The 57671-nt window shown below is 61.4% G+C and carries 44 protein-coding genes and 3 pseudogenes (1 of these 47 running past the window's edge); 31 read left to right on the plus strand and 16 right to left on the minus strand.

Annotation, left to right across the window (positions count from 1 at the left end; translation table 11 throughout):
- The first annotated feature begins 911 nt into the window (after positions 1 to 911).
- The 6 genes from BN2476_RS21375 (at position 912) to BN2476_RS21400 (ending at position 6843) form a co-directional block, all read left to right on the plus strand.
- Entirely contained in the window at positions 912 to 1757 is an 846-nt protein-coding gene (locus tag BN2476_RS21375) for an ABC transporter substrate-binding protein (protein ID WP_087736167.1), read from the plus strand.
- 49 nt (positions 1758 to 1806) lie between these two features.
- Positions 1807 to 2502: an amino acid ABC transporter permease gene (locus BN2476_RS21380; protein ID WP_087736168.1), complete on the plus strand. Its 696-nt coding sequence runs from the start codon at positions 1807 to 1809 to the stop codon at positions 2500 to 2502.
- A 2-nt stretch (positions 2503 to 2504) separates the two neighbouring features.
- Positions 2505 to 3197 (plus strand): amino acid ABC transporter permease, encoded by a 693-nt coding sequence (locus BN2476_RS21385; RefSeq protein ID WP_087736169.1) that lies wholly within the window; start codon positions 2505 to 2507, stop codon positions 3195 to 3197.
- 2 nt (positions 3198 to 3199) lie between these two features.
- Positions 3200 to 3949: an amino acid ABC transporter ATP-binding protein gene (locus tag BN2476_RS21390; protein WP_087736170.1), complete on the plus strand. Its 750-nt coding sequence runs from the start codon at positions 3200 to 3202 to the stop codon at positions 3947 to 3949.
- A gap of 73 nt (positions 3950 to 4022) precedes the next feature.
- Positions 4023 to 5261 (plus strand): Zn-dependent hydrolase, encoded by a 1239-nt coding sequence (locus BN2476_RS21395; protein WP_235850918.1) that lies wholly within the window; start codon positions 4023 to 4025, stop codon positions 5259 to 5261.
- Between the two features lie 211 nt (positions 5262 to 5472).
- On the plus strand, positions 5473 to 6843 hold the full coding sequence (locus tag BN2476_RS21400) for an MFS transporter (protein WP_087736172.1): 1371 nt from the start codon (positions 5473 to 5475) through the stop codon (positions 6841 to 6843).
- 146 nt (positions 6844 to 6989) lie between these two features.
- Here the strand turns inward: BN2476_RS21400 and BN2476_RS21405 are convergent, their stop codons facing one another.
- On the minus strand, positions 6990 to 9392 hold the full coding sequence (locus BN2476_RS21405; protein ID WP_235850920.1) for a mechanosensitive ion channel family protein: 2403 nt from the start codon (positions 9390 to 9392) through the stop codon (positions 6990 to 6992).
- A 528-nt stretch (positions 9393 to 9920) separates the two neighbouring features.
- Between BN2476_RS21405 and BN2476_RS21410 the strand changes: the two genes are divergently transcribed.
- The 4 genes from BN2476_RS21410 (at position 9921) to BN2476_RS21425 (ending at position 13817) form a co-directional block, all read left to right on the plus strand.
- Positions 9921 to 11315: a DUF3300 domain-containing protein gene (locus tag BN2476_RS21410; RefSeq protein WP_087736173.1), complete on the plus strand. Its 1395-nt coding sequence runs from the start codon at positions 9921 to 9923 to the stop codon at positions 11313 to 11315.
- Between the two features lie 12 nt (positions 11316 to 11327).
- A complete protein-coding gene (locus tag BN2476_RS21415) occupies positions 11328 to 12245 on the plus strand; it encodes a DUF2950 domain-containing protein (protein ID WP_087736174.1) in 918 nt (305 codons plus the stop codon).
- A gap of 69 nt (positions 12246 to 12314) precedes the next feature.
- The gene (locus BN2476_RS21420; protein ID WP_087736175.1) at positions 12315 to 13193 is read left to right on the plus strand and encodes a hypothetical protein; all 879 of its coding nucleotides are present in this window, start codon (positions 12315 to 12317) and stop codon (positions 13191 to 13193) included.
- Positions 13194 to 13313: 120 nt separating this feature from the next.
- The gene (locus BN2476_RS21425) at positions 13314 to 13817 is read left to right on the plus strand and encodes a hypothetical protein (protein WP_087736176.1); all 504 of its coding nucleotides are present in this window, start codon (positions 13314 to 13316) and stop codon (positions 13815 to 13817) included.
- Between the two features lie 58 nt (positions 13818 to 13875).
- On the opposite strand, the gene BN2476_RS21430 is transcribed toward BN2476_RS21425, so the two are convergent.
- The 3 genes from BN2476_RS21430 to speC all read right to left on the minus strand — a co-directional run bounded on the left by BN2476_RS21430 (position 13876) and on the right by speC (position 20918).
- Entirely contained in the window at positions 13876 to 16191 is a 2316-nt protein-coding gene (locus BN2476_RS21430) for an Orn/Lys/Arg family decarboxylase (protein ID WP_087736177.1), read from the minus strand.
- A gap of 81 nt (positions 16192 to 16272) precedes the next feature.
- Positions 16273 to 18522 (minus strand): putrescine-ornithine antiporter, encoded by a 2250-nt coding sequence (gene potE, locus BN2476_RS21435; RefSeq protein ID WP_087736178.1) that lies wholly within the window; start codon positions 18520 to 18522, stop codon positions 16273 to 16275.
- 32 nt (positions 18523 to 18554) lie between these two features.
- Entirely contained in the window at positions 18555 to 20918 is a 2364-nt protein-coding gene (speC, locus tag BN2476_RS21440; protein WP_087736179.1) for an ornithine decarboxylase, read from the minus strand.
- Between the two features lie 889 nt (positions 20919 to 21807).
- Between speC and arcA the strand changes: the two genes are divergently transcribed.
- The 3 genes from arcA (at position 21808) to arcC (ending at position 25145) form a co-directional block, all read left to right on the plus strand.
- Complete coding sequence (gene arcA / locus BN2476_RS21445) at positions 21808 to 23061, plus strand: arginine deiminase (RefSeq protein WP_087736180.1); 1254 nt, start codon at positions 21808 to 21810, stop codon at positions 23059 to 23061.
- A gap of 53 nt (positions 23062 to 23114) precedes the next feature.
- Complete coding sequence (locus tag BN2476_RS21450) at positions 23115 to 24125, plus strand: ornithine carbamoyltransferase (protein WP_087736181.1); 1011 nt, start codon at positions 23115 to 23117, stop codon at positions 24123 to 24125.
- A gap of 81 nt (positions 24126 to 24206) precedes the next feature.
- Positions 24207 to 25145: a carbamate kinase gene (arcC, locus tag BN2476_RS21455; RefSeq protein WP_087736207.1), complete on the plus strand. Its 939-nt coding sequence runs from the start codon at positions 24207 to 24209 to the stop codon at positions 25143 to 25145.
- A gap of 49 nt (positions 25146 to 25194) precedes the next feature.
- Here the strand turns inward: arcC and BN2476_RS21460 are convergent, their stop codons facing one another.
- Positions 25195 to 26196, minus strand: coding sequence for an AraC family transcriptional regulator (locus BN2476_RS21460; RefSeq protein ID WP_087736182.1), 1002 nt, complete (start codon positions 26194 to 26196; stop codon positions 25195 to 25197).
- 236 nt (positions 26197 to 26432) lie between these two features.
- On the opposite strand from BN2476_RS21460, the gene BN2476_RS21465 reads away from it, so the two are divergent.
- The 9 genes from BN2476_RS21465 to BN2476_RS21505 all read left to right on the plus strand — a co-directional run bounded on the left by BN2476_RS21465 (position 26433) and on the right by BN2476_RS21505 (position 35176).
- Positions 26433 to 27488, plus strand: coding sequence for a beta-keto acid cleavage family enzyme (locus BN2476_RS21465; RefSeq protein ID WP_087736208.1), 1056 nt, complete (start codon positions 26433 to 26435; stop codon positions 27486 to 27488).
- 164 nt (positions 27489 to 27652) lie between these two features.
- The gene (locus BN2476_RS21470; protein ID WP_087736183.1) at positions 27653 to 28975 is read left to right on the plus strand and encodes an MFS transporter; all 1323 of its coding nucleotides are present in this window, start codon (positions 27653 to 27655) and stop codon (positions 28973 to 28975) included.
- A gap of 114 nt (positions 28976 to 29089) precedes the next feature.
- A complete protein-coding gene (locus BN2476_RS21475; protein ID WP_087736184.1) occupies positions 29090 to 30070 on the plus strand; it encodes a quinone oxidoreductase family protein in 981 nt (326 codons plus the stop codon).
- A gap of 10 nt (positions 30071 to 30080) precedes the next feature.
- The gene (locus BN2476_RS21480; RefSeq protein WP_087736185.1) at positions 30081 to 30929 is read left to right on the plus strand and encodes a TauD/TfdA dioxygenase family protein; all 849 of its coding nucleotides are present in this window, start codon (positions 30081 to 30083) and stop codon (positions 30927 to 30929) included.
- Between the two features lie 19 nt (positions 30930 to 30948).
- Positions 30949 to 31509, plus strand: a complete 561-nt coding sequence (locus tag BN2476_RS21485; RefSeq protein WP_087736186.1) for an RBBP9/YdeN family alpha/beta hydrolase — start codon at positions 30949 to 30951, stop codon at positions 31507 to 31509.
- Between the two features lie 36 nt (positions 31510 to 31545).
- Positions 31546 to 31908, plus strand: a complete 363-nt coding sequence (locus BN2476_RS21490; protein WP_087736187.1) for a Rieske (2Fe-2S) protein — start codon at positions 31546 to 31548, stop codon at positions 31906 to 31908.
- Positions 31896 to 33524, plus strand: coding sequence for a 3-(methylthio)propionyl-CoA ligase (locus BN2476_RS21495; RefSeq protein WP_087736188.1), 1629 nt, complete (start codon positions 31896 to 31898; stop codon positions 33522 to 33524). The genes BN2476_RS21490 and BN2476_RS21495 overlap by 13 nt, the downstream gene beginning before the upstream one ends.
- A gap of 84 nt (positions 33525 to 33608) precedes the next feature.
- Positions 33609 to 34754, plus strand: coding sequence for a porin (locus BN2476_RS21500; RefSeq protein ID WP_087736189.1), 1146 nt, complete (start codon positions 33609 to 33611; stop codon positions 34752 to 34754).
- Between the two features lie 32 nt (positions 34755 to 34786).
- Positions 34787 to 35176 carry a BON domain-containing protein gene (locus tag BN2476_RS21505; RefSeq protein WP_087736190.1) on the plus strand — a complete coding sequence of 130 codons (390 nt, stop codon included), beginning with the start codon at positions 34787 to 34789 and terminating at the stop codon, positions 35174 to 35176.
- A gap of 250 nt (positions 35177 to 35426) precedes the next feature.
- Here the strand turns inward: BN2476_RS21505 and BN2476_RS21510 are convergent, their stop codons facing one another.
- The 4 genes and pseudogenes from BN2476_RS21510 to BN2476_RS21520 all read right to left on the minus strand — a co-directional run bounded on the left by BN2476_RS21510 (position 35427) and on the right by BN2476_RS21520 (position 37686).
- Positions 35427 to 35894, minus strand: a complete 468-nt coding sequence (locus BN2476_RS21510) for a nuclear transport factor 2 family protein (protein ID WP_087736191.1) — start codon at positions 35892 to 35894, stop codon at positions 35427 to 35429.
- Positions 35895 to 35971: 77 nt separating this feature from the next.
- Positions 35972 to 36049: pseudogene (locus BN2476_RS48355) on the minus strand (DUF2950 family protein); the annotation flags it as partial.
- Between the two features lie 186 nt (positions 36050 to 36235).
- Positions 36236 to 37008 (minus strand): annotated as a pseudogene (locus tag BN2476_RS21515) (TerC family protein).
- A gap of 264 nt (positions 37009 to 37272) precedes the next feature.
- On the minus strand, positions 37273 to 37686 hold the full coding sequence (locus BN2476_RS21520; RefSeq protein ID WP_087736209.1) for a hypothetical protein: 414 nt from the start codon (positions 37684 to 37686) through the stop codon (positions 37273 to 37275).
- A 357-nt stretch (positions 37687 to 38043) separates the two neighbouring features.
- Here BN2476_RS21520 and BN2476_RS21525 point away from each other — a divergent pair, with 357 nt between their 5' ends.
- Positions 38044 to 38526 carry a hypothetical protein gene (locus tag BN2476_RS21525; RefSeq protein WP_235850919.1) on the plus strand — a complete coding sequence of 161 codons (483 nt, stop codon included), beginning with the start codon at positions 38044 to 38046 and terminating at the stop codon, positions 38524 to 38526.
- Positions 38527 to 39155: 629 nt separating this feature from the next.
- Here BN2476_RS21525 and BN2476_RS21530 read toward each other — a convergent pair.
- Positions 39156 to 40649 carry an MltF family protein gene (locus BN2476_RS21530; RefSeq protein ID WP_438942894.1) on the minus strand — a complete coding sequence of 498 codons (1494 nt, stop codon included), beginning with the start codon at positions 40647 to 40649 and terminating at the stop codon, positions 39156 to 39158.
- Between the two features lie 499 nt (positions 40650 to 41148).
- Between BN2476_RS21530 and BN2476_RS21535 the strand changes: the two genes are divergently transcribed.
- Entirely contained in the window at positions 41149 to 42327 is a 1179-nt protein-coding gene (locus tag BN2476_RS21535) for a porin (protein WP_087736211.1), read from the plus strand.
- A gap of 74 nt (positions 42328 to 42401) precedes the next feature.
- Here the strand turns inward: BN2476_RS21535 and BN2476_RS21540 are convergent, their stop codons facing one another.
- Positions 42402 to 44138: a PHA/PHB synthase family protein gene (locus tag BN2476_RS21540; protein ID WP_162497886.1), complete on the minus strand. Its 1737-nt coding sequence runs from the start codon at positions 44136 to 44138 to the stop codon at positions 42402 to 42404.
- Between the two features lie 13 nt (positions 44139 to 44151).
- The gene (locus BN2476_RS21545; RefSeq protein ID WP_087736193.1) at positions 44152 to 44622 is read right to left on the minus strand and encodes a MaoC family dehydratase; all 471 of its coding nucleotides are present in this window, start codon (positions 44620 to 44622) and stop codon (positions 44152 to 44154) included.
- A gap of 575 nt (positions 44623 to 45197) precedes the next feature.
- On the opposite strand from BN2476_RS21545, the gene BN2476_RS21550 reads away from it, so the two are divergent.
- Positions 45198 to 45377 (plus strand): hypothetical protein, encoded by a 180-nt coding sequence (locus tag BN2476_RS21550; protein WP_087736194.1) that lies wholly within the window; start codon positions 45198 to 45200, stop codon positions 45375 to 45377.
- Between the two features lie 234 nt (positions 45378 to 45611).
- On the opposite strand, the gene BN2476_RS21555 is transcribed toward BN2476_RS21550, so the two are convergent.
- On the minus strand, positions 45612 to 45929 hold the full coding sequence (locus BN2476_RS21555) for a DUF1330 domain-containing protein (protein ID WP_087736195.1): 318 nt from the start codon (positions 45927 to 45929) through the stop codon (positions 45612 to 45614).
- A gap of 498 nt (positions 45930 to 46427) precedes the next feature.
- Here BN2476_RS21555 and BN2476_RS21560 point away from each other — a divergent pair, with 498 nt between their 5' ends.
- Positions 46428 to 47114 carry an alpha/beta hydrolase gene (locus BN2476_RS21560; protein ID WP_087736196.1) on the plus strand — a complete coding sequence of 229 codons (687 nt, stop codon included), beginning with the start codon at positions 46428 to 46430 and terminating at the stop codon, positions 47112 to 47114.
- A gap of 54 nt (positions 47115 to 47168) precedes the next feature.
- The gene (locus BN2476_RS21565; protein WP_087736197.1) at positions 47169 to 48791 is read left to right on the plus strand and encodes an ATP-binding protein; all 1623 of its coding nucleotides are present in this window, start codon (positions 47169 to 47171) and stop codon (positions 48789 to 48791) included.
- 135 nt (positions 48792 to 48926) lie between these two features.
- Here the strand turns inward: BN2476_RS21565 and BN2476_RS21570 are convergent, their stop codons facing one another.
- Together BN2476_RS21570 and BN2476_RS21575 are read right to left on the minus strand one after the other, a co-directional pair.
- Complete coding sequence (locus BN2476_RS21570; protein ID WP_087736198.1) at positions 48927 to 51119, minus strand: xanthine dehydrogenase family protein molybdopterin-binding subunit; 2193 nt, start codon at positions 51117 to 51119, stop codon at positions 48927 to 48929.
- Positions 51120 to 51284: 165 nt separating this feature from the next.
- Positions 51285 to 51740 (minus strand): annotated as a pseudogene (locus BN2476_RS21575) ((2Fe-2S)-binding protein); the annotation flags it as partial.
- A gap of 333 nt (positions 51741 to 52073) precedes the next feature.
- On the opposite strand from BN2476_RS21575, the gene BN2476_RS21580 reads away from it, so the two are divergent.
- A complete protein-coding gene (locus BN2476_RS21580; protein ID WP_087736199.1) occupies positions 52074 to 52748 on the plus strand; it encodes a DUF4410 domain-containing protein in 675 nt (224 codons plus the stop codon).
- Positions 52749 to 52775: 27 nt separating this feature from the next.
- Here BN2476_RS21580 and BN2476_RS21585 read toward each other — a convergent pair whose 3' ends face one another.
- Positions 52776 to 54074, minus strand: a complete 1299-nt coding sequence (locus BN2476_RS21585; protein WP_087736200.1) for an L-fuconate dehydratase — start codon at positions 54072 to 54074, stop codon at positions 52776 to 52778.
- Positions 54075 to 54235: 161 nt separating this feature from the next.
- On the opposite strand from BN2476_RS21585, the gene BN2476_RS21590 reads away from it, so the two are divergent.
- The 3 genes from BN2476_RS21590 to BN2476_RS21600 all read left to right on the plus strand — a co-directional run.
- The gene (locus BN2476_RS21590; protein ID WP_087736201.1) at positions 54236 to 54997 is read left to right on the plus strand and encodes a GntR family transcriptional regulator; all 762 of its coding nucleotides are present in this window, start codon (positions 54236 to 54238) and stop codon (positions 54995 to 54997) included.
- Between the two features lie 226 nt (positions 54998 to 55223).
- Complete coding sequence (locus tag BN2476_RS21595; protein ID WP_087736202.1) at positions 55224 to 56735, plus strand: sugar ABC transporter ATP-binding protein; 1512 nt, start codon at positions 55224 to 55226, stop codon at positions 56733 to 56735.
- Between the two features lie 19 nt (positions 56736 to 56754).
- Positions 56755 to 57671, plus strand: partial view of an ABC transporter permease gene (locus tag BN2476_RS21600; RefSeq protein WP_087736203.1) — the 5' portion only. It continues 112 nt past the right edge of the window; the window shows 917 of its 1029 coding nt (coding positions 1-917); its start codon is at positions 56755 to 56757; its stop codon lies off the right edge, out of view.

The raw sequence follows: 57671 nt of genomic DNA on the forward strand, positions 1-57671 counted from the left end.
GCGATCGCGTTGGCGGGCGCCATCGCGCCGACGGCACGCTTGAGAAGGGTGTTGTCGACGACCGTGATGTCGTCGAGGGTGAGGGGCAAGGCTGCCGAATGGGTTCCCGCGATGCTCTCTTGCAAAGGTCTCAATTGACGCACTCCTGGAATGGCGCTGCAAATCCGCCGGACGGAAGAAGTGTCCGATCGGACGGATGCTGATTGGGCGCGAGGCCGGGTGGGATGTCGATGGCGCGAGCGGGCGTTGGCATGCAGCCGTGTCGAAAGCCGCGGACAACCATGCAGGCCAGCGCGACACCCGGCAAGTTCATGTGTCAAGGAGAGTGTGCTGTCGCGCTTGCAGCGAGGCCTTCGCTCACGCGTCCAGAAAACGGCGGAAAACGACACCTGTGAACGGGATGTCGACAACGTCAGGGATTACCCTGAGCTTGAAATAAATATTTTCGGATCGGCTAGAATCAAAAACCACAGTCTATTTTTTCAAAGAATCGGCGAGTTCTTTAGAAACAAATTCCCATATCGGCTCCGTAACATAGTTGCGGATGGGAACAAGAAAGCGGGACGCACAAGCGGAATAACACAGGCGCGGTAAGCAACACTACAAGCAGAGTCACGATTGCCCGAGATGAATACATTGGCCCGCGTTTTCGAAGCACTCAGCACGCCAGCAGAGGGGCTGTTCTTTTCAAAGGCCAGTGCCCTTTCCGATCTTTTCTTTTTTCATGCGTCCGGCTGACGGCGGCGGCTATTCCGCTGTCGCGAAGGTTCGCAAGTAAGCAGTTCACCGCAGTACCCCCTCACGCCATTCGAACCGGCAACCGCTCAGGCTGCGGGATGCGAATGTCGTATGCTTCGGCTCGCGACGTCAACGAAAACTGATTAGTTGTACAACCAAAAAGAGGAGATTCCATGAAACGCATCAACACACTTCGCGTCGTTGCACAGGTTGCCGCATTGTCGGTGCTGTCGATCACGACGCTCGCTGCGAAGGCCGATCAGCTTGCGGACATCAAGCAGCGCGGCGAGCTCGTATGCGGCGTGCTGGGCACGGACGAGCCTTTCAGCTTCATGAAGGACCCGATGAGCCGCGAGATCGTTGGCTATGACGTGGACATGTGCAATGCCGTGGCAAAGAGCATCGGTGTCAAGCCGGTTCTCAAGCAGCTGGCCGTGGCCGCGCGCATTCCTGAACTGCAGCAGGGCCGCGTCGATCTGCTCGCCGCTTCGCTCACGCATAACAAGGAGCGCGAAGCGCAAATCGACTTCTCGGTGTCGACCTTCATCACGGGCCAAAAGGCGATGGTCAGGAAGGACAGCGGCATTACGACCCTCGCTCAACTCGATGGCAAGAAGGTGTTGACGGTTAAAGGCTCGACGATGGAGACCAACATCGCGAAGACGATCAAGAACGCGGATGTCGTGTCGTTCGACACCAGCCCTCAGGCGCTGCTCGCGCTCCAGCAGGGCAAGGGCGTGGCCTATGTGAACGACGAGACGACGCTGGTCGGCAACCTCGCGAAGCTCGGCCCGGCGGGGAAAGACTACACGCTGGTGACGCAGAACATCTCGACGGAACACATCGCACTGGGTATCCGCAAGAACGAGCCCGCATTCCGCGAGCAGGTGAACAAGGTGCTGCTCGGCATGGAATCGGATGGCCAGGCGCAGCAAGAGTTCAACAAGTGGTTCGGTCCCGGCACGAAGATGAACTTCCCGCCGCGCACGTTCAAGATCGCAACCGACAAGATCGACTAACTCCAACTATGGCTGCCGCCCGCTCCGACGACGGGCGGCCAGAAACTTCATGCCTACATTCAATCTGTCGGCGCTGCTTTCGGGGCAATATGGCGAATGGCTCGTCAGCGGCTTCCTGATGTCGATCAAGCTGTCCGTGCTTGCCTTTGCATTCTCGCTTCCGCTCGGCATCGTCGTCGCGTTGACGCGCCTCGCTCCCATTGCGTTCATTCGCGGGATCGGTCAGGCGTACGTCGAAGCGATCAGAAACGTTCCGTTGCTTGCGCACATGTTGTTCTGGTACTTCGGCGCTCCGGAACTGCTGCCGCTCGTGATCAAAACATGGCTCTACAACAAGAACTATGAGGCGGCTAGCGCATTGATCGCACTGGTTCTCTACACATCGGCGTACATGGCCGAAGACATTCGCAGCGGAATTCGCTCGATTCCGAAGGAGCAACTCGAGGCGAGCCGCGCGCTCGGTTTCGGCTTTCTGCAGGCGATGCGGCTCGTGGTATTGCCGCAATCGTTGCGGGTCACGGTTCCGCCACTCGTCAACCAGACGCTCAATCTGTGGAAGAACTCGAGTATCGCGATGGTGATCGGCGTAGCTGAATTGATGTACCAGGCGCAGCAGGTCGAAAGCGCGACCTTCCGGGGCTTCGAGTCGTTTGGCGTGGCGACGGCCGCGTATCTGACGGTGTCGATCGCCATTACGCTGTTCTCTGCGTGGTATCAGCAGCGGTATCCCGTACGGAGCATGTAGCGATGATCGACATACTCCAGACTTACGGCATGTACTACCTGGTGGGCCAGTATCCGAATGGGCCGCTCGGGGGACTCGTACTCACGCTGATGCTCGCGTCCGCAGGCCTTGTGCTGGCGCTGCCCGTGGGCATCGTCTTCGGACTGTGCCGCATCAGCCCATTTCGCGTGCTGCGCTGGCCTGCCACCGCGCTCGTCTATGGCGTGCGCGGCACGCCGCTGCTAATGGTCATTTTCTGGGCGTACTTTCTGCTGCCGACGCTCACCGGTCATCGCACGAATCAGTTCAGCACGATGCTCACGGCACTGGTCGTTTTCGACGGTGCGTATCTCGCCGAAATCGTGCGGGCAGGTATTCAGGCATTGCCTAAAGGGCAGATGGAAAGCTCACGCTCGCTCGGCCTGTCGTATATGCAGGCGATGGCGTTCGTCATCCTGCCGCAAGCGTTGCGCAACATGCTGCCGTCGCTCGTGAACCAGCTGGTCTCGACCATCAAGGAGACATCGCTCGGCTACATCATCAGTCTGCCGGAAGTGTCCTTCGTTGCCGGGCAGATCAGTACCCAGGCGCTGACGCAATCGGCACAGATCTATCTGCTGCTCGCATTCAGCTACTTCGTGATGTGCTTCGGGCTGACCCGTTGCGCGTATCTGCTCGAAAGGCGGCTTGCGTCGCGCTTGCCAGCAAAGGTGTGAACATGATCGAGATCGAAAACGTCAACAAGTGGTATGGCGAATATCAGGCACTCGTGGACGTCAGCGAGACCGTTGCGAAAGGCGAGGTCGTGGTGGTGTGCGGGCCGTCGGGCTCCGGCAAGTCCACTCTGATTCGCACGCTGAACCGGCTCGAACCGATCCAGAATGGCCGCATCGTCGTGAACGGTCAGGACGTGCATGCGCGCGGAATCGACGTGAATGCGCTGCGCTCGGGAATCGGCTTCGTGTTCCAGCAATTCAACCTCTTCCCGCATCTGACGGTATTGCAGAACTGCATGCTCGCGCCTGTGCGTCTGAAGCGCATGTCGCAGAAGGATGCTCGCGAGTTCGCAATGAGCTTGCTGGAGCGCGTGGGTTTGCCGCACAAGGCGAACACGTATCCGGGCCAGCTCTCGGGTGGACAGCAGCAACGCGTCGCGATTGCTCGCGCGCTCGCGATGAAACCGCCCGTCATGCTGTTCGACGAACCGACTTCGGCGCTCGACCCCGAAATGGTGAACGAGGTGTTGCTGGTGATGAAAGACCTCGCTCGCGACGGCATGACAATGGTGTGCGTCACGCACGAAATGGGCTTCGCGCGCGAGGTGGCGGACCGTGTGCTCTTCATGGACCTGGGCAAAGTGCTCGAGCGCGCTTCGCCCGACAGCTTCTTCCAGCGGCCCGAGCATCCGCGCGCGCAACGTTTCCTGTCGGATATCCGCTCGCCATGGGCGAGCGCTGTCACTACCTAGCATGAAGAGAGGCGGCGCACGCGCAGGTTACGATGTAGCTTCACCGAATGTACAGGAAAGAGGAATCGCAGAGTTGAAGATCAACGCAGACCGCTTGTTGAACGACCTCAAGCAGCTTCGCAGTTTTGGCGCAACGGGGCCTGGAGTCGTGCGTCTCGCGCTGTCGCCCGTCGATATGCAGTCGCGTCGCTGGCTCGCCGACCGGATGACGGACGCGGGCCTGAATGCAGTCATCGATGGCGTGGGGACGGTATTCGGCCGTTCTTCAAAGAGCGGACCGGCGCTGCTGATCGGCTCCCATACCGACACGCAGCCGACGGGCGGCTGGCTCGACGGCGCGTTGGGCGTGATCTACGGAATCGAGATCGCTCGCGCGCTGGCGGAAAGCGATGCGACCCATCATCTGGCCGTGGATGTCGCGTCGTGGATGGATGAAGAAGGCACATTCTCGTCCTTTCTCGGCAGCCGCAGTTTTGTCGGGGAGCCCGTCGACGAGTCGATTCTCAACGCGAGGGATCGGGAAGGGCTGCTGCTGCGCGACGCACTGGCTAACGCCGGGCTCGACGGCACGCCGCGTGTGCGCGTCGACAAGAGCCGGCACAAAGCCTACCTGGAGCCGCACATCGAACAGGGCGGACGGCTGGAAGCCGCTGGCAAGTCGATTGGCGTCGTGACCACTATCGTCGGCATACGCGAGTTGAGGCTGCGCTTCAAGGGGCAGCGCAATCACGCCGGTACCACGCCGATGTCGATTCGCCGCGATGCCGGCGCGGCTCTCGTCTCGTTCATCGCGCGGATGGACGAAGCGTTCAGCACGCTCGCCGATGCCGACACGGTCTGGACGGTAGGGCGTATCGATCTCGACCCCGGCTCGTTCAGCGTCGTACCGGGCCAGGCCGAAATGTACCTGCAGTTCCGCGATGCAAACGCGCAGCGGCTCAATGCAATGGAGGCTGCGCTCGCGACGCTCGTCAGCGAGTTCAACGCGGCACACAAGGTGACGGTTGAAATCATCGCGTGCGATCAGCCGGAAGAGCCTGTCGTCATGGACAGCGCGCTTCAGCAGCATCTCGCAAGTGCCGCCGAGGCACTCGCGCCGGGGCACTGGGAGCGCATGCCGAGCGGCGCTTCCCACGATGCCCAGGTGCTCGCGCATCATCTGCCGGCGTGCATGCTATTCGTGCCCAGCATCGGCGGAGTCAGTCACGATTTCATCGAAGATACGGCCGAGGAACATATTGTGCTGGGCTGTCAGGTCGCAGCGAACGCGGCCGTCGCTATTCTTCAGGACCTATGGGAACGGCAAAGCTGAAAGATGGTTGCCGGTTCATCCGATTATTCATCTTCCAGGTTCACCTATCTAATTCGTCGAAAAATGCCTGATTTGAGGCAGAATTACGTTGCCTGGTAGTAACCATTAAGGTATTGCGAGCAGATCGGAATCACTCATGTTGTGATCCATTTCGGAACCTCTCAATTGACCCAATGTCAATAAAGGATGTTGCCCTTTTTAGGGGGTCGAAATGGCTGCCACGCAACAAGGGGCCATGCCCCTTACCGCTGAAGACTATCGGCGTCAGCTACGCCGCGCCGTGATTGCCAGCACGATTGGCACGACGATCGAATGGTACGACTTCTTCCTCTATAGCATCGTCACCGGCCTGGTTTTCGCGAAGCTGTATTTTCCGGAGTCCGACCCGCTTGTCGGTACGCTACAAGCGTTTCTCATCTATGCCGTCGGCTTTATCGCGAGGCCGGTCGGCGCAGCCATTTTCGGCCACTACGGCGATCGCATTGGACGCAAGGCCACGCTGATCGTCACGCTCTTGCTGATGGGGCTCGCGACGTTCGCCGTTGCATTCGTCCCTACCTACGCGACGATCGGCATCTGGGGCGCCGTCATTCTGACGGTGCTGCGCTTCATCCAGGGTGTGGGCGTCGGCGGCGAATGGGGCGGCTCGGTCCTGATGTCGATGGAGTGGGCGCGTACCAACTCGCATCGCGGCTTCGTCGCTTCGTGGCCGCAATTCGGCGTGCCGGCGGGACTGTTCATCGCCAACCTCGCCGTGCTCGCGTTGAGCCAGATGTCGGGCAACGCGTTCCTCGCGTGGGGCTGGCGAGTGCCGTTCTTCCTCAGCATCGTGCTGGTCGCGATCGGCCTGTACATCCGCTTGAATATTCTCGAAACACCGATCTTCGCGAAGCTCCTCTCTGAGCAGAAGATCGAGAAAGCGCCGATGCTCGAAGTACTGCGCAAACAGCCGAAAGATATTTTGCTTTCCGCTTTTGCACGGATGGCCGAGCAGGCGCCTTTCTATATCTTCACCGCCTTCGTCTTCACCTATGGCGTCAGGACGCTGGGCGCGACGCGCGACATGCTGCTCACGGCTGTGCTAGCGGCTTCCGTTCTGGAGTTCTTCACCATTCCGTTCTTCGGTCACATCTCGGATCTCATCGGGCGGCGGCGGATGTATATGATCGGCGCCGCCGCGGCCGGGATATTCGGCTTTGTCTATTTCGCCATGGTCGACACGAAGGACCCGGTGTGGATCTTCGTGGCCATCGTGCTCTCGCTGGTGCCGCATTCGATGATGTACGGTCCGCAGGCGGCGTTGATCGCGGAGTCCTTCACTGGGCGTCTGCGCTATAGCGGCGCGTCGCTAGGTTATCAGCTGGCTTCCGTGATTGCGGGCGGTCCCGCGCCACTGATTGCGACCGCGCTTTTCGCGTACTACCACTCGGGCTATGCCATTGCGGGCTACATCCTGGTGTGCGCGCTGTTCAGCCTCGTCGCCTCCTGGCGAATGGGCGATTACACGAACAAGGACATCTCGCGCGAATATGACGAAGGGCGCATGATGGACGACCACGGACACGCAAGGCCGGCGCATTGATCGGCACACTGACCGGCGCATCGATGGGCGCGCGTTGTCGTCACGACGACGCGCGCCGACAGGCGTGGACAGGAGTCGCAGGCAACGCGTGACCTGACAATCGAGGCGCGACGACAGGCCGCATTCCCAGAGCGCTACATGAGCCGTCACTTGCCTCGCTTATGGACGCTATCGTCGCCAGCGGAGCCTGTCGACGACGTAGAAGCCGTCTGGCCGGCAGGCGACTCGGCGAGCGTCGCCTCCTTCCGCACGCGAAGCTCCTGTGGCACAGCGATGTCCGGACTGCGTCGGGCTACATTGCCCGTCTCCATTGCCTGTCGGTTCTCGCGATGAGTGAGATCGTCAGTCTGCGGCCAAACGTTGCGCTCGTTCGGCGATGTGTGAAGCTGCATTTGCGGCAGAGGGATCTCGATGCCGGCCGCGTCCATCTTGAGCTTGAGCCGCGCGTTGAAAGCACGCGCAACGCTCCACTGCTGAAGCGGCCGCGTCTTGATCTGTCCTTTCACGACGATGCAATTGGCGTCGAAGCGGTCGAGCCCCCACACTTCGACCGGTCCGAGTATTTCGTTGCGAAAGCGAAAATCCTCGATCAGATCGGCGCCGACTGCCGCGATCAGGCGTGTCACTTCATCCATGTCCGCGGAGAAGGGAACCCGCACTTCGAATATCGCATTGGCGAAGTCACGCGACAGGTTCTTCACGATCTTGATCTGCGAAAACGGGATGGTATGAACCGCGCCTTGTCCGTCGCGCAGCCGGACCGTGCGGATCGTCAGATCCATCACAGTACCCGCGTGGCCGCCGTCGACGTCGATCCAGTCGCCCACCGAGATCGTCTCCTCGATGATGATGAAGAGTCCCGTGATCAGGTCAGTGACGAGCGATTTTGCCCCGAAGCCGACCGCAAGCCCGATCACGCCTGCACCCGCGAGCAACGGAGTCAGGTTGATGCCCAGGCTGGCGGCGGCAATGACGGCAGCAAGGCTTGCAACCGTCACGAAGATCGCGTTGCGCACGAGCGGCAACATCGTGCGTGCGCGCACGCCGGGATCGAGCGCCTTGTGGCGTGAACTGCTCGGGCCCAGTGCTTCGAGAATCACAGTGTCGATCAGAATCCACATGAACCACGCGCCGAAGACCGTCGCGACGACTGCAATGAGCGCATGCCTGAATCCGGGCGTCATCGCGCTGTGCTTGATCAGCCGTGCAATCGGTCCGCTCCACAGTTCCATTTCGAACCGAATGTACGCGAGCCACATCAGGAGGACGAGCAGCGTGCTCGCGAAGCGCAAGAGCCGCATCAGATGAGGCGCGCGGCGCTGTGCGCGGGTCTCGCGTCGACGCGTCAGATGCAGCAGCAGCGCCGAGACGAACAGCGTGAGGACGAGCAACAGCGCACTGAGCAGCGACGGCCTCAACACGTTCCCTTCTTCGCCGCGCCCGTCGATGATCGCGACGACGGAAGCTATCGCGATCAGCAGAATCGGGATGTGCCACAGCGATGCGAGGATATCGAGCGCTTCAGTGGCGAGCTTGTGGTCACGCCTTCGCGAATAAGGGCGGTTGCGGATCAGATGCGTGACGGGACGCCGGTAGGCAACCGCGAAGAATCCGCACAAAATGGCCGCGGCCAGATTTGCGAGGCTCGATATGAGCCCCGCAAGGTTCGCGCCGAGAAGATGCGTGACGTCAGTGTTGGCTGCCGCGTCGCCGAGCGCCGCGCACGCGCCTATTGCGAAGAGCGGCCGGAGGCTGCGAGCCAGCAGCCGGTGTACGGCGACACGCCGGTGCGCCGTGTTGAACACGGAAAATACGATCAGGCATATCACCGAAAAAATCGAACCCGCGACGATCGCGTACGCAATCACGAGCCCTAGCGTGCGGCCAAGCGCATCAGGCATTCCCCGCACGAACACCAGTACCGCAATGAAGGCGATGATCCACGGCCCTGACTGCCGCAACGCAAAGATCAGCAGGCCAATCGACGTCGGGTTCGGCTCCAGCGCGAGATCCTGACCATGGCGCGCGAGGACGCACCGCTGCAGATAGATCAGCAAGCCGGCACATGCGCCCCATCCCGCAAGCGTCGAGGCCATGCCAACCAGAACCTCGACGAATGTTTCGCCCCTTGACCCTATAAAAATCGCTCGCAGATCACTAGCCGCCCCGCTGGACCGGGCCGCCCAGAAATGAAGCGGTGTCCCGCCGCCGTTCAGATTCGTTTCCACCGATGCGATGCCCGACGCAATCGCGCCGAGCAGATCACTATTGGTCTGCGCGCGCGGCACGGGCGCGACACCTTGCGTGGCATCGCGAAGTCCCTTCAATTGCTCGACGAGCGCTTTGCGTTGGGTATCGTTGTCGAGCGTGCCGATCAGGTTGTTTAGCGAGCGCGTCATTTCCGCCTGACTGGCGGGCGCAGCGGCGGATGCGGCCTGTGCCGCTGAGGCGGGTTGTGCCGATGCTCCCTTCGCGGTGTTGAGGATGCTCTGCAACCCGGCGGGCAGAGGTCCGGCGGCAGCGGGGACCATCGATGTCGCCAACAGCATGACAATGCCTGTTGCGACCAGCCATGCGTGAGCGCGGCGCATCGCACGTTCTGCGACAGTGCGTACCTTCGGAGCGCGCGAGCCGGCAGCGAGAAGCGCGAGATTATTCGGCGGCGACGAGAGCATGGCTGGCTTCGCGCCGCATGAACGCGTTCATGGAGATCCCTTCAAAAGGTCCCCCTGGTTGAGTGCCGGGTAGTCAGACCGACGATGGTGCGATTCGATCGCCAGAAACGATACCCTTCAAAGTCCCGCGCAAAGATTAGCTCATTAGATGCCGCCGTGCCATTCTTCATCGACGCTGCCATGAGATGGCGACAAGAGAGGAGTAAGTTTTATCAAACGCAACAATCACAGCCATTATTCGTTGCTTCAGTGCGCCGAGTATTTGCATCCATAACGCAACGAATGTTCTAACATCATATTGAGTCGACGCCGCAAATCCGCTGCAAACCCATTTGCAATTGCCATCAGTCCAGACAGGGCCGATTAGTCGGGACCCCTGTCATACCGTCTGAAGGAGCGGCCATGTCCCTGTGGAACCAGCGACGAGCCAAGGTCTCGTGCCTGTGGCTTCTGCTTGTCGCGCTGACGTTGGGAGCGGGAGCTGCGCGCGCCCAAACGCAATCGCAACCGGAATCGCCACAGCCCGCGTCGTTCAAGCCTGAAGAACTCGAAGCGCTCGTCGCGCCGATTGCGCTCTATCCGGATTCCGTGCTCGCGCAGGTACTGATGGCATCGACGTATCCGCTGGAAATCGTGCATGCGGCGCGCTGGGTGAAGGCTAATCCGAAAGTCAAAGGGGACGCCGCCGTCAAGGCCGTCGAAAACGAGCCGTGGGATACCAGTGTGAAATCGCTGGTCGCGTTCCCGCAAATTCTCGAGCCGATGAACGACAAGCTCGACTGGACCCAGAAGCTCGGCGACGCGTTTCTCGCGCAGCAAAAAGACGTGTTCGCCGCCGTTCAGCGCTTGCGCGCCCGCGCAAAGGACTCGGGCAACCTCAAGTCGAACGAGCAGCAGAACGTGGTCGTCGAACCGCCTCCCGCCGGCGGCGGGCAAACGATCGTGAAGATCGAACCGGCGAATCCGCAGGTGATTTACGTGCCGGCCTATAACCCGACCGTCGTGTATGGATCGTGGAGTTACCCCGCCTATCCGCCGACCTATTGGCCGCCGTACCCGGCGTACTATCCGGGCCAAGCGCTGATGACGGGGTTCGCGTGGGGGATCGGGCTCGCTGCCGCCGGCGCGATTTTCAGCAATTGCAACTGGGGCGGCGGCGACGTCAATATCAACGTCAACAAAGCCGCGAACATCAACCGCAATTTCGACCGCACCAAGGTCGAGGGCGGGCGCTGGCAGCACGATGGGAGCCATCGCCAGGGCGTGGCCTATCGTGACAATGCGACCCGCGACAAGTACGCGCGCAACGTCGGCGGCGCCGAGGGGCGCAACGATTTCCGCGGTCGCGATACGGGCGCAGGCGGGCGCGTCAATACAGCCGACCGGGCGGGCGCAGGCAATCGCGCGGGGACGGCGGACAGAGCCAACGCAGGCAACCGTGCCGCGACCGCGGACAGGTCCAACGCGGGCAATCGCGCATCGGTGGCGGACAGGTCGAATGCCGGCAATCGCGCGGGCGGCGGCGCGGGCGTTGCGGACAGATCGGCCGGCGGCGATTTCGGCGGCGGCTCGAACCGCGCGGGCACGGGCGACGTCTCGCGTGCCAGCGATCGCGCGGGCGGCGGTGGCGGCGGTTTCAGCGGCGGCCGCGACAACGCATTTCAGGGCGTAGGCGCAGGCGGCGCGACGCAGCGCAGTTATGACCGGGGACGCTCCAGCACGCAGGGCTCGGGCTTCAATCGACCAAGCGGCGGCGGCATGCGCGCGGGCGGCGGCGGACGTGGCGGAAGACGCTAGGGAGACGCGAGCATGAAAGCATCGTCACGATTTCGGCTGGGCTTGCCAGAGCAGGCGCCGAGCGCTGTCGCCGTCGCGCTGGCGCTGTGTTTGGGCGTCGTGCCGTTCGCGCATGCGGAGAAGGACTTCAGCACTCCCGATGCCGCGATGAACGCGTTCGGCGAGGCCATCAGCAACAACGAGGAGGCCACGCTGCAATCCATTTTTGGACGCAACTTTCGCGATCTGATTCCGCCCGTCGGCGCCGAAATACGCAGCCGCTTCCTCGACGAATGGGGCAAGTCGCATCAGATCGAGCAGACGGATAACGGCCATGCGCACATTGCAGTGGGTAACGACGGCTGGACCTTCCCGATTCCGCTCGTGAAGAGCGGCAACGGATGGCACTTCGACATGCGAGCGGGCGCGGAGGAAATGCGCTTGCGCCGTATCGGCCGAGACGAGCTCGCCGTCATCCAGACGATGCTTGCGATCTACGACGCGCAGCGCGAGTACGCGCTTACCGATCACGACGGCGTGGGCCTGCTGACGTATGCGTCGAAGATGTCGAGCTCACCGGGGAAGCACGACGGTCTGTACTGGCCTACGCCACCGGACGCGCCACCGAGCCCGCTCGGACCGGCCTTCGTTCAGGCGAGCGCGCGTAATGCCGAGGACGCCGGCTATCACGGCTACCACTACAGGCTGCTGACGTCGCAAGGCCCGCATGCGCCTGGCGGCGCATACGACTACGTCGCGCATGGCAAGCTGTTCGGCGGCTTTGCCGTCATTGCATGGCCAGCCCGGTACGGAGAGACGGGGATCAAGAGCTTCATGGTCAGTCACGCCGGGCAGGTCTATGAAAGCGATCTCGGCCCGGATGGCGCATCGAAGGCGAAGGCCATGTCGTCGTTCGATCCCGGACCCGCCTGGACGAAGGTGCAGCCCTGACGTCCCGGCCTGGGTGCGGACGTTCACGGGCGAACAGACGCGTATTGCGCTTCAGTACCGCGAGGCAACATGAGACGTTCCGCCTCTCACGCCGCGACGCTGATCATCGCACTGGCGGCAACGGCGTTGGCCAGTGCCGCGATACGCAGCAATCCGGACGCACGTCCGCCGCCTGTCGATCCCGCTGCGGCGGCAAGTGCCGACTCGGGACAGGCCGATCTGGATGCCTTGTTTTTCAGGCATGGCATCGACCCGGATTCGAACAAGGCTCGCATCATCGTCGCATGGGTGGAGAAGATCCGCGATGACCCCGTCATCGCGGCGGGCATCGCTGGTGGAGCGCAAAGCGTCGGGCAGATCTTTCTCGATCCTGCCGCACGCGAGGACCTGATGTCGCAAGGACTCGTCCGTCTCGCACCGCCGGACCGACTGAAGTACGTGCAGCTCGTGACGAAGTTCCTCGACGAGCTCGTCCCCGTCAACTGCTTTGGTCTTTCCAACATGCGCGCGGTGATGAATCAGGTCTCGCTGCGCGAGATGACGGATTCCGACGTCGACCAGTACTTCAATCTTCTCTTCAAGGTTCTGCTCAGCGATGCGTCGAATGCGCCCGTCCCCAGTCCGACGCCGCAACAGTACGCCGCCGCCGAGCGGCAACTGACGCGCACGCTCGTCGCGGAACTTCACGGCGATCAGACGAACCTGGCGCGATTCGCGTCATACACGTCGAATCCATCGATGGCGACGCCGTCGGACGCATGCTGGGCGACGAGAGTGACGTTGCACGCGATCATCGCGATGCCCGACCCCGAACGGGATTTCGTTCTGCTTCGGACCATCATGCCGAACAGCGGGCGTGATGCTTCATCCCGTGAGCAACCGGACGCGCCGGGCACCGCCACGCCTTTGCGCGCGGCGTCACAGCCAGGCAGCGCGGATGCGCCGTAGCACATGCCAACCGTAGGCGCCTCGATGCCGCGGGCCGCTCGTGTCTTCGAATCTTGCGTCGCTAACAAGGAATTCGCGGTCGCTCCGGCTGCGATGAACTGTCACTGCGGGAGAAAGGTGATGAATAACCGGGCCGCACTCGTACTATTTTTTGCGTTGACATCGGCGCTGCTCGGCTGCGCGCAGCCTTATCAGCAATTGCAAGCAGGCGCGGACCAGTCGACGGTGATTGCCCGCCTGGGACCGCCGAAGGAAACCTACAATCTTCCCGATGGCGGCAAGCGCTTGATGTGGCCGACCCAGCCGATGGGCACGACAACGACGGCAGCCGATTTCGACGCTTCCGGAAGAATGGTGAGCGCCCGCCAGGTGCTTCAGGAAAGCGAGTTCTATCGCGCCGAAGTCGGCAAGTGGACACGCGACGATGTACTCGTCAATTTTGGCCGCCCATTCGAGACATCGTATTTCCCGCTAATGAAGCGCGAGGTCTGGTCGTACCGCTATCAGGAAAGCAACGTCTTTTACATGATCTTCAACTTTTATTTCGACGATCAGGGCGTTGTGCGGCAAACGCAGAAGTCGCCTGATCCAATGCGCGATCCGAATCGGCGCGGCATGTTCTAGCTGGTTCGCCAGAACTCGTGACCAAGGCCGATCCCTTCGCCGTGCGCGCGGCGAATCCCTACGGTTTCCGTATGCAGGCGATTCGATAGACTCCATCCTCGACTTCGACGCCGTGCGTATCGTGAGTGAAGCCCGGAAAGCGCAGGTCGAATTTTTCGAGCGCCTTCAGGTAACCGAGCAACGGGCCATCGTCGGGGCCTGCATTCTCGCCGGGCATCAGCAGCGGAATTCCGGGCGGATAGGGCACGACCGCGTTCGCCACTGTGCGGCCCGCCATTTGCGACAGGTCCAGCGTTTCCACCTGGTTGTGCACGAGCAGCTCGAATGCCTCCTGCGGACTGTATTCCGGATCGGGAAGCGTCGAGAAGCCGCGCGACATCATCTCCGTCGTCTTCAGATCGCCCATCGCGCGGAACATGAGATCGCAGAGATCGCGCAATCCGAGGCGGCTATAGCGTTCCGGATAGCGTGCGACCAGAGCCGGCAATGCCTGATCGAGCGCGAGATTGGCGTCATAGTCTTTCTTGAAGTCGAGCAGCGTGTTGACGAGCGTTCCCCATTTGCCCTTCGTGATGCCGATCGAGAACAGCAGCAGAATCGTGAAATCAGTCGTTTTCTCGACGACGATGCCGTGCCGATCCAGGTAAGCCGTCACGACACATGCCGGAATGCCGACGGGCAACAGCCCGCCTTGCGGCGCAACACCGGGCGTCAGGATCGACACCTTGATCGGATCGAGCATGCAGTAGCCGTCTTCGATGGTCCCGAAGCCGTGCCACGCATCGTTGGGATGCATGACCCAGCACGACGGATCGGTCGCGAGCAGTTCTTCGTCGGCTTCATGGAAAGGCGTGCGCCGGCCGGTGTGGCGATTGACGACGATTTCGGGTTGCCAGCCGTTGAAGAACCAGTCGCTTTGCTCGTCGAACTGCGCATGAAGCCTGCCGAGCATCTGGCGAAACGCGATTGCCTCGCGGATCGCGTCTCCCGTCAGCGCTTCGCCGCCGGGGCCGTCCATCATCGCGGCGCTGACATCGTTCGATGCAATGATTGCGTATTGCGGCGAGGTCGATGCGTGCATCATGTACGCTTCGTTGAAGCGCGCGTGCTCGATCGGATTGCGCCCGTCGCGAATGTGGATGAACGATGCCTGCGACAACGCCGCGAGCAGTTTGTGCGTCGAGTGCGTCGCGAACACCGTCGGCTTCGAAGCGTCATGATCGGCGGGGTCGCCGTGCATCGCAAAGCGGTCCTTGTAGAGCGGGTTGAAGCGCGCATACCCGTACCAGGCTTCGTCGAAATGCAGCCGGTCGACGCTTTCGCCCAACAGTTCTTCCAGTCGCGTCACGTTGTAGCAGAGTCCGTCATACGTCGAATTCGTCACGAGCGCATGAACCGGCGTGGGATCGACGCCATCGCGATTCCTGACGAGCGGGTTCTGTTCGATCAGAAGGCGAATAGCCGCGGCCGTGAGCCGCTCGGGCATGATCGGACCAATGATGCCGTAGTGATTGCGCGAGGGCACGAGATAGGTCGGTATTGCGCCCGACATCGTCATCGCGTGCTCGGACGACTTGTGACAGTTGCGATCGCATAGCGCAATCTGATTGCGTGTCACGCTCGCCATCAGGATCACGCGATTCGACATCGACGAGCCATTCGTCACGTGATACGTGCGATGCGAGCCGAAGACTCTCGCCGCATAACGTTCGCTTTCGCCGATGGGGCCGCTGTGGTCGAGCAGCGAGCCGAGTTCCCCGACCGAAATCGACAGGTCCGAGCGGAACAGTTGTTCGCCGAAGAACTCGAAGAATGCCTGTCCGACCGTCGACTTCATGAAGGCCGTGCCGCCCGTATGACCCGGCGTATGCCACGAGTATTCGAATACCTTCGAGAAGCGCGCCAGTGCGGCGAACATCGGCGGCAGCACGGTCTCGCGATAGCGCTCGATCGACGCGACGATTCTTCCCGCGATGAACGCCGTGGTGTCTTCCAGCATCCAGATGAAGTCGTCGGCCTTTTGCATCGCGTCGACGGGAACGGTCGATGCGCTCGTGCGGCTCGCGAGCAGGAAAATCGGCACGGTCGCGCTGCGCACCCGCTGCGCATCCAGCACGCGCTGAGCCTGTCGATGGCTTTCGTCGCTTTCGAGTTCCCAGTCCAGCAGCAGACATTGAATCAGCGGATCGGACCGGATGACCGACACGGCGTCGTCGGCCGAAGTCGCTATCACGACCCGCACGCGCCGCTCCTCCAGTTCGGCTGCAAGCGACTGGGCGGCGCGGCCACTCGCCGTGCGGGCATCGACCTCGTGATGAACCAGCAACGCTTTCATGCCAAGGCGGCGATAGATGGATTCGGACGAGGCGGACATGTGCACTCCCCTGGTTCGCGTTCTGACAGCAAGCGGCCTGGCGCGCGATGAAAGCGGACGCCAGGCCGGGGCCCCGGGTACTTACTCGGGCAAGACAGCAAGACGATAGAAATTCTTCGTGTATTCATCCGGCTCGCCGAACCACTTCACGAAAAGCCCGCGATAGTCGCCCGATGCGTACATCTTGCTGAGCGCGCTGTCGACGAAAAGGCGCATGTCTTCGTCGTCGCGCGCGACGCCCAGCGAAACGGGCACAACGGTGAAGCGGCGCTGAAGGATCAACAGGCTATCCGACGCGGTGCTCCGCTTGACCGCATCCTGAAGAATCTGCCGCTCCGCGAAGAAGACATTGGTTTTGCGGTCGAGCACCTGCCGCACACCCTCTTCATAACTCGACACGTTGACGACGTGCGCTGTCAGCTTGAACTCGTTGATCCGGTCATTTAGCCATCGCTGCGTGGGCGAGTCCTTGATGGTCGAAAATGTCTGCGCATTGAGAATCTCCGCTGGCGATGCGCGCCATACCGGCCGGTTGGTCTGCGTGTCGCCGCTGAGTATGGCCTTGAGTCCGGGCGATGCGTCGGCGCGCATCAGCGCGCCAATACCGCCGGGATAGACGGGCACCGAATAGCTGATGAACTTGCGGCCCGTCAGTGTTTCAGCGTCGCCGCACAGCAGGTCGATCCGGCGTTCCTGCAGCGCGCGGTAGCGGTCGTCGGATGAGACCTGCGTCCAGTTGACGGTCAGCGCGGGAAGGCCCAGTCCGCCTTTGATCTGTTCCGCCACGCCCTGGCACAAGCCCGCGAGATAACCCACGGCGCGGCCTTCGTTATCCCGGTACACGAACGGGCTGGCCACGTCGACATAGCCGATGTTGATCTTCCCCGATTGCTTGATCCGCGCGAGCGCGCCCGACGGGACGGCGCTCGCTCCGGCTGCGTGTGCGGGACGCGGCGCCGGCGCGCACAGCACCGCGAACGCGATGATGCTCGCGGCGGCGATTGCCGGCTTGCGCGCCTTCGCGCCCAGCAGCGAAAGCCGTGGCGCGATGAAGCCATAGATGACGTAGCCGATCGCCATGACCAACATGCCGCCCAGCACAGCGTCCTTACCGGACGCGTAGAGCGCGTAGACGGAGTACGCCATCGCGATGACGGCGACCACACCATTGCGTCTATAGACGGCAGGTTCCGTCCCCGCGTCGCGCATCATGACGAAGAGGGCGGATAGCGACACGATATACGGCACCACGTTCGTCACGACGGCCAGATTGACGAGCGCCGCGAACTGTTCGGACAGGTTGGGCGAAATCGTCGACAGCGCCATCAGCGACTGCACGATGCCCATGATGATCATGCCCGCGATCGGCGCGCCGTTGTGGCTGGCCTTGCTGAAGATCGGCGGGAACATGTTGCTGTCGGCGGCGTCTTTCGCGGTCTGGGCGAGCGTGAACTGCCAGCCGAGCAGCGAGCCGACGCACGCCATCGCCGCGAGCGCCATCACGATCGAACCGACCGCCGGGCTGAACATGTGCGCGAAAGCGAGACCGAACGGCCCCGTCGATTTCGCGAGGTCCGCATTGGGGACGATGCCCTGGATAGCCGTCGTCGAAAGAACGTAGATGATTGCAGCGCCCAGCGTCCCGAACATGCAGGCGAGCGGCACATCGCGCTTCGGATTCTCGACGGCCGACGAGTTCTGCACCGCCGATTCCATGCCGAGAAATGCCCACAGCGTAAGCGAGATGCTGGAGCCCATGCCTTCTATGAGCCGCATTCCTTGCGGGTTCCAGGCAGCGGCAAAGGTGCTGGTGTGAAACCAGAACCATCCGGCAATCGACACGAATCCGACGGGCAGAATCACGCCCCAGACCGTGACGGAGCCGATGCGCCCCGTCAGCTTCGGACCGCCGAAGTTCGCGACCGTGGTGAGCCACAACAGCGCGATCACGCCGACGCACGTCGCGACGGGCGACGAGGTCAGCACGGGGAAGAAGGCAGCCAGATAGCCGAGCGCCGAACTCGCGACGGCGACGTTCGCAATCGCAAGCGACAGGAAGTAAAGGAAGAACACCTGAAAGTAGCCGGGCTTTCCGTAAGCGTCTTCAGCGTATGCCGCCATGCCGCCCGCGCGCTGGTTGAGAATGCCCGCCTGCGCGAAGCCATAAGCGATCGCCATCGAGCCCAATGCCGTCACCACCCACGACAGCAGTGAAATGGCGCCGACTTTCGCCATATTGGTGGGCAGCATGATGATGCCCGAGCCCATCATGTTTACGGTAACGATGAACGTCAGTTGCACGACGCTCATCTTCTTCGGTTGAGCAGCCATGGCGCACACTCCTTAGTGGCTTTCCTTGTCGGTTATTCACTGACCACGTAGGTATAAAAGCGGATGCGACCGTCTTCGCGTTCCTGGAACACGCCCTGAACTTCATAATTGAAGCCCGGAAATCGATTGAAGGATTCCTGGAACGCCATGAAGTAATCCAGCATCGGTTGGGCACGGTCATCCCAACGCTCGCCGGGGAGCACGACACCGATTCCTGGCGGATAGATGAGCGCCAGAGTCGCGGAGACGCGGTTTTTGACACGGTCGAGCGGCACATACTCGACCCGGTTTGCGACGAGCGCCTCATACGCTTCTTCCGGCGACATCGCGAGTTCCGGAAAGCTCGACGCGCGGAAACACAGCCGCTGCAGATTCTTGACGTTCGCCTCGCGATAGAAGTTGTGCATTTCGTTGCACACGCGCCGCAGCGTGTAGCCCTCGTAGCGTTCGCCATGCGCGGCGCACAGCGTAGGCAGCACTTCAGCCAGCGAGGCATCGCGATCCCACAGGTTCTTGAACTTGACGAGCCGCGCTATCAGCGTATTGAGCTTGCTTTCGTCTTCTGCGGGCGTCATCAGAAAGAGGATGCTGTTCAGGTCGCACTTTTCGGGGACGATTCCTTCTTCACGCAGGTAGTTCGCCACGACCGTCGCGGGCACGCCGAAATTCAGGTACTCGCCTGTGCTCCGGTCGATTCCGGGCGTCAGCAGATTCAGCTTGTTCGGATCGGCCATCACATAGCCGTCGGCGTAGCCGGTATAGCCGTGCCAGGTCGCTTCCGGGCGGAATTCCCAGCACTGCTGCTCGCGCTTGATGACGTCGGTCGGAATGTCTTCCCACGCGATATTCGATGCGTCCGCCATGAAATTAGAATTGCGGATATCGACGACGTCGGGAACGAAAGGATCGAAGAACCACTGTTCCTGTGCTGTCTTGCCTGTCTCCTGATAGTGGCGGGCGAACTGGCGGAATTTTTTGCGCGCCTCGATGCCAAGCTCGATACAGCTGTCCCACAGCACTTCGCCCGCTTTTCCTTCATGCACTTTTGCGTTGACGTCGAGCGACGCGAACAGCGGATAGAAAGGCGATGTGCTTGTGTGAATGAGGAACGACTCGTTGAAGCGCTTGTGCTCGATGTAACGCTGTTGTCCCCGGATGTGGTCGTCTCGCTTGTGAATCTGCGACGCCTGCGAAAAGCCGGCCCCCTGCTTATGAACGGATTGGGTCGAAAAGAGGCCGGGCATTTCCGGTGTCAGATCTTTCAGGCGCATCGGGCTGTGATCGTCGAACAGCGGATGGAATGCGTTGTAGCCGATCCACGCCTCATCCCACAGCACGTAGTCGCATAGATGGCCGATCTTCTCAAGGACTTTGCGGACGTTGTAGATCGTCCCGTCGTAAGTTGCGAGCTGAATGCATGCGAGCCGGAACGGGCGTTCCGCGTGGCTGCGTTCCGGGTCCTTGACCAGCGGGCTGTTACGGATCTGCTCGCGCAGATAGTCTTCGTTCCAGGCTTGCCAGTCGACCGCGCCGATCATCCCGAATGCGTTGCGCGAAGTCGGCAGGAAGATGGGAATCGCGCCGGCCTGAACGAGAGCCCCCTGATGCAGTGACTTGTGATTGTTGCGGTCGAACAGAACGAGATCGCCGCGTTTGAGAACGGCGCCCGTCACGATCTTGTTGGATGTGCTGGTTCCATTCAGAACGAAGTACGTCTGATCCGCGCCGAAGACTTCGGCGGCGTGACGTTGCGCTTCCGCAGCCGCGCCTTCGTGTATCAGCAGATCGCCGAGATCGACATCGGCATTGCACAGATCATTGCGAAAGATGCTTTCGCCGAAATGCTTAAAGAACAACTGTCCAGCCGGCGACTTCCGATAGAACTGCCCGCCCTGATGCCCCGGACAGTCGAATGCGATATTGGCCTCGGCATCGTACGCGACGAGTCCGCCGAAGAACGGCGGCAACAGGCTCAAGCCGTATTTGACGAGGCTCGCCATGACCTGCTTGGCGTAGAAGGCGGGCGTTTGCTGTCCGAGATAGATATAGCCGTCGACTTCGCCGAGTCCCGCTGTCACCGCGAGATCCGACAGATGGTGCGAGTTTGCGAGTGCCCAGAGCGGCGTCCGGAAGCCTAGCGAGCGCACCGCAGCGGCGAGTTTCCGCGCCGCTTCCAGGCGGGCGCCGTCGATCAGGACGATGTAGGCGCCGACGTCGGCGTCTTCATTGACGTCACGTGTGAAGCTATCCGTCACTTCGACGCGGAAGTGCTCCGTCGTGATCTGCTCCAGTAGCTCGCTCGTTTGCGCGTCATTTCGGTCCACGATCGCGACTACCTTCAGAAACTTGTGAAAGGGAATCGGGATGGTGGGCGCCTTCAAAAGGCGAGGGACCATGGTCACTCCTTCTTCAACCGGCTTCGCGAATCAGCTTGATTTGACGCCGATGCGCCGGACGTCAGCGGACGTCCGGCGCAGGAATATGTACCGTCAACTTTCGGCAATGCGACTGTTCATTCAGATCGACAAGTAACAGGAAGGCAGAACGCACAACCGGGGACTACCGTGGTTTCCGGATGTCAGTGGTCATCTGGCAGAAGGCGGCGTGGCGATACCTTTCTGCGGGTCTCTCCCGGCTGTTACTGGAGCCCGAAAGCGGGCTGCCAGAGGTGCATCGATATAGTCGTCGTAGGTGCTAGGTATATAGTTGGCGAGCTTGTCGCTTATTGCAAATTTTTTTGTTTACGCGAGAACCTGGCATAGCGAATCAAGCAGATCCCATTCGTATTTGCATTGGTTGAGTATCGCTGCTTCATCAAGTATCGATGTCTGGTCATTCATTTTTTAGAAAATATCTCGCGTATATTTTCAATTACTGTCGTGCAATTCGACACTCGCAATAGCTGATATACGGATCACGTAGAATCTTGAACAATGTGGTTTTATCAACCAGAATGATCTGCAGATGACGTGCCGGTTTTTTCCGTAGGAACTGTAAGAACAACTAGACAGAGCATCTCCGAGGCGCGCTTTCGCTTTCGTTCATTGCCTGATATGAGTCCGCGCGTGCCGAGATGAAGCCGCATAAATAAAATTCTGGCCGCACGTCACTTCACGCGTGTTGCAAAGCGGCAGATCGAAGCCGCATGGCTCCATCGCCGGTGTGATGACTTTCTGTCAATGAACACGCGCAAACAGTCTTTCGCCTGAAGGCAGTAAGTCGATAAGCGGGCTTCCGTTGCAATCGGCAAGCCGAGACGCTCTGATTCGCATATAGGAGACAGTGATGAATACAGAGGTCACCAGGCTCGGAGCCTACTCCGAGGTTGGCAAGCTGCGTATGGTCATGGTTTCTGCGCCCGGACTGGCTCATCAACGCTTGACGCCAAGCAATTGCGACGAGCTGTTGTTCGACGATGTCATCTGGGTGAGCCAGGCCAAGCGGGATCACTTCGACTTTGTAACGAAGATGCGCGAGCGCGGGGTAGAAGTTCTCGACGTGCACAACCTCCTGACGCAGACGCTGGACAATCCCGAAGCGCGTAAATGGATACTCGACCGAAGGATTTCCGACGATAGCGTTGGCGTAGGGCTAAGCAACGAAGTGCGCGCGTGGATGAACGAACTGGAGTCGCGCAAGCTTGCCGAATTTCTGATTGGCGGCGTCTCGCTCGACGACATTCCCGGCAGCGATGCGCCCGTCGTCAAGCTCTTTCGTGAATATCTGGATTACTCCAGCTTCCTGCTTGCACCGTTGCCGAACATGGTCTTTACGCGCGACACGACTTGCTGGATCTATGGCGGCGTGACGCTCAATCCGATGTATTGGCCTGCGAGACGGCAAGAGACGCTGCTCGAAGCCGCGATCTACCGGTTTCACCCGACGTTCGCCAACGCCAGCTTCGAGACCTGGTACGGCGATCCCGACAAGGACCACGGCGCATCGACGCTGGAAGGCGGCGACGTGATGCCGGTCGGCAAAGGCACCGTGTTGATCGGCATGGGCGAACGCACATCGCGGCAGGCAATCGGTCAGGTCGCGCGGGCGCTGTTCGAGAAAGGCGCGGCTGAACAGGTGCTGGTCGCGGGCATGCCGAAGTCGCGCGCAGCCATGCACCTCGACACGGTGTTCAGTTTCTGCGACCGCGATCTCGTGACGATATTCCCGGAAGTGGTCGGAAAGATCATCACGTTCACGATCAGGCCCGACGACAAGAGTTCCTATGGCATGAGCATCCAGCGCGAAGACAAGCCCTTCGTCAAGGCGGTGGGCGATGCGTTGGGACTGAAGGAACTGCGCGTGGTCGAAACGGGCGGGAACCAGTTCGCGGCGGAACGCGAGCAATGGGACGACGGCAACAACATGGTGTGCATCGAGCCCGGCGTCGTCGTTGGCTATGACCGCAATACGTTCACGAACACGCTGCTGCGCAAGGCGGGCATCGAAGTGATCACGATCGCGGCCAGCGAGCTTGGGCGCGGCCGCGGCGGCGGGCATTGCATGACGTGCCCGATTGCGCGCGATCCCGTTGATTACTGAGGCGTTTGCCCGAGTCGAGCCAACGCTCAGCCACCCGTCGATGGAGACAACTCATGGCTTTCAATTTGCGAAACCGCAGTCTTCTCAGCCTCATGCATCACAGCGGCCGCGAGCTGCGCTATCTGCTCGATCTGTCGCGCGATCTCAAGCGCGCCAAATACGCAGGCACCGAGCAACAGCATTTGCAGCGCAAGAACATTGCATTGATCTTCGAAAAGACATCCACTCGAACGCGCTGTGCATTCGAAGTCGCCGCGCACGATCAGGGCGCGCACGTCACGTATATCGATCCGACATCGTCACAAATCGGACACAAGGAGAGCATGAAGGATACGGCGCGTGTGCTTGGCCGCATGTTCGACGCAATCGAGTACCGGGGATTCAGTCAGGAAATCGTCGAGGAACTGGCGCGCTACGCATCCGTGCCGGTCTTCAACGGATTGACGGACGAATATCATCCGACGCAGATGCTCGCCGACGTGCTGACGATGCGCGAATACTCCGACAAGCCGCTGCACGACATCAGCTATGCGTATCTCGGCGATGCGCGCAACAACATGGGCAACTCACTATTGCTGATCGGCGCCAAGCTCGGCATGGACGTGCGCGTTGCAGCGCCGAAATCTCTATGGCCGCATGAGTCGCACGTTGCTGCATGCCAGCAATTCGCAAAGGAAAGCGGCGCGCGCGTCACGCTTACCGAAGATCCGAGAGAAGCAGTGAAAATGGTCGATTTCATTCACACCGACGTGTGGGTGTCGATGGGCGAGCCGGTCGAAGCCTGGGACGAAAGGATCAAGGCGTTGTTGCCGTATCAGGTGAACCGCGCGCTGATCGAGTCGACCGGCAACCCGCGAACCCGCTTCATGCACTGTCTGCCAGCCTTTCACAACTGCGAGACCAAGGTCGGCCAGCAGATTGCGGAGCGTTATCCAGACCTGGCGAACGGGATCGAAGTGACGGACGACGTGTTCGAGTCGGATTACAACATCGCATTCGAGCAGGCAGAGAACCGGATGCATACGATCAAGGCCATCCTCGTCTCGACTCTGGCCGATATCTGACCGTATCGGTTTCGCCCCATGTTCGTCGCCGTGCGGTGCACGCGTGCCGCACGGCCAGGCATTCCGCAGGAGGATCGCATTATGCGCCTCGTCATCGCACTGGGCGGCAATGCGCTGTTGCAGCGCGGCCAGCCCATGACGGAGAGCCAGCAGCGCGAGAACGTCAAGATTGCCGCCACGCAGATCGCCAGTGTGGCGAAGGGCAATGAACTCGTGATCGCGCATGGCAATGGTCCGCAGGTCGGCTTGCTTGCGCTGCAAAGCGCGGCCTACAAGGACGTATCGCCGTACCCGCTCGATGTGCTCGGTGCGCAGACGGAAGGGATGATCGGCTATCTGATCGAACAGGAACTGGGCAATCTGCTGCCGTTCGAAGTCCCGTTTGCGACGATCCTGACGCAAGTCGAAGTGGATCTCGCGGACCCGGCGTTCCAGCATCCGACCAAGCCCATCGGTCCCGTGTATTCGAAGGAAGAGGCGCAGAAGCTGGCGGAAGAAAAAGGCTGGAGCATTGCGGAGGATGGAGACAAGTATCGCCGCGTGGTCGCGAGTCCGCGGCCGCAGCGCATCTTCGAAATCCGTCCGGTGAAATGGCTGCTGGAGAAGGGCACCATCGTCATCTGCGCGGGCGGCGGCGGCATCCCGACGTGCTACGACGAAAACCGCAAGCTGCGCGGCGTGGAAGCCGTGATCGACAAGGATCTGTGCTCCGCGTTGCTCGCACAGGAACTCGAGGCGGACGTCCTCATCATCGCGACCGATGTCAACGCTGCCTACGTCGATTGGGGCAAGCCGACGCAAAAAGGCATTGGCCAGGCGCATCCGGATGAACTCGAGAAGCTGGGCTTTGCGTCGGGGTCGATGGGGCCCAAAGTCCAGGCCGCCATCGAGTTCGCACGCAAGACGGGCAAAGATGCCGTGATCGGCGCGCTTCGCGATATCGTCGCGATCACGCAAGGCACGGCGGGTACGCGGATCAGCGTGCGCAAGCCCGGGATCGAGTTCTACCCGCTCGCGTAACGCGGCATGTGGTGTTCGCCTGCACTCACGAGACCCGCGCGCCGACCCGTCATTTTGCCTGGCTGGCGCGCCAGTCGCGCGGCGTCATCTGAAAGTTTGCGACGAACCAGTTCGTGAACGATCCCTGTTGCGCGTAACCCAGAAGCGACGCGACGCGTCCGATCGGATAGCGTGGGTTGCTCATGTAGCGCACAGCAAGCTCGCGCCGCACTTCCTCGACTTGATCCGAGAAGCTCGTACCGGATGATTTCAGCTGACGTTGCAGCGTGCGCACGCTCACGCCCAAATGACGCGCGACCAGTTCGACGGTGGCCTGTTCGAGGGGCAGCAGCAGATAGATCGCCTTGCGCACTTCGAGCGCGGTGGAATCCGGCCCTGTCGCGTTGAGGGGAGCGGCCAGGCTCTCGGCGTATCGCACGAGTTCAGGGTCCGCTGCGGGATTGGGGTAGTCGAGATCGGCCGTGGCGCACACGAACCCGTTGAAGTCGCTGCCGAACTCCAGCGGACAGCCAAAGAATCGTCGATGAAACGTGAGGTCCGCGTGCGCGGCGTGAGTGAAATGGACAGCGCGAGGTTTCCAGAACTGGCCGAGCAGCGCGCTCGAGTGACGCGCGAGGGCGCCGAGCGCCAACTCGATCGCCTGCGTCGTCGGCGTGCCCGGCGCGACGACGAGTTCCTCGCGAATCGTGACCGTTTCGCCTGTCGTCTCGACGTAGATGGCCAAGGCTTCGTTGAGCAGATGCCGGTATTCGGCTGCTGCGAGCAGTACCTCGCGCAATGTGCGCTTGTGCGCGAGCAGCACGTTGACGACGCCAGTGCCGAACTTCTGCCGGGTTTCGGCCATCTGCAACGCGAAGGTCGGGCACGACGCCTTGTTTGCCGTGAGCTCCAGCAGCCGGCAGCAGGCGGCGGCGGGCACGCGATCGCTCGCATTGGCAAGCGCCGCGGGATCGATACCGGCCTGCTGCGCGAGCTCGACGGGGTTCAGTCCGAGCCGCCGCGTCACATCGAAATAGCCGTTCATGGCGATCGACCCGAGCATCGTTTCCATTGTTCTTTCTCCGCAGTCTCTTCATACATGCTGCGCCTTCCCTTTCGGCGATGCGATGCGCACTGCGGGCCAAATATTGGTGTTAACACGCAGTGGCACGGATCGCTAAAAGGATGGCGCCTGATCATAAAAGTCTAGCGCGTGGATGCCGTATTGTGCGAGCACGACGATTCGAGATGTTCCGTTTTCACGCGACCCTCGCGGCATCGGAACCTCATTCACATCCGGAGGAAGACATGCAGTTTCTCGACGATTCGCTGCACCCTGAGAATCAGGACAAGGTAGTCATCACCACCGCTCCGTACGGTCCGGAATGGATGCCCGAAGACTTTCCGGAAGATATTCCGGTGACGATGGACGAGCAGATCCAGAAGGCCGTCGACTGCTATAACGCCGGCGCCACCGTGCTTCATCTGCACGTGCGCGAACTGGACGGCAAGGGTTCGAAGCGCCTGTCGAAGTTCAACGAGCTGATCGCGGGCGTGCGCGCGGCCGTGCCCGACATGATCATCCAGGTCGGCGGCTCGATTTCGTTTGCACCGGAAGACGAAGGGCAGGCCGCGAAGTGGCTGTCCGACGATACGCGTCACATGCTGGCCGATCTCGACCCGGCGCCGGATCAGGTGACGGTCGCGATCAACACCACGCAGATGAACATCATGGAGCTGCTCTATCCGGAGTACCTGGCGGGCACCTCGCTGTCGAATCCTGCGTTCATGGCCGCGTACAGCGAAATGACGGTGCCGGCGGGCCCGGCATGGGTCGAGGAGCATCTGCGCCGCTTGCAGGCCGCGGGCATCCAGCCGCACTTCCAGCTCACGGGCATTCATGCGCTCGAAACGCTCGAGCGCCTCGTGCGCAAGGGCGTCTACAAGGGGCCGCTGAACCTGACGTGGATCGGCATCGGCGGCGGCTTCGACGGCCCGAACCCGTTCAACTTCTTCAACTTCGTGCATCGCGCGCCGGATGGCTGCACGCTCACGGCCGAGTCGCTGCTCAAGAACGTGCTGCCGTTCAACATGATGGCGATGTCGATGGGCCTGCATCCGCGTTGCGGCATCGAAGACACGATCATCGACCAGCACGGCAAGCGCTTCACATCGGTGCAGCAGATCGAGCAGTGCGTGCGCGTCGCGCGTGAACTCGGGCGCGAGATTGCCAGCGGCAAGGAAGCGCGCGAGATTTACCGCATCGGCGTCCAGTACGAGACTGTCGACGAGACGCTTGCCGCCAACGGCATGGCGCCGAATCGCCAGACGGGCGTGAGGAACCTGCCGCTGCGCGCGGCGTGACAGATTGAAGCCCGGCGGGCGCATCGACCGATGCCGGGCTTCGAAGGCAGGACTCTCCGGCGCGTGCCGGGGAGCATCAGGACATATCCATAATCGGCCGCCTTGCCCAACTGGCAAGAACGCGGGGACGGCCGACAAAGAGGCGGACGGGAAGGAGACAAATCATGCTCATGCAGCATGCCGAGCCCACGACGGGCGACGTTACGACAACACAAACGGATGTGCGCGCTTATGCCTGGGTGGTATTTGCGTTGACGGTCGGGTTGCTGCTTTCCGACTACATGTCGCGGCAAGTGTTGAATGCCGTGTTTCCGCTGCTCAAGGCTACGTGGAATCTTTCCGACGCGCGGCTGGGTTCGCTGAGCAGCGTGGTCGCGCTGATGGTTGGCGTGCTCACGTTTCCGCTGTCGGTGCTCGCCGATCGCTGGGGCCGCGTGAAAAGCATCGTCCTGATGGCGGCGATGTGGAGTATCGCGACGCTGGGCTGTTCGATCTCGACGAACTACGGCGAGATGCTGCTTGCGCGCGCCTTCGTCGGCATCGGCGAAGCGGCGTACGGCAGTGTCGGAATCGCCGTCGTGCTGAGCATCTTTCCGGCGCGGCTGCGCTCCACGCTCACAGGCGCCTTCATGGCGGGCGGCGCATTCGGTTCGGTGCTGGGCATGGCGGCCGGCGGCGCGGTCGCGGCTCATCTCGGCTGGCGCGCGGCGTTCGGCGCGATGGCGGTCATGGGGATCGTGCTGGTCGTGTGCTACCGGTTCGTCGTCACCGAAAAGCGTCTTGCGCCGTTGCAGCCTGCAGGCGCGAACCGGCAGTCGGAAGGGCCTGGCGTGCGCATGAGCTTCCGCGCGCTGATGAAGGGGCTCTTCTCGACGAAGTCCGTTGTGTGCGCTTATGTTGGCAGCGGCACTCATCTGCTCGTTCCCGCCGCTATCTGGGCGTGGATGCCGAGCTTCCTGAACCGCTACTACGGCATGGCCACGGGCAAGGCGGCCATCAGCGCGGCAGCGTTCGTGCTGGTGACGGGCGTGGGCATGGTGGTGTGCGGCAACCTGGCCGACCGGCTCAGCAAGAACGTGCGCGAAAGAAAATGGCTCGCCGCGATCGCGTTCTGCCTCGCGTGCTTTACGCTGCTCGCGATTGGCTTCCACATGCCCGCAGGTCCGTTGCAACTCGTTGTGATCGGCATCGGCATGTTCTTCTGCGCAGGTGCGAGCGGTCCGTCGGGCGCGATGGTGGCGAACCTCACTCCGCCGTCGATTCACGCATCGGCGTTTGCGACCCTCACGCTCGCGAACAACCTGCTGGGTCTCGCGCCCGCTGCCGTGCTGACGGGAATGGTCGCGGACCGGATCGGGCTGCTCGGTGCATTGCAACTCGTTCCGTTCGCGCCTCTTGTCGCGGCCATCGCATTCTTTATCGGCAAACGGAATTACGCAGGCGACCTGGACCGCCTGAACGCTCTGCGCGAGCAGGCGATGCGCTGACTATAGCGCTCGACACGCGCAACGGCGGCGCGCTTTCAACGCAGCAGCCCGAAGTTGCGCGACAGACGAAACGAAACGGACTTTGTAGTTCGAGTAATGGATAGGAGATTCAACATGGCAAAAGCAGTGCGCTTCCACGAAACGGGTGGTCCCGAAGTCTTGCGCTACGAGGACGTCGAAGTGGGCGATCCCGGCCCCGGACAGGTCCGCCTGCGCCATGAGGCAGTGGGCCTCAATTTCGCCGATACCTACTTCCGCAGCGGCCTTTACCCGGTCCCGCTGCCTGCGGGGATGGGCGTCGAAGCTGCGGGCGTGGTCGAAGCCATCGGCCCCGATGTGACGAACGTCGCGGTCGGCGATCGTGTGACCTATACCGGCTTTATCAACACGCTCGGCGCCTACAGCACCGAACGCCTGATTCCCGCGGCTCCCCTCATCAAGCTGCCCGATGCGATTTCGTGCGAAACGGCCGCTGGCATGACGATGCGAGGGCTGACTTCGGCGTATCTGATGCGTCGTATTTACGACTTCAAGGCGGGCGATACCATCCTCTTGCATGCGGCTGCCGGCGGTGTCGGCCTGATCGTGTCGCAATGGGCGAAGCTGCTCGGCCTCACGGTGATCGGCACGGTTTCGACGGAGGCCAAGGGCGAAGTGGCCCGCGCGCATGGCTGCGATCACATCGTCTACTACAGCCGGGAAGACGTCGCGAAGCGCGTGCGCGAACTGACGGGCGGCGTCGGCGTGAACGTGGTGTTCGACAGCGTCGGCAAGGACACCTTCGAGGCCTCGCTCGATTCGCTCAAGCGTCGCGGTCTGATGGTCTGCGTCGGCACGGCGTCCGGCCCGATCCCGCCGTTCAATCCGCAGATGCTGGCGATGAAGGGCTCGCTCTATCTGACGCGCCCGGCGCTCGCCGACTATATCGCCGACCCCGCCGAGAAGAACGATCTGGCCGGCGAGATCTTCGGTCACATCGCGGCGGGCCGCATCAGGATCGAGCTGAACCAGCGTTACGCGCTCGAAGATGCAGCGCAAGCCCATCGGGACCTTGAATCGCGCAAGACGACGGGCTCGTCGGTTTTCGTCATCTGAGGAAACAGTCATGCGAATCGAACAACTGACGTGCGCGATCGGCGCGGAACTGGTCGGCGTGAATCTCGCCGATGCGATCCACGACGATGCGCTGTTCGCCGAAATCCGCGCAGCGCTGCTCAAGCATCGGGTGCTGTTCCTGCGCGACCAGGACATCACGCGCGCCGAGCATGTGGCGTTTGCGCGCCGCTTCGGCGAACTGGAAGATCATCCCGTCGCGGGCAGCGATCCGGAGCATCCGGGCCTCGTGCGCATCTACAAGAACCCGGATCAGCCTAACGACCGCTACGAAAATGCGTGGCACGCGGACGCCACCTGGCGCGAAGCGCCGCAGTTCGGCGCGGTTCTGCGCTGCGTGGAGTGCCCGCCCGTCGGCGGCGACACGATGTGGGCGAACATGGTCCTCGCATACGAGAAGCTGCCAGATTACATCAAGAGCCAGATCGCGGAACTTCGCGCCCGCCACAGCATCGAGGCGAGCTTCGGCGCCGCGATGCCGATCGAAAAGCGCCTTGCGTTGAAAGAGCAGTTTCCGGACGCGGAGCACCCCGTCGTGCGCACGCATCCCGAGACGGGCGAGAAGGTGCTGTTCGTGAGCGCCTTCACCACCCATATCACCAACTATCACACGCCGGCGCGCGTGCGCTTCGGGCAGGACGCGAATCCGGGCGCAGGCGATCTGCTGCGCTATCTGATCAGCCAGGCCTACATCCCCGAGTATCAGGTGCGCTGGCGCTGGCAGAAGAACAGCATCGCGATCTGGGACAACCGCAGCACGCAGCACTATGCGGTGATGGATTACGCGCCGTGCCATCGCAAGATGGAACGCGCGGGCATTATCGGCGACAAGCCGTACTGATCACGCAGGACACCGCTTCATGACTCTCGATACGACGCCGACCATCCTGATCGTGCCCGGCTTGCGCGACCACGTCGCGGAACACTGGCAGACCCTGCTGGAGCAAAAGCTGCCGAAGGCTGCCTCGGTGCCGCCGCTCGAACACGACAAGCTCAGTTGCGCGGCACGCGTCGCGGCGCTCGACGCGGCGCTCGCGAAGATCGACGGCCCGGTGATCCTGGTCGCGCATAGCGCGGGCGTGATGATCACCGTGCACTGGGCGCAGCAGCACAGCCGCAAGATTCACGGCGCGCTGCTCGCGGCGCCTGCTGACCTCGAAACGCCGCTGCCGGCAGGCTATCCGTCCATCGATGCGCTCGCGCAGAACGGCTGGCATCCGATCCCGCGCAAGCCGTTGCCGTTCCCAAGCATCGTCGGCGCGAGCCGCAACGATCCGCTCGCGCAGTTCGAGCGTGTGCGTGCAATGGCGGAAGACTGGGGCAGCCGCCTCGTCGACCTCGGCGAAGTCGGCCATCTGAATCCCGCTGCGGGCTTTGGCGAATGGCCGCTGGCGCAGACGCTGATCCGTGAATTGCTTTGATCCGCGTTGCGCATCGGATCAGGAAAGGAAGTTGAGATGTCACGTCAGATCGTGATCGGCCTTGCCGATGACCTCGCGCCCGGCCAGCGGAAGCTCGCCTTCGTTGATGGACGCAGCATCGTCCTCTTCAACATCGGCGGCGCGATTCACGCAATCGATAACTCGTGTCCGCACAACGGCGCCTCGCTCGCGAGCGGACAGCTGGAAGGGTGCGTGCTGCGTTGCCCCGCGCACGGACTGCGCTTCGATCTGCGCACAGGCTGCATGCCGGGCATGGACGGATCGAGCGGTTTGAGCCTGACAACTTTCCCGGTGCGGACAGTCGATGGGCAACTGGTCGTCAGCCTCGATGAGCCGGACGCTACCACCAATCAGGAGAAGGAAGGATGCAAGGTTTGATGATGCAGCAGCCGCTGCTGGTCGCTTCGCTGCTCATGCACGCCGAACGCCATCACGGCAAACAGGAAATCGTGTCGCGCCGGGTCGAAGGGGACATTCACCGCTATTCGTATCGCGATCTCGCGCAGCGCGCGCGCCGCATGGCAAACGCGCTGACAAGCCTGGGCGTCAGGCCGGGCGAGCGCGTAGGGACGCTGGCGTGGAATGGCTATCGGCACATGGAGCTGTATTTCGCCGTGTCGGGGTCCGGGTCCGTGCTGCATACCCTCAACCCGCGGCTTCACGTCGATCAGCTCGCGTACATCATCGAGCACGCGGAAGATCGCGTCGTGTTCTTCGACCTCACATTTCTGCCGCTGATCGAGAGCGTCGCGCCGCGCGTCAAGAGCCCGAAGGTGTTCGTGGCGATGACCGACCGCGCGCACATGCCGCAAGAGCACGGCCTGTCCACGATGCTGCTGTGCTACGAGGATCTCATCGATCTTCACGACGACGAGTTCGACTGGCCGCTCGTCGACGAGAACAGCGCATCGTCGCTGTGCTACACGTCGGGCACAACGGGCAATCCGAAGGGCGTGTTGTACAGCCACCGCTCGACTGTGCTGCACACCTACGCGGCGGCGCTGCCGGATTCGCTGAACTGTTCGGCGCGCGATGTGATTCTGCCCGTCGTGCCGATGTTCCATGTGAACGCGTGGGGACTGCCGTACATCTCCTGCATGGTCGGCGCGAAACTAGTGTTTCCGGGGCCGGCGCTCGACGGCAAGTCGCTCTATGAATTGATCGAAACCGAACAGGTCACGCTGTCGGCGGGTGTGCCGACTGTGTGGCAAGGACTGCTTGCGCATGTCGACGCGATCGAGGGGGCGTTCTCGTCGATGAGGCGCACGATTATCGGCGGCGCGCCGTGTCCGACCGCAATGACGGCGGCGTTCCAGGAGCGCTATCAAGTCGATGTGCTGCACGCATGGGGCATGACGGAATTGAGCCCTGTCGGCACGGTGTGCAGCTTCAAGGCGCATCAGCTTTCTCTGCCCACCGACGAGCGCTATGCCATTCAGGCGAAGCAGGGACGCGCGGTGTTCGGCATCGACATGAAGATCGTCGGCCCGGACGGCGAGGAGTTGCCGTGGGACGGCCATGCGGCCGGCGATCTGCTCGTGCGCGGACCGTGGGTCGTCCGGCAGTACTTCGGAAGCAGCGACACGTCGCATCTGCGTGACGGCTGGTTTCCGACGGGCGACGTGGCGAAGATCGACGCCGATGGCTTCATGCAGATCACGGATCGCAGCAAGGACGTCATCAAGTCCGGCGGCGAATGGATCAGTTCGACCGACATCGAAAACGTCGCGTGCCTGCATCCGGAAGTCACGACTGCCGTGTGCATCGCCGCACGGCATCCGAAGTGGGACGAGCGGCCGCTGCTGCTGATCGTGAGGAAGCCGGGCAGCGCGCTCGCCGCGGAAGAACTGCTTGGCTTCTTCGATGGTCGGGTCGCGAGATGGTGGAAGCCCGATGCGGTGGTGTTCGTCGATACCGTTCCCCTTGGCGCAACCGGGAAGGTGCTCAAGAACCTGTTGCGTGACCAGTTCGGAGACTACTACCTGACGGCCTGATGCATCGGGTCTTTAACAACAAAGTTCTATTCAATGAAAAAACAGTCGGGTTCGCCCGGCGCTTCCAGGATTGGAGGAGACTGAATGAAAATGAAGTTAAGCAGCGCTGCTGCACTGGCGATTTTCGCCACGGCCGCTCATGCGCAATCGTCCGTTACGCTCTATGGCGTGATCGACACCGGGTTCCTGTATCAGAGCACCTCGGCGGCAACGTTTCAGCCGCATGCGCCCAACCTGGGTCACGTCTATCAGCTCAAGGACGGCGGCATCTATGCCAGCTTCTGGGGCATGAAGGGAAGCGAAGACATCGGCGGCGGCTACAAGGTCAACTTCAAGCTGCAGGGCGTATTCAACGCCACGAACGGCAAGTTCGGCCTGTCCGATACGCCGGGCACGACCGCGATCTTCAACCAGTTCGCGACGATCGGCGTGTCCGGTCCGTTCGGCACTTTCGACGCCGGCCGGCAGATCATCCCGATGATCTACGCGATGGCTGAAACGGATGTGCGCGGCGCACAGTATTTCGGCAGTATCCTGACTGCGTGGCTGGGCATCAATCAGGCGGCCGGCTGGCCCGGCACGAGCACGAATGCGCCGATCGGCGCCCTCTATGACAGCAATGCGCTGGTCTACAACTCGCCGAAGTTTTATGGCGCCTCGCTTGCGCTCGAATACGCGCCGGGCGGCGTCGCAGGCCAGTTCCAGGGCGGCACGCGCGAGTCGGCCGTGCTCAAGTACTCGAACTACGGTCTGAATCTGTCCGCCGTGTACTACAACGGACACGATACCAATCCGTTCCCGCTGACCTACCCGGCGGCTCCCGCAGTGCCCGCGACAGGACTCGCCAACAATCGCTTCTACTATTTCGGAGCGATGTACACGATCAGCGGATTTTCGTTTTCGGCCTCGTACGGCGTCGGCAAGAACCCGGCCCATAGCAATACCGCAGACTTCGAAATGGTGTCGGGTGGCCTCGGCTACCAGTTCAATCCGCGCTTCAAGGTCACGTCCGGCTACTACTACCTGAAGGACAAGAACAATTCGTCGAACCATTCGAGCGAGTTCGCAGTGGGCGCGGAATACAACCTGTCGCAAAGGACCAAGGCTTACGCGCAAGTCGGTTATGTCAGCAACAAGGGGACCATGAACCAGACGATCATCTACGGGGCTCCTGTTGCGCCGGGCGAGTCCACCACGGCGGCAATGGTCGGCATTCGCCATGTCTTCTGATTGCGTCACACATATATAAAACGGAGTAGTCAATGAAAAGCATTCAGGTACTCGAAATGGCGGTCGCCGTATTGCTCGTCGCGATGTCCATCGGTGCATGGTCCCAGCCCGGCCAGACGGCCAGCGCGCCGGCCACTGCGCCGGGCGCATCCGCAATGACGGCGTCCGGTGCCGCGGCGCCCGCAACAGGAAGGAAAGCGGATCGCGCGCTGCGTCGGAAGATTTATGCCGCGATGGGGGCGCACAAGGAGATCGACGCAGGAAACATCAGTGTGATCGCGAAAGGCGGCGCGGTGACGCTGAACGGCACGGTCGAGGACGCTTCGCAGATCGACAAGGTTGCGGAGATCGCGAAGGGCGTGCAGGGCGTGACTTCCGTAACGAACAAGCTGACGGTGAAGAAGCCGTTCGGCGGCATGTAAGCGGCTTCTATGTAAGCGGCTTCTATGTAAACGTGGGCGACGGTCGCGGGTGTTCGTGTCGCGTGCGCGCGGATCGCTGGATGTACTGATCCGCGCGGGCCTCATCGCCATACTCGCGATCGTCTGTTTTCGGAAGCCCGAATGCCGCGCGGCTCGCAACAGGCCTTGATCCGGCGGTCGCGTCATTGGCACACGCCGCGCCATCCGCGACCTGCGCTGCGAGCGTGAGCGCTAGCCGCGCGCGTGTCGCTTACTCGCCTTCGGGCATCTTCGACGAATGATGGCTGGTGATCAGCCATTTGGTCCCATTCCACTCGTAGGTGAACGTATAGCGAGCCTTCACAATTGAGCCGTCCCCAAACTTGAACGAGTAGAGACCCGCATCGACCGCTGTGTTGCATTCGATCATGATCTCGCGGAAATCGATCGTGCCGACGGGTTTGTTCTCGAGAAAATGCCTGAAATAGTCGACCTTTTCCTCAACGGTCAAACGTGGCTTGTTGGAGACGGTTGGCAGCAGGATGGAGTGCGGCGCGTAGTTCGCTACGACCTTATCCGGATTGCCAGTCTTCAGCGAATCGTTCCAGCGATCGAAAAGTGCAGCAATCTGTTTCTTCGATGTGGAATGGCACGTTTCGGTCTTCGCAAATGCGCTGCCATGGACGACAACCACCAGCACCGCAGCAAGTACGCACGGCCTCGATACGCAGATTTTCATGATTCACCTCGCTGGAATCGAACAGGTTCGCGCCATACGCGAACCTGTTATTGGCTATCGCGATCGGGCACCTTGCTCTAGCCCGACCCCGGGTCGAACGACTTCGTGGCCTCTGCTTTAGTTGCACTATCGGGTCCGAGATCACGCTCATAGACCGCATGCACCTGGCGGCGCCTGCGACGAGACCATTTGAGCGCCCATGGAAACCACTCTGTTTCCTTCTCTTGCGCAAGGGCGCGCGCTTCGAGCAACAACGGCAAGTTGCAAACGTGATGCCGAGATCTAAAGCGGACGCGGAATGTCGCCTGACAGCGATGCGGCTGCAGTGTCGCGCGCATCCGCTAACTCGCGCAATCGTGAGTTTCCCGTTGTTGTTCGCGCTTCCACTTCTTGCGCCTTGCCAGCATGTTCATGCCTTCAACGAACGCGGAGAACGCCATCGCCGCGTAGATGTAGCCCTTCGGAACGTGCGTGCGGAAGCCTTCGGCGATCAGCGTCATGCCAATCACCACCAGAAAGCTCAGTGCGAGCATCACGATCGTCGGATTGCGATCGATGAATCGCGACAACGGACCCGCCGCGAACATCATGGCCGCGACGGCCACGACGACAGCGATGTACATGATGACCACATGCTCGGTCATGCCGACTGCCGTGATGATGCTGTCGACCGAGAATACCAGGTCGAGCACCAGAATCTGACCGATTGCGGAGCGTGGCGTGAGACGGGTAGGCCCCTCGGCGCTTGTGGCACGCCCCTCTTCATTGCTCGCGACGTGATAATGGATTTCCCCCGTCGCCTTCCAGACGAGAAACAGTCCCCCGCCGATCAGAATCAGATCGCGCCAGGCAAAGGCGTGGCCGAAGAGCGATAACGCAGGCTGGGTCAAGTGTGCAATCCATGCAACCGTGCCGAGCAGTGCAAGGCGCATCACGAGGGCAAGCGCGATGCCAATCCTCTGTGTCCGGACCCGTTGCGATGGCGGCAGCGCTTGTTGCTGAGGATAGAGATGAAAACCAGGTTATCGATACCGAGGACGACCTCCATGACCACGAGGGTCACGAGCGCGGCCCAGACGGCCGGGTCGACAGCGAGAGCGAGGAGATAGTCCATAAGCGCAGGAGTAGTTCAAGCACCGGTCGCGAGGCCCGCCGAGGCATGTTGAATCGACCATGACAGGATAGGAGAGATTTGCGGATAAATCGTTACACGAACGGCAATCGGTGAACTCGAATCTCGTCGACCCAAATTTTCAGTGCGAGCGAGGCCCCGGCGCGGCGCTGCCGATGCCCTCGCGAAGTTGCGGACCGACGTCGTGGATGGGCCGCGTTCGGCAGTTCGTCAGCCTCTGTTGACGTGGCGATAACTCGTGCACCGTCAGTGAACCAGCAATCGGGAAATCCGAGCGCATGCCGCGCGAAGGCGTCGGGCGCGGTCTTCAAAAATATATGAAGCAGCCAGCGTCAGCAGCCCCGATATCACACCAGTTACGACCGCCTCTGCAAAAGGAACACCATAGTGATTCGGGTGCGAGTACGCGTCGCCCAACATAGTGAGGAAGCCGACTATCAGCGCATTGCCGTATCGCCGCGTATAGAGCCTCGCCAACGGGGTGAAAGTTAAAAGTACGGCGAGGATTCCCGTGAGCAGACCTGTTTGCAATGCAATCGTCCAGTGGGCAAGACTCAAGATATTGCCCCAGCTACCCGGCATGCAGGTCATGCACGCGCTGGTCGGCTGCCAAAGACGCTGGATGAACAACCGGACGCGGTGCTTCCACTCGATTGACATCATGTTTCCCATCGATACTCTCGCCGGGGCCGACGCGACAGCGCGTTTCTCAAGGCTGTTTCCTGGCCTTTCCTTCGGTCTGTCCGGTTTATGCACCCCGACTACCGTGTCCTCGGCACCAAGACGAAAGATCTGGTTATCCGACCAATCCCTGCCGGTTCGTGGATTCCAGGAAGCAATGCGCACACCATCGAATGCTACACCGCGATCGCGCAGATTGTGGCTGGCTGGAGTGGCCCCGTCCTTCCGGACACCGCCTCGAACCAACGTCGATGAATCGATCCGGACAAGTCGGCTGGAAATCCACGCAGAATCGCATGCGTTCTTTACATTACATGGCGAACCGGGAGAAAGGAAATGGCTCGCGCACGAATAGCGGGACGACGAATCGTTTTGGTGCTCGTGCTCTGCATTGCCGCGACATCTCTGGCAGTGGGCGGGGCGCTGCTGTACGAGTTATCAGTCGTCAGCCGCGCGGTGAGCGATTTCAGTCAGGACGAAAGGCATGAACAGGTGCGCATCGCCCATGGGCAGCTTGCGCCCGACGAGCGCCTCAATCCGGCCTACCTGAAACGCTACGGCCTGGACCCGACCCGATACGCCGACAGATACGGCCATTTTTCGCCAACGGGCGCCGACTGGCGACAATGGAGTCTCCGAACCAAAGCGGCTGCGACCGTAATGTGGCTCGGTCACAATCCGCCCGGCATCTGGTGGACGCTGTTACAGATCAAATGTGTCGATCGCTTTCCCGAAGCCCATGCCGACACCGAGCCCATCGTCGACGTCGCCGGCGTGTCTCGGCGAACCGCACTGATCGGCGCAATGCAAGATCAATAGCAATAGCATCAATGGCTTCGGAGTCCGCGCGATGAATATCCGCGCCAAACCATAAACGGGCGCCCCCGTGGACCATCATGAAGGCCTGGTTGCGGATCGGGCGCGCACGAAGTTTTGCTTCAGAGAGCGGCCCTCGTATGCGTCTTTGGACCCGACCGGATAGCTTCGCAAGAGCTAGCCACTCCAATCGTCTGGTGAGTGTACCGAGCGCTCATGAGCGCCCGCCTCGTTCCAGTGCTCGTAATGCGTGTGGTGAATGAATGCCACGGGCGACCGGGCGTTACTCCGGCTGCTATGTCCGCGTCACTGTGTCGGGCGATCTTCCGACCATACGCTGGCGAGTGGCGCGCACCTTCACACCTGTGGTCCAGGCACCCGTGGGTTTGACCATTGTCTCTCAATCGCGTCAGCACGGCAGCACGGCAGCACGGACGGGAAGACATCGCCTGGCGGCAATGGCGCCGCCTGGTCTCACCGTGTGCCGTGCCGACCCTCTGTGGCCCTCAGATGGACCTTTTGGCGGCTAAGTCGTCACGACCCACGTCGCGTGATCGACGCGTCCCGCGCAATGCGAAGCAACCTCGCCGCGCGTCGAAGGAGCAGCCGTCCGCGCTATTTGTGCAACGTGTTCAGCGGCGCAGCTGCTGAACCGTGCGGCTTTGCTGCGCTTGCGCTTCCTTGAGGAGCTGATAGGAAGCGTAGTACTTGTAGATGTTTCGTACATACGTGGTCGTTTCGATGCCGATCTTCTCGGCCACCACAATCTCGACGTTGTTGAACCAGACGTCGGGGTTGAGTCCGCGGGCCGCAGCCTCCTTGCGCATCTTCGCGATGTTCCCCGGACCAGCGTTATAGCTGGCGAAAGCGAACAGCGGCCGGTCTACCTCTGAAAAATGGGCATCCTGGAAGTAACGGGTCATTAGTTGATCGAGGTACTTTGCGCCGGCATGAATGTTCGACTGCGCGACCTTGATGTCCCCGACGTTGAGCTCCTTTCCCGTGGCCGGCATCAGCTGCATGATGCCGACCGCGCCCACCCGGCTCTTCGCATCCTGATTGAGCTGCGACTCCTGAAACCCCTGGGCCGCGAGCATCAGCGGATCGAAATCATATTGCTGGCCATACTTCTCGAAGAAGGCGACAGTCTGCCTGAATCGCTTGAGCTCCGCGCTCTCCGTGTTGTTGTGAATCTGCTTGACGCCCTGCACATATTGCTTGAGGCGAACCTCCGCCACGCTCTGCTTCCTGATGAACTTCTCATAGAAGTTGCTGATCACCGCCTGCAACTGGGGGCTGTTCTTGCGAATAGCCCAACCGATGACACCGCCCTCGCGCACCGCGATGTTGTCGTGAACCTTGATCTGCGGCAGCATCTGCGCCCACATGCGCGCCTTCCAGTCATCGACGACCAGGATCTGTAGCAGGCCGACGTTCAACATTTCCATCGCATCTTCATCCTCAAGCGCGTCCGGCAGCAGCACGATCCGCATCGGCGGCTTGCCGGCTTGCTTGAAGCGGCTGTTCAATGCGCTCAAGCTCTCGTAATAGCTGCTGTGGCGGCGGACGTCGACTGTCTTGCCACTCAGGTCATCGAGCGTGGACAACGCGGGTGACTTCGGACCCGTTACAACGAGTTCGCGCGTTGGCTTGAGCGCGTGCGCGGTAACGAAGTCAGCCTGCTTCAGGCGATCCTCGGTCACTGTCAGGTTGCCGGCTGCGATATCGCCAATGCCATCCGCGAGGCCCGACAGCAACCGGTCGCGTGTCGTCGGGATCATGACGACCGTGATCGGACGCTTGCCGAGACGCTCGGCGTAGGTCTTGTTGACGAATCGTTCAAAGTCGCGCACCGTGTCCGCAGTCACCCCGCGCTCGTGTCCACGGTCATTGAAGTACAGCGTGCGGCTATAGGGCGCGAGAACCCGAATCATGCGACGCTCGACCATCCCGTCGAAATCGCCGCGCCAGGGCTTGTTGGTCAGATCGATCCGGCGCGTCGCGCTCGCAGCGACGGGCGCGGAAGCCGCCGGCGCCAATGACGCAGATGACGGCGCGGACGCCGGCTGAGCCGCCGTGCAAAGGGCACTCCATACCCAGAGCGAAGCTCCGAACAGACATGGCATCAGCCACGCGCGGGTGGAACGCAACATACCGACACCGTACTTTTCTGGTTTCATCCTGACGCGCCAGCCCGCCCTGGACGGCTGCTGCGCGTAATGATCTGAGCTTTGGAGGCGTTTCTTTTCGAGTAATCGGCCTCGACTCTTACAGCATAGTTGTGCATGAAAACGGTTCAAGACCTGTTGCGGTGTGACGTGCCGCGTCAGCCGTTTTGTCAGCCGTTGTGTCCGCTATTTCGCCCGATGTATGTGCCGCGCGATCTATTGGTCTTTGGACCAATACCGGCGTCCTTGCAAGCCAACTATTCTTAATGCTGACGGGCCCGGCGATCTCTCGCGCTCTGAAGCTGGCGGTTTCGACTGCGGTCGCATAAAGTGTGTAAAGAACATCGCGCCTTTTCCCGGCGATGATCCGCACGGCTCCGCGCCATGGAGACATCGCCGCCTGTGTTCAAAGCGTCGCAAGAGAATGGTCTCGCCCGGTCATGGCTGGAGCAGACAAATGAACAAGCGGGTTATAACCGGTGCGGCAACGATGATCGCACTGGCCGGCGCAGCGTATGCGCAGAGCAGTGTCACCCTTTACGGGCTGATCGACGCCGGTCTGACCTACACGAATAACCAGATCAGCGGGACGGGCAGTGGACACAGTAACTGGGAGATGACGAGCGGCGCCGTCCAGTACAGCCGCTGGGGTCTTCGCGGGGCTGAAGATCTGGGTGCGGGATTGAGCGCCGTCTTCACTCTGGAAAACGGCTTCAACGTGAACAACGGGCAGTATTCGTCGAGCAACCGGATCTTCAACCGCCGGGCCTATGTCGGCTTGTCGAGCCGTGATTACGGCGCGCTCACACTGGGCCGTCAAAGCGACAGCATGGTCGACTTTGTCGCGCCGCTTTCGTTGACGGGCACTGAATTCGGCGGCACGCATTTCGCGCACCCGTTAGACAACGACAACTTAAACGATTCGTTTCAGATCAATAACTCCGTGAAGTATATGAGCCCGGATTTCGCGGGGTTCAAACTCGGTGCGTTGTACGGCTTTTCCAATCAGGCAGGTGGATTCACGAACAATCGCGCCTACAGTTTTGGCATGTCGTATGTGTGGGGGGCGCTGAACTTCGGTGTCGGTTATCTCCAGCTCAACAGCTCCGCGCGGACGCCGGGACAACTGAATACGAATGGCGCAGTCACCGATACGACGGGCGCGTCCCTGCAGGGGGCATTCTCGCCGACGGGTGTGCCTTTAGGCGTGCTCGCCAGCAGTCAGAAAACCTTCGGCGTTGGCGTGAACTACACGTTCGGACCCGCTGTGGCGGGCTTCGTGTACTCGCACAGCAAGCTCGCCCAATTCTTTCAGACCGGACTGAGCGGAACTTTCCAGAACTTCGAGGGCAACTTTCGCTATGCGCTGACGCCGGCGGTCGAGCTTGCGGGCGCGTACACCTATTCGCGCGCCGGCGGAAACGGAGGCGGCGGCATTCCCCATTGGAATCAGCTGAGTGCGATGGCCGACTACCGCTTCTCGCGGCGCACCGACGTCTATCTTCAAGGCGCGTGGCAACGGGTGAGCCCAAGCGGCACTTCGCCATTGGGCGTGGCATGGATTAACGGCGTGACTGCGCCGTCTTCCACGAGTAATCAGGTTGAGGCGACCGTCGGCTTGAGACATCGCTTCTGATGCACGGAAAGAACAAACGGCAAAGCGGCGCTAGCCACTTTGCCGCTCTTCTTTTTGGTGCCGTTAATCAGCGCTTAATCAGCACGCACTTTCACATACCTGCCTGGTGCGGCCTCGATCGGCTTGTGCGTCGCGTTGCCGAGTGTCGTACGCGCTTTCACCTGCTCACCAGCGTGCCGCTTGACCCACTCGATCCAGTGATTCCACCAGCTGCCCGGCTGTTTTGCCGCCGATGCGAGCCACTCGTCGGCGTTGCCGCCAACCGCATCGTTCGTCCAATAGCTTCGCTTGTTCTTCGACGCCGGATTGATCACGCCCGCGATATGACCGCTTGCGCCAAGCACGAACTGCGTTTCGCCGCCGAGCAGTTGCGTCGAGCGATACGCGGATTTCCACGGCACGATGTGATCTTCTTCCGTCGCGAGCAGATAGCTCGGCATGTCGATGCGCCCGAGGTCGACAGGCGTGCCGCACATCGTGAGCTTGCCCGGCACGCGCAGATTGTTCTCCAGGTACATGTTGCGCAGATACCAGCTATACATCGGCCCAGGCAGATTGGTCGTGTCCGCGTTCCAGTAGAGCAAATCGAATGCAGCCGGCGTTCTGCCCTTCAGGTAGTTGTTCACGACGTACGGCCAGATCAGATCGTTGGCGCGCAGCGTCTGGAATACGAAGCCGAGCTCGCGGCCGGGGTAGAGGCCGCCGCGTCCAATCGTCTGCTCGCGCATCGACACGCCCATCTCGTCGATGAACACGCCCAGATCGCCTGGCTCGCTGAAGTCGAGCAACGCCGTCAGCAGCGTTACGCTCGCCACCGACTCGTCGCCGTTCGCGCGCATCACGGCGAGCGCTGACGACAGCATCGTGCCGCCGACACACCATCCCAATGCATTGACCTTGTCGGCGCGGCTGATCGTGCGTGCGGCTTCGATCGCCTTCATCACGCCCTGTTCGAGATACGCGTCCCATTCCGTCTGCGCCATGTCCTGTTGTGGATTGCGCCAGGACACGAGAAAAACCGTGAGCCCCTGTTCGCAAGCAAAGCGCACGAAGGAGTTCTCCGGCTGAAGGTCGAGGATATAAAACTTGTTGATGCACGGCGGCACGATCAGGAGCGGACGTTGCGCGACCGTCGGCGTGAGCGGCGCGTACTGGATCAACTGGAACAGATCGTTTTCATGGACCACCGACCCTTCCGATACGGCAACGCTGCGGCCCACTTCGAACGCGCTCTGATCGGTGATCGAAATCGTGCCTTGCTTCAAATCCTCGAGCAGATGCGTGAAGCCTGAAAGCAGACTCGATCCCTTCGATTCGACCGCTTGCCGGACGACCTCGGGGTTCGTTGCAACGAAGTTCGCGGGGCTGGCGAGGTCGATGAACTGACGCGCGAAAAAACGCAGCTTGTGTTTTTCTTTTTCATCGAGCGTGCTCGCCTCGACCAGCTCTTCAAGCATCCTGGCATTGAGCAGATAGCTCTGTTTGAGGAGGCTGTACCAGACATTGCTGGACCAGTCTTCAGCGTGAAAGCGCCGGTCGCCGCGCTCGGGCTCGGCCACTGATTTCGGCCGCACGCCGATCACGCCCGCAAACGCATCGCTCCATAACTCCGTCTGCCGTTGCCAGTAGTTGGCGCTCGCCTGCATCACGATGTTGCGCGCGCAGGATGAAACGGGGTAGATGTCCTTGCCGTTGGCGTCGAGCACCGTCATGTCACGTGCGTTGGTGACGGGCAATGACTGCCAGAAATTGAATCCGGCCTTGAGCCAGCCCATCGCGAACTCGTCCGGCATGCTGAATGGCATTCTCATATCAGACCCGCTGTCATGCGTTGATTGCAGCGGAAACCGCGCTATTTTTGACCCGATCGCCGCGCGAAGTCGGCATGACGATCGCGTCGCCTTCGATCACGACTTTGCGGCCAACCGTGCAAACAGTGGACAGCACGACGCGGCGCTTTTCGTGCAGCAGTTCCTTGATGGTCACCTCGGCCTGAACCGTATCGCCAGGGCGAACGGGTGCCTTGAAGCGCAGGTTCTGTCCCAAGTAGATCGTGCCTGGGCCGGGCAGGCGGCCCGCAACCGTCGCCGAGATGATGCTCGCCGTCAGCATGCCGTGCGCAATGCGCCCTTTGAAGGGCGTCGTTTGCGCGAACTGCTCGTTGATGTGCATTGCGTTGATGTCGCCAGATGCGCCAGCGAACATCAGAATGTCCGCTTCCGTGATGGTCTTGGCGAAGGTCGCGCTCATGCCCGGTTGCAGGTCTTCGAAGTCGTATCCGTTAAGCTCGTTCATGATTCTTCCGTTTGCTGAGTTGGCGTACAGCCGCTTCAATAGTCGTGCGACGCCATGGACATGCATTGACCGTTGGTTCGGCCTATACGTCAGGACTGAATCGTACTGTCAGGACGCTTCCGTCCACTGTCCAAAGCTGCCGATGTAGTGACAAAACATGCCATCCCGACCTTCACGGCAAGAGACGATGTGCGGGAACCGCGAGCCGTCCAGGTTGCAAGACCGCGCAGTGAAGTGCGCATGCATCTTTGGTCCCACCTGGCGTTAGCGGCCGTTTCACAGGCGTTATGGCGGGCATGCGTCGGGCGGATCAACGCGTATTCGGGTCGCCCGCAATGCATCGGAATCCAGATGATTTAGCGTGCGGTTATGAAGCTTCAATGCGGTCGGCTAACTGATCAAGACTGAAATTCCCGAATGCAATTCTGAAACGACCGGAAATCCACAGTGTCGATGAAAGTCTTTTTAAATCAGACATCTAACAGAATTCCCATTGAGGTGGCCCGGTACTTGCTGAGATGACCGTTGGCATCAATTGACAGCAACGGACATCACGTCACTAATGGGAGATAAGGATGAACCACGAACTGGAAACGACGGAGAACATTGATCTGGAGTGCAGCGAACAACAGCATGGCGATGGAGCAGAAACGCATGGTGCGCCGATGCATTCGCGTGCGAACTGGGCGTGGGCGGGTGCAACGGAACACTATGACTGGATGGATTCGCACGGGCCATTCGCCACACTCGACTGAACCACATCGTTCATTGAAGAACAGGCGCGCCGCGTTCGGGTGATCGTGTCTGTCATGCAGCGTCTGGCGGTTGCAGTACGGAAGTTCGGCGCGGCAAGAGGGAGAGCAAATCGCCGGTAGGCGACGATGTTTCGGGTCCGGCCAGAACGGTCCCTCGCGATCGATTCGCGAAAGACCGTTCACGGGGTAAGGAAGGAATTTCGACGGGCAGCCTCGACGGACACCTGTTCCGCGTCAACCGGATTCTTGCGAGGAGGTTGCGGCCGCAACGCCTTCAAGCGCAATAATCCTTGTCTTCGCGCAGCGTTCACGAATCGCCTTGAGACGGGCGTACTCCGGCGATTCATACCAGGCCATTAACGAAACCATGTCCGGGAACTCGACGATGACAAGACGATGCGGCTGCCAATCGCCCTCGAGAACTTTGGTTAGTCCTCCACGGCCGAGATATTTTCCGCCGTAGCGGACCTCAGTAGCGGGCACATCTCGTTTGTACTCTTCAAAAAGTGAGGGGTCTGTCACATCGACATCGGCAATCAGGTATGCAGTCATGGCGCGATCCTTTTCTCGGTGTTGTCGCACCGTCCACGTATAGCAAGGTGTGGACGCCCTGCGCTCGTCGATGGGCGGCCGCTCGAAGTTGCCGTCGTGTCGCGCGAGCAGCGCTTCGTCGGAAACGACGAGCGATCAGCAATAGACCCGGTCAGTGATCAAGATAGGTTGGCTGCAAGCATGTTGCAAATTACTAACATGAATATTGCGAATGTCTTTCGTCTGTGGTTCTCCGACTGGCTCATCAGACTTCGCTGCGTACTCAACGGCACCTGCCAGGTCAAGATTCCGTTAGTGCACTAACTGACGAGGGCATGGTCGGAAGGTCGTGGGGCTAAGGTGTCGACATCGACATGGGCAGGAAGGAAGCGCGGAGAGAGAGATTCCAGAAGTACACGAATCCACGTAGACTAATCGTGATATATTACATATCTAGAAGCTCTCCTGGCTGGAACGTCCATCACCGCGCGCAACGCGCGTTCATCTCCAGGTTCCGCAATGTTCGACCCCTCGCTGTTTGGCCGTCTTTCGTTCATACACGCCGAGCCGGGCAAGGGCCCGTTGCCGCCCGGCCGTCATCGGCTGGGAATCGCCGATGAGCGCGACGCGGTTCTGTTCGTGCCGACGGGCCTCGATACACAAGATAGGCAAGGGTCCGTGCCGCTGTTCGTGATGTTCCATGGCGCGGGCGGCTTCCCGGAGAAGGTGCTGCCGTTCATCGAAGAGCACGCCGAGCGCGACAAGTTCCTCGTCCTCGCGCCGCACTCGATGTACCTGACGTGGGACATCGTGATCGGCGGCAGCGGTCCGGACCTCGAGCGGCTACATCGGGCGCTCGTCGAAGTGACTACCCGCTATCGCATCGACCGTAGCCGCCTCGCGTTTGCAGGCTTCTCGGATGGCGCGAGCTACGCGCTGTCGATCGGCATCACGAACGGCGACATCGCGAGCCACGTGATCGCACTTTCCGGCGGCTTCATGTCGGTCTTCATGCAGGAGGGCGCACCCAAGGTGCTGATCGCGCACGGATTGCGCGACGAACAGCTCCCCATCGAAACCAGCGGCCGCGCGAACGCAGCGAAGCTGAAGTCGGCCGGCTACGACGTGCAATACGTCGAATTCAACGGCTTGCATGCGATCCAGCCTGCCGTCGTCGGCATGGCAATCCAGTTCTTCCTCGGCTAGCTGGCGCGCAGTCGAGCGCCGCGTCACCGGACCACAACCGATACGAGTGCGTTTATGGACTTTGAAATTCCGGAATCACTGGTGCATCCTCTGCTCGCGATGATCGAATCCGAATCGCCGCTGGCCAGACAGCTCAATCAGCACGGCGCGTGTCACGGCAACATGCTGGTGTCGAGCAAGCTGTTCGATTCGAAGTCTTTGAATACGCTCTATTCGCTGAGCAAGGCGAACAACGAGCGCGCGTTGATGTTCCAGATGCTCGCGCTCGACAACATCTACAACGCGCCGCAGGCACGCACGATTCCGGGCCTCGATCAGCTGGTGCCGGGCTTGATCGCGTATCTGTCGCGCGATGCGATCGATGGCTGGCTGTACAAGCGCGCGAAGGACGGCACGTTGCTGCCGTGGCTCGTGCGCCGCATGCGTTATGTCGAGCCTGAGCAGGGCATGCCGTATGTCGTCGTCGATATGCTGGCGAACACGATGCAATCGGCGAACTCCGAGCACACCGACCCGCACATGCGCTTGTCGGGCATGACGACATCGCTCGTGTTCAACCGTCTCGACATCGCGAACCGCACGATCCCTGAGTTGCTCGCCGAGTTTGGCTTCTACAAGGAGTGCCCGGAATTCAAGCGCGAATACGAGCGATACGCGCAGCGCTTTCTGGAGTTTCAACCGCGCTTCGGTGCGCAGTTCGTCGTGTCGAAAGCGGCGTTTGCCGTCGATGCGAAGGGTGCTGCCGAGCTGACGCACATCGTCGATGGCGTGAGTGCGAAGTGCGTCAACGACGAGGAGACGCTGGAGCGCCGCTTTCAGATGACAGCCGACGCCGATTTCTGGCGTGGCGCGAATGTCGGCAGCGGCTTCGACACGGTTCCGCTGCATTGCTACGTCTGCCTGTATCACCTGGAATGGCACCGGAATATCTGGGTGCATGTGCAGAACATGACCGAGTACCAGTACCAGCCGGAACTGCGCGAGAAGCTGGTTCTGCCCGAGCATCATCGCGATCTGATCGACATTCTGACGTCGAAGCTGAACGTATTCGTGCAGGACTTCGTGCCGGGCAAGTCGGGCGGCACGACGATTCTCTGCCAGGGCGCACCCGGACTCGGCAAGACGCTGACGGCGGAGATCTATTCGGAAGTGGTCGGCAAGCCGTTGTACCGCGTGCACTCGGGGCAGCTCGGCACGACGGCGGCATCCGTCGGCGCGACGCTGTCGGGCATATTGCAGCGCGCGACGCGCTGGGACGCGATCCTGCTGCTCGACGAAGCCGACGTCTACATCCGCCGCCGCGACAACGACCTCGAGCACAACGCGATTGTCGCGGAGTTCCTGCGCACGCTCGAGTACTTCAACGGCTTGCTGTTCATGACGACCAACCGGATCGACGATGTCGACGACGCGATCCTGTCGCGCTGCATCGCGAAGATCCAGTACGAGACGCCGCCGAGGCACGATGCGATCCGCCTATGGAAGCTGCTCGCCGAGCAGTTGGGCGCGGACATCGACGACGATCTGATCGAAACGCTGACGAGCGCTTATCCGAAAGCGAGCGGACGGGACATCAAGGAACTGCTGAAGCTGACGACGCGCTATTGCCGTGCGAAACAGATTCCGCTATCGGAGCAGGCGTTCAGGACGTGTGCGATGTTTCGCGGGCATGCGTGACGGAGTGCGCGCCTGTAACGCTCACGCCAGAGGTGCGCACATGACGGCTTGACGCTTCAAGCGAGCCAGGGCCGTTGAGCCGGGACCATTTACATGGCCCGGCCGGCTATCACAAGACTGCGCTTGTCACTTTCTTCACGCGAGACTTTGCGTCGTCAACGGCAGCGCATGAACGCGCTTGCCCGTGGCCGCGAAAATCGCATTCGCCACTGCGGGCCCGATGGGCGCCACGCCCGGTTCGCCGATGCCCGTCGGCGCTTCCGTCGAAGGGACGATGTGCACCTCGACTTGCGGCATCGCGTCGATGCGCAACACACGATAGCCGTCGAAGTTGTTCTGCTCAATGCGGCCGTCCTTCAACGTGATCGCGCCATACAACACCGCGCCCAGACCGAAGCCGATGCCGCCTTCGATCTGCGCCGCGATCACGTCCGGGTTGATCGCCGTGCCGCAATCCACCGCGCAGACGACGCGATCGACCTTGACCTTGCCGTCCTTGTCGATCGAGACCTCGGCGACCTGCGCGACGAACGTGTGGAACGCTTCGGCGACCGCGATGCCGCGTCCCTTGCCGCGCGGCAAGGGCTTGTTGCTCCAGCCCGCCTTCTGCGCGGCGAGATCGAGCACCGCTCGCATGCGCGGCTGATGTTCGAGCAAATCGCGCCGGAACGTGTACGGGTCCTTGCCGGCCGCATGCGCCGCTTCGTCCATGAACGCCTCGATGGCATAGGCCGTGTGCGAGCTGCCGACCACGCGCCACCACAGCACGGGCACGCCCGTGCGCGTCGTCGACAGTTGGACCGAGATGTTCGGAATCGCGTACGCGATGTTCGCGGCGCCTTCCACCGACGTTGCGTCGATGCCGTTCTTCACCATTGCCGCAAACGGCGTGTCGGCGACGATCGACTGCCCGACGATTCGGTGTTGCCAGCCCACGAGCTTGCCGTCGCGCGTGAGTCCCGCTTCGAGCTTGTGGAAATACATCGGCCGATAGAGACCGCCGCGGATGTCGTCCTCGCGCGTCCATTGGAGCTTGACGGGCGTGCCGTTCGCGCCGAGCGCCTTCGCGATCGAGACGGCCTCGGAGATATAGTCCGAGCCCGGATTCGCGCGCCTGCCGAAGCTGCCGCCCGCGTAGAGCGTGTGAATGCTGACCTGCTGCGGCTGCAAGCCCGCCGCGCGCGCGGCGTTCCCCTGATCGATGGTCTGGAACTGGTCGCCTGCCCAGATTTCGCAGCTGTCGGCCGTGAGCTTGACGACGGCATCGAGCGGCTCCATCGGCGCGTGTGCGAGATACGGGAACTCGTAGCTCGCGGAAATCTTGCGCGCCGCGCCCTGGATCGCCTTCGAGGCGTCGCCTTCGGTGCGCGCGGGCAGGCCCGGCTTGTTGGCGATCTTGCGATACTCGGCCATGATGTCTGCCGAGCTGCGCTTCTCCGCGTGCGAGTCGTCCCATTCCACCTTCAGCGCATCGCGGCCCTGCTTCGCGGCCCAGAAGCTCTTGCCGACGACGGCGACGCCGCGCGGCACCTGCACCACGTCGACGACGCCGGGCACCGCCCTGGCCGCCGACGCATCGAACGATTTCACCGTCGCGCCGAACTGGGGCGGACGCTGCATCACGGCGACGAGCATGCCGGGGAATGTGACGTCGATCGTGAACTGCGCAGTGCCGTCGGTTTTCGGCGGCACGTCGACGCGCGGCGACTGGCTGCCGATCAGCTTGAAATCTTTCGGGTCCTTGAGCGTGATCTGGTCCGGTACGGGCAGCGCTGCCGCTGCCGTCGACAGCGAACCGTATGTCGCGCGCTTGCCGCTCGCGTCGTGATAGACGACGCCGCGCTCCGTGCGCAACTCGGACGCGGGCACCTTCCATTGCTGCGCGGCCGCCGTGACGAGCATCACGCGGGCCTTCGCGCCTGCTTCGCGTAGCTGCATCCACGAATTGGCCATCGCCGAACTGCCGCCCGTTCCCTGTATCGTGCCGAACGCCAGATTCGCGTAGCGCTTCGCATCGGCGGGCGCGCTTTCGACGCGGACGTGCGTCCAGTCCGCATCGAGTTCCTCGGCGACGATCGTCGCGATACCCGTGTACGCGCCTTGGCCCATCTCGACGTGCTTGGCGATCACGGTCACGCTGTCGTCGGGGGCGACGCGCAGAAACGCGTTCGGCGCGAACGTGTTGCTCGCCGTTTCAGCGGCGACCGCGCGCCGCGACGTGCCGGCCCATTCGAAGCCGACGGTCAGCGCCAACGCGGCCGCCGCGCCAGCGCCTTTCAGGAACGTGCGTCGCGACGGACGCTGAACATCAACGATATCGGTCGTCATCGTTTATCCCCTGTCGACCAGAGTCAGCGCTTCAGCGCTTACTCTGGTCCCATGCACGACGCTGCGGTCGACCAGAGTTAGCGCTTCAGCGCTTGCAGTGGTCCCATGTGCGCCAACGCGCTCGGCCAGAATCGGCGCCTCGCTCTCGTCCGATGCAACCTGATTGCGCACCGCTCCAGCCGCATCGTGAATCGCCGCGCGAATGCGCGTGTACGTCGCGCAACGGCAGATGTTGCCGCTCATCGCGGCGTCGATATCGGCATCAGTGGGCTTGGGGTTTTGCGCGAGCAGCGCGGCCGCGGACATGATCTGCCCGGACTGGCAGTAGCCGCACTGCGGCACCTGCAACTTGACCCATGCGGCCTGCACGGCCTTGGCCGGCTTGCCTTGCAGACCTTCGATCGTCGTGACATGGCGGCCTTCGACAGCCGACAGCGGCGTGATGCACGAGCGTATCGGCTGCCCTTCGAGATGGACCGTGCACGCGCCGCATTGCGCCATGCCGCAGCCGAACTTCGTCCCGTGCAGGCCCGCGACTTCGCGGATCGCCCATAGCAGCGGCATGTTGGGATCGGCGTCCAGTGTCGTGGACTTGCCGTTGAGAACCAAAGTGGTGGACATCAATGACTCCGAGTGTGGTTCGGGTTCTGACCGTTCGTGCGCATTGCGTGGCGTTTCCCGACGATTCGCGGCCCGCGGCATACGGCGGGAGAACTGCGGCGAAGCGCTCGCTGCGATTGCCCGTGCTTTCACGGCCACGGCGCGCGGGGCGCTGGCGACGCAATGGGAACCTGTGGAGTGTGGCTCAAAGCGAGCGCTTTCTGTTATTCGGAAACTCTGGAAGTCTTGCCTAATCCTGCGCGACCGTTCGTCGGCCGGCGCGATGCGGGAGGCGTATATTCGCCGTATGGCGCGTCGATTCCGTCATGATCCCGACGATCAGGAGAGCCGCCGATGAACAATCGATCGAGGAAGTGCTCGCTCGCGGCCATCTGGCTCTGTGCATTCGCGTCGGTGGGAATCGCGCAGGAAGCGCGCGTGATGTCCGGGGCGACGGCCGTTTATGTCTCCGACTTCGAACTCGATGCGGCCAACGTTACGCCGGACCAAAGCCGGCTGAGCAGGGCGCGTCGCCTTGCAGGCAGCGTGTCGCCACTGCACCTGACACAGCAGGACCCGCAGGCGAAGTCCCGGCAGATCGTAGCCGAGATGTCCGATACCCTGATTGCCGATTTGCGGAGCAAAGGCGTCGATGCGCGCCATCTTCCCGGCGGCGCCGAAGTGCCTGCCCAAGGCTTGCTGGTGCGCGGCGTATTCCTGAGCGTGGACGAGGGCAATCGCGTGCGGCGCGCCGTGGTGGGCTTCGGCGCGGGACAAGGCAAGATCGAACTCGCGATCGCAATCGATGCGTTGCCCAATCCGACGCCGCAACCGCTTTATCAGGAGATTGAAGGTCAGTCGGGCAAGCATGCGCCGGGTGCGATGGTCAAGCTCAATCCCTATGTGGCAGCGGCAAGGTATGTGATGGCGGGCAACGACGAGAAGGCAAACATCAAAGAGGTTGCGGGACAGGTTGCCGATGCTGTCGTCGCGCGAATGAAAGGGCATGCCGAAGCGCCGCAGCAGTGAGCGGGGCGCTCCGGCTAACGCGGTTTCTCAGACTCGCCACGCCTCGCCGTCAGGAAAGACGTGCTTGTCGAGCGAGTCGGCCTTCATTTCGATGCTGTAGCCCGGGCGTTGCGGCGGCATGTAGTGTCCGTTGCGGATCACGACGGGATCGACGAAGTGCTCGTGCAGATGATCGACGTATTCGAGCACGCGGTTTTCCAGCGAAGCCGACACGCAGATGTAGTCGAACAGCGAAATATGCTGGACGTACTCGCACAATCCGACGCCGCCCGCATGCGGACACACGGGCACGCCGAACTTCGCCGCCATCAGCAGCACGACGATTACCTCGTTCAGTCCGCCGAGGCGGCAGCTATCCACCTGACAAAAATCGATGGCCTGCGCCTGCAGCAACTGCTTGAACATCACGCGGTTGTGGCAATGCTCGCCCGTCGCGACGCCGATGGGATGAAGGCGCTGGCGGATCGCCGCGTGGCCGAGAATGTCGTCGGGGCTCGTCGGCTCTTCGATCCACCACGGGTCGAACTCCGCGAGACGCCGCATGTTCGCGACGGCTTCATCGACGTCCCATACCTGATTCGCGTCCATCATCAGCTTCAGGTTCTCGCCGATCTCCTCGCGCAATATCCGCGCGCGCCGCACGTCCTCTTCGAGATTGCCGCCCACTTTCTGCTTGAAGTGCGTCCAGCCCTGCGCGACGCCTTCGCGCGCGAGCCGGCGGATCTTGTCGTCGTCGTAGCCGAGCCAGCCGGCCGACGTCGTGTACGCCGGATAGCCGTGCGCGAGCATTTCCTTTTCGCGCTCGCCTTTCGTGCTCGCGTGACGATGCAGCATCGCGATGGCTTCGTGCGGCGTGATCGCGTCCGTCACATAGCGGAAGTCGAGACAGCGCACGAGTTCTTCCGGGCTCATGTCGACGAGCAGCTTCCACACGGGCTTGCCTTCCGCCTTCGCCCACAGGTCCCACACCGCGTTCACGACGGCCGCCGTCGCCAGATGGATTGCGCCTTTATCCGGACCGATCCACCGTAACTGACTATCCGATGTCACCTCGCGCCAGAAAGCGCCCATGTTCGCGGCGATATCTTCGAGGCGCTTGCCGACGACGAGCGGCGCCAATGCATTGACGGCCGCCACGCAGATTTCATTGCCGCGTCCGATCGTGAACGTGAGGCCGTGACCCGCGAGCCTGTTCGGCGAATCGGTGTCGAGTGTGACGTAAGTAGCGGAGTAGTCCGGCGCGGCGTTCATCGCGTCGGAGCCATCGAGGGAACGCGAAGTGGGAAAGCGGATGTCCCGAACGGACAGCCTGGTGATCGTGGTCATCTGAGCAACCTCCGGGGGGCGATGGCTATCGGCTTCCGTCTGCGAAGAAAGACGGACCGGCTCGTGCATGCAAGCGCCACGTAAGCACCCGATAAGGGAAATCACCGAGCGTATTCACTAAGCGTTTGCACGCGTTGACAACACTTCATTCACTTCCTAGCATGCTAGCATGTCTTAGGGAAATCAAGCGCGCCGTGAGCACTTCATCCGATGCAGCGAGTGCCGTCAGTAATCCATATGACGCATTGCCGAAGATCAGGGGCGGCGAGCGGGGCAGCCTGACCGACGCGGTCGAACAGGCGCTGAGAGAAGCGATCGTGACGCTGGTGCTGGAACCGGGGATGATGATCGACAAGATTGCTGTCTGCGACCGGATGGGCGTATCGCGCTTTCCGGTTTCCGCTGCGTTGGCAAGGCTCGCGCATGCGGGCCTCGTCGAAGTGCTTCCGCAGCGCGGCACGCGCGTCAAGCCGATCGCGCTCGACGACATCCGTCAGCATCTGTTCATCCGTAGCGCGCTCGAAGTCGAGACCGTGCGCGATGTCGCGCTGATGCACGACAAGGCGACGCTCGATGCACTGGCAATCAATCTCGACGAGCAGCGCAAAGCAGTCAAGAGTGGCGAACGTCTCGCGTTTCATGTACTCGATCTGGCTTTTCACGAAGTCCTGCTCGACGCCGTCAATCTGCCGCGAGTGAAGGAAATCGTCGCGGTGTCGCGCAATGCACTCGATCGCGCGAGGCAATTGCTCGCGAGTCCCGAGCGGCTCGTGCATACGCTCGAGGAGCACGAGATCATCTTCGAAGCGATTCGCGGCGGAAAGGCCGACGCGGCGGCGAAAGCGATGCACGGTCATCTGGATCAGGTGGTTGCGGAGCTGCGCCGGTCCGCGAAGGAAAGGCCGGATCTTTTTGGGCCGTAACGACTCACACGATGACGAATCCGCGCACCTGAACGACTTTTATGCAGCGCCAAAGCTCGCTGCATGGGATCAAGGGGGTCCCGGCAATGTGTCTGGCTTCTCATGTTGTTTCCAGTCCTGAAAGACAACGACGACCAGCGCTTCTTCCGTCCGCTTCGCGCGACGAGGCCATTGCCCGTCGCGCCGGAGCCGGCGGCCGTCAGCTATTTGTCGGCAGGTCAGCGTCATGACACCGCTCATTTCCGTCAACAAGCTTAGCAAGAGCTTTCCGGGTGTAAGGGCGCTTCATGAGGTCCAGTTCGAACTCGTGGCGGGCGAAGTGCATGCACTGATGGGCGAGAACGGCGCCGGCAAGTCGACGCTGATGAAAATTCTCGCGGGCGTTTATACGCGCGATTCAGGCGAGATTCTCTATGACGGCAAGCCCGTCGAGTTCACGTGGCCTCGCGAAGCGCAGGCCGTCGGCATCGGCATCATTCATCAGGAACTTCAACTGATGAATCATCTGAGCGTCGCGCAGAACATTTTTATCGGACGCGAGCCGCGTGGACGACTCGGCCTCTTCCTCGACGAAGACCGGCTCAATGCGCAGGCAGCCGATATTCTCGCGCGCATGCACGTGAGGCTCGACCCGCGCAAGGTGGTCGGCACGCTGACGGTCGCGAGTCAGCAGATGGTCGAGATCGCGAAAGCGTTGTCGTTCGATTCGCGCGTGCTGATCATGGACGAGCCCACTTCCGCGCTCAACGAGGCCGAGATCGCCGAGCTTTTTCGCATCATCCGTCAGTTGAAGGAAAGAGGTGTGGGGATCATCTACATCTCGCACAAGATGGATGAGTTGAAGCAGATCTCCGATCGCGTCACGGTGCTGCGCGATGGCGAATATGTTGCGACGGTGGCCACGGCCGACACCAGCGTCCAGGCGATCATCGGCATGATGGTGGGCCGCACGCTGGCCGATGTGACGCCGACGCACGGCAGCACGCACCACGGCGATATCGCGCTTGAAGTGAAACACCTGAACGCAGGCCCGCTCGTCAAGGACGTCAGCTTTACGCTGCGCAAAGGCGAGATATTGGGCTTTGCTGGCTTGATGGGCGCGGGCCGCACCGAGGTCGCGCGCGCGGTGTTCGGCGCCGATCCCGTCGAATCCGGCGAGATCGTCGTGAACGGCGCGAAGGCGGTGATCAAAAGGCCAAGCGACGCCGTGGCGCGCGGCATCGGCTATCTTTCCGAGGACCGCAAGCGCTTCGGCCTTGCAACGGGGATGGACGTCGAATCGAACATTGTGATGTCCGACCTGGGCAAATTCCTGTCCTTCAACTTTTTCCTGCGCCGCACGCAGATGCGCAAGGCGGCATCCCGCTTCATCAGTCTGCTTGCGATCCGCACGCCTTCCCCGACACAGCCTGTGCGGCTTCTATCGGGCGGCAACCAGCAGAAGATCGTCATTGCGAAATGGCTCGAACGGGACTGCGACGTGCTCTTCTTCGACGAGCCGACACGCGGCATCGACGTCGGCGCCAAGAGTGAAATCTACAAGCTGCTGCGCTCGCTCGCCGAGCAAGGCAAGGCAATTGTGATGATCTCGTCGGAACTGCCGGAAATCCTGCGCATGAGCGATCGCATCGTGGTGATGTGCGAAGGCCGCATCACGGGCGAACTGTCCGCGAGCGAAGCGACGCAAGAGCGCATCATGCATCTCGCGACGCAGCGCGAAACCTTGAAAGCAGCCTGATCCTCAAGAGGTCAAGTACATGACACAGCCATCGGATACTGCAGCGCTGTCCAACGAAAGACGAACGTCGGGTCTGAGAGCCCGTGTCTTTTCGCCGACTGCCCTGCAAAAGCTGCTCGCCTTCACGAGCCTGATCCTGTTGCTGATCTTCTTCAGCTTCGCTTCGCCCGCATTCATGCAGATGGACAACATCCTCGGCATTTTGCAGGCGACGGCCGTCAACGGTGTGCTGGCGATCGCGAGCACGTTCGTCATCATCACAGGGGGCATCGATCTGTCCGTCGGCACGTTGATGACCTTTACCGCCGTCATTTGCGGCGTGTTTCTCACGTACTGGCATTTGCCGATGTGGATCGGCGTGGTCGCCGCAATTGCAACGGGTGCCGTCTGCGGAACCGTATCGGGCACGCTGACCGCGAAAATGAAGATCCCGCCGTTCATCGCGACGCTAGGCATGATGCTGTTGCTGAAAGGCCTTTCGCTCGTCGTGTCCTCCGACCAGCCAATCTATTTCACCGACACCGAGAACTTCTACATGATTTCGCAGGACTCGCTGATCGGCTATTTCCTGCCCAGCGTGCCCGTGCCGAATGCAGTGCTGATCCTCTTCGCTCTTGCGATCGCGAGTTCGATCGCGCTCAATCGCACGGCGCTTGGCCGCTATACGTTTGCGCTCGGAAGCAATGAAGAGGCCGTGCGTCTTTCCGGCGTGAACGTGGACCGCTGGAAGATCGCGATCTACAGCGTGGGCGGCGCGATTTGCGGCGTCGCCGGACTGCTTATTGCGTCGCGCCTGAACTCGGCGCAGCCGGCGCTGGGCCAAGGCTACGAACTCGAAGCGATCGCCGCCGTCGTCATCGGCGGCACTTCGCTTAGCGGCGGCTCGGGCACGATACTGGGCACGATCATCGGTGCATTCATCATGAGCGTGCTGAC

The sequence above is a fragment of the Paraburkholderia piptadeniae genome (genome assembly GCF_900007165.1).
GTDB classification, from domain to species: domain Bacteria; phylum Pseudomonadota; class Gammaproteobacteria; order Burkholderiales; family Burkholderiaceae; genus Paraburkholderia; species Paraburkholderia piptadeniae.

Coding starts and splice junctions, on each gene's coding strand:
- BN2476_RS21375 (WP_087736167.1), top strand. CDS start 912: ATGAAACGCATCAACACACTTCGCGTCGTTGCACAGGTTGCCGCATTG.
- BN2476_RS21380 (WP_087736168.1), top strand. CDS start 1,807: ATGCCTACATTCAATCTGTCGGCGCTGCTTTCGGGGCAATATGGCGAA.
- BN2476_RS21385 (WP_087736169.1), top strand. CDS start 2,505: ATGATCGACATACTCCAGACTTACGGCATGTACTACCTGGTGGGCCAG.
- BN2476_RS21390 (WP_087736170.1), top strand. CDS start 3,200: ATGATCGAGATCGAAAACGTCAACAAGTGGTATGGCGAATATCAGGCA.
- BN2476_RS21400 (WP_087736172.1), top strand. CDS start 5,473: ATGGCTGCCACGCAACAAGGGGCCATGCCCCTTACCGCTGAAGACTAT.
- BN2476_RS21405 (WP_235850920.1), bottom strand. CDS start 9,392: ATGCTGTTGGCGACATCGATGGTCCCCGCTGCCGCCGGACCTCTGCCC.
- BN2476_RS21410 (WP_087736173.1), top strand. CDS start 9,921: ATGTCCCTGTGGAACCAGCGACGAGCCAAGGTCTCGTGCCTGTGGCTT.
- BN2476_RS21415 (WP_087736174.1), top strand. CDS start 11,328: ATGAAAGCATCGTCACGATTTCGGCTGGGCTTGCCAGAGCAGGCGCCG.
- BN2476_RS21420 (WP_087736175.1), top strand. CDS start 12,315: ATGAGACGTTCCGCCTCTCACGCCGCGACGCTGATCATCGCACTGGCG.
- BN2476_RS21425 (WP_087736176.1), top strand. CDS start 13,314: ATGAATAACCGGGCCGCACTCGTACTATTTTTTGCGTTGACATCGGCG.
- BN2476_RS21430 (WP_087736177.1), bottom strand. CDS start 16,191: ATGTCCGCCTCGTCCGAATCCATCTATCGCCGCCTTGGCATGAAAGCG.
- potE (WP_087736178.1), bottom strand. CDS start 18,522: ATGGCTGCTCAACCGAAGAAGATGAGCGTCGTGCAACTGACGTTCATC.
- speC (WP_087736179.1), bottom strand. CDS start 20,918: ATGGTCCCTCGCCTTTTGAAGGCGCCCACCATCCCGATTCCCTTTCAC.
- arcA (WP_087736180.1), top strand. CDS start 21,808: ATGAATACAGAGGTCACCAGGCTCGGAGCCTACTCCGAGGTTGGCAAG.
- BN2476_RS21450 (WP_087736181.1), top strand. CDS start 23,115: ATGGCTTTCAATTTGCGAAACCGCAGTCTTCTCAGCCTCATGCATCAC.
- arcC (WP_087736207.1), top strand. CDS start 24,207: ATGCGCCTCGTCATCGCACTGGGCGGCAATGCGCTGTTGCAGCGCGGC.
- BN2476_RS21460 (WP_087736182.1), bottom strand. CDS start 26,196: ATGGAAACGATGCTCGGGTCGATCGCCATGAACGGCTATTTCGATGTG.
- BN2476_RS21465 (WP_087736208.1), top strand. CDS start 26,433: ATGCAGTTTCTCGACGATTCGCTGCACCCTGAGAATCAGGACAAGGTA.
- BN2476_RS21470 (WP_087736183.1), top strand. CDS start 27,653: ATGCTCATGCAGCATGCCGAGCCCACGACGGGCGACGTTACGACAACA.
- BN2476_RS21475 (WP_087736184.1), top strand. CDS start 29,090: ATGGCAAAAGCAGTGCGCTTCCACGAAACGGGTGGTCCCGAAGTCTTG.
- BN2476_RS21480 (WP_087736185.1), top strand. CDS start 30,081: ATGCGAATCGAACAACTGACGTGCGCGATCGGCGCGGAACTGGTCGGC.
- BN2476_RS21485 (WP_087736186.1), top strand. CDS start 30,949: ATGACTCTCGATACGACGCCGACCATCCTGATCGTGCCCGGCTTGCGC.
- BN2476_RS21490 (WP_087736187.1), top strand. CDS start 31,546: ATGTCACGTCAGATCGTGATCGGCCTTGCCGATGACCTCGCGCCCGGC.
- BN2476_RS21495 (WP_087736188.1), top strand. CDS start 31,896: ATGCAAGGTTTGATGATGCAGCAGCCGCTGCTGGTCGCTTCGCTGCTC.
- BN2476_RS21500 (WP_087736189.1), top strand. CDS start 33,609: ATGAAAATGAAGTTAAGCAGCGCTGCTGCACTGGCGATTTTCGCCACG.
- BN2476_RS21505 (WP_087736190.1), top strand. CDS start 34,787: ATGAAAAGCATTCAGGTACTCGAAATGGCGGTCGCCGTATTGCTCGTC.
- BN2476_RS21510 (WP_087736191.1), bottom strand. CDS start 35,894: ATGAAAATCTGCGTATCGAGGCCGTGCGTACTTGCTGCGGTGCTGGTG.
- BN2476_RS21520 (WP_087736209.1), bottom strand. CDS start 37,686: ATGTCAATCGAGTGGAAGCACCGCGTCCGGTTGTTCATCCAGCGTCTT.
- BN2476_RS21525 (WP_235850919.1), top strand. CDS start 38,044: ATGGCTCGCGCACGAATAGCGGGACGACGAATCGTTTTGGTGCTCGTG.
- BN2476_RS21530 (WP_438942894.1), bottom strand. CDS start 40,649: ATGCCATGTCTGTTCGGAGCTTCGCTCTGGGTATGGAGTGCCCTTTGC.
- BN2476_RS21535 (WP_087736211.1), top strand. CDS start 41,149: ATGAACAAGCGGGTTATAACCGGTGCGGCAACGATGATCGCACTGGCC.
- BN2476_RS21540 (WP_162497886.1), bottom strand. CDS start 44,138: ATGAGAATGCCATTCAGCATGCCGGACGAGTTCGCGATGGGCTGGCTC.
- BN2476_RS21545 (WP_087736193.1), bottom strand. CDS start 44,622: ATGAACGAGCTTAACGGATACGACTTCGAAGACCTGCAACCGGGCATG.
- BN2476_RS21550 (WP_087736194.1), top strand. CDS start 45,198: ATGAACCACGAACTGGAAACGACGGAGAACATTGATCTGGAGTGCAGC.
- BN2476_RS21555 (WP_087736195.1), bottom strand. CDS start 45,929: ATGACTGCATACCTGATTGCCGATGTCGATGTGACAGACCCCTCACTT.
- BN2476_RS21560 (WP_087736196.1), top strand. CDS start 46,428: ATGTTCGACCCCTCGCTGTTTGGCCGTCTTTCGTTCATACACGCCGAG.
- BN2476_RS21565 (WP_087736197.1), top strand. CDS start 47,169: ATGGACTTTGAAATTCCGGAATCACTGGTGCATCCTCTGCTCGCGATG.
- BN2476_RS21570 (WP_087736198.1), bottom strand. CDS start 51,119: ATGACGACCGATATCGTTGATGTTCAGCGTCCGTCGCGACGCACGTTC.
- BN2476_RS21580 (WP_087736199.1), top strand. CDS start 52,074: ATGAACAATCGATCGAGGAAGTGCTCGCTCGCGGCCATCTGGCTCTGT.
- BN2476_RS21585 (WP_087736200.1), bottom strand. CDS start 54,074: ATGACCACGATCACCAGGCTGTCCGTTCGGGACATCCGCTTTCCCACT.
- BN2476_RS21590 (WP_087736201.1), top strand. CDS start 54,236: ATGCTAGCATGTCTTAGGGAAATCAAGCGCGCCGTGAGCACTTCATCC.
- BN2476_RS21595 (WP_087736202.1), top strand. CDS start 55,224: ATGACACCGCTCATTTCCGTCAACAAGCTTAGCAAGAGCTTTCCGGGT.